Annotated in this window: 52 protein-coding genes, 2 tRNA genes and 1 pseudogene (2 of these 55 only partly in view); 38 read left to right on the top strand and 17 right to left on the bottom strand. The window is 72.0% G+C overall.

The annotated features are described in order from the left end of the window. Positions 1-1,063 carry the 3' portion of a preprotein translocase subunit SecA gene (gene secA / locus EDF20_RS04150; RefSeq protein WP_133737771.1) on the top strand. It extends 1,772 nt beyond the left edge of the window, so 1,063 of the gene's 2,835 nt are visible here — the last part of the coding sequence; its start codon lies beyond the left edge, outside the window; its stop codon occupies positions 1,061-1,063. Between the two features lie 150 nt (positions 1,064-1,213). On the opposite strand, the gene EDF20_RS04145 is transcribed toward secA, so the two are convergent. Continuing rightward, a complete protein-coding gene (locus tag EDF20_RS04145) occupies positions 1,214-1,747 on the bottom strand; it encodes an Rv3235 family protein (RefSeq protein WP_133737770.1) in 534 nt (177 codons plus the stop codon). 168 nt (positions 1,748-1,915) lie between these two features. Between EDF20_RS04145 and EDF20_RS04140 the strand changes: the two genes are divergently transcribed. Then, entirely contained in the window at positions 1,916-3,409 is a 1,494-nt protein-coding gene (locus EDF20_RS04140; RefSeq protein WP_123546497.1) for a PAS domain-containing sensor histidine kinase, read from the top strand. Positions 3,410-3,510: 101 nt separating this feature from the next. Here the strand turns inward: EDF20_RS04140 and EDF20_RS04135 are convergent, their stop codons facing one another. Continuing rightward, complete coding sequence (locus tag EDF20_RS04135; RefSeq protein ID WP_055796236.1) at positions 3,511-3,759, bottom strand: WhiB family transcriptional regulator; 249 nt, start codon at positions 3,757-3,759, stop codon at positions 3,511-3,513. Positions 3,760-3,941: 182 nt separating this feature from the next. Here EDF20_RS04135 and EDF20_RS04130 point away from each other — a divergent pair, with 182 nt between their 5' ends. Next, positions 3,942-4,400: a hypothetical protein gene (locus EDF20_RS04130; RefSeq protein ID WP_233568972.1), complete on the top strand. Its 459-nt coding sequence runs from the start codon at positions 3,942-3,944 to the stop codon at positions 4,398-4,400. 35 nt (positions 4,401-4,435) lie between these two features. Here EDF20_RS04130 and bcp read toward each other — a convergent pair whose 3' ends face one another. After that, positions 4,436-4,906 (bottom strand): thioredoxin-dependent thiol peroxidase, encoded by a 471-nt coding sequence (gene bcp, locus EDF20_RS04125; RefSeq protein ID WP_133737769.1) that lies wholly within the window; start codon positions 4,904-4,906, stop codon positions 4,436-4,438. A 97-nt stretch (positions 4,907-5,003) separates the two neighbouring features. Here bcp and EDF20_RS04120 point away from each other — a divergent pair. The 4 genes from EDF20_RS04120 (at position 5,004) to EDF20_RS04105 (ending at position 7,458) form a co-directional block, all read left to right on the top strand. Continuing rightward, positions 5,004-5,076 (top strand) — tRNA-Lys (locus tag EDF20_RS04120). 310 nt (positions 5,077-5,386) lie between these two features. Continuing rightward, positions 5,387-6,079, top strand: coding sequence for an MSMEG_4193 family putative phosphomutase (locus EDF20_RS04115; RefSeq protein WP_208292570.1), 693 nt, complete (start codon positions 5,387-5,389; stop codon positions 6,077-6,079). A 45-nt stretch (positions 6,080-6,124) separates the two neighbouring features. Beyond that, positions 6,125-6,691 (top strand): DUF3090 domain-containing protein, encoded by a 567-nt coding sequence (locus EDF20_RS04110; RefSeq protein WP_123546494.1) that lies wholly within the window; start codon positions 6,125-6,127, stop codon positions 6,689-6,691. After that, a complete protein-coding gene (locus EDF20_RS04105) occupies positions 6,688-7,458 on the top strand; it encodes an SCO1664 family protein (protein ID WP_123546493.1) in 771 nt (256 codons plus the stop codon). The genes EDF20_RS04110 and EDF20_RS04105 overlap by 4 nt, the downstream gene beginning before the upstream one ends. 24 nt (positions 7,459-7,482) lie before the next feature. Here EDF20_RS04105 and EDF20_RS04100 read toward each other — a convergent pair whose 3' ends face one another. Continuing rightward, positions 7,483-9,030 (bottom strand): amino acid permease, encoded by a 1,548-nt coding sequence (locus tag EDF20_RS04100; protein WP_123547280.1) that lies wholly within the window; start codon positions 9,028-9,030, stop codon positions 7,483-7,485. Between the two features lie 499 nt (positions 9,031-9,529). On the opposite strand from EDF20_RS04100, the gene EDF20_RS04095 reads away from it, so the two are divergent. From EDF20_RS04095 to EDF20_RS04080, 4 genes are all read left to right on the top strand, one after another. Next, the gene (locus EDF20_RS04095; protein WP_133737768.1) at positions 9,530-10,834 is read left to right on the top strand and encodes a glycine betaine/L-proline ABC transporter ATP-binding protein; all 1,305 of its coding nucleotides are present in this window, start codon (positions 9,530-9,532) and stop codon (positions 10,832-10,834) included. Next, positions 10,831-11,784, top strand: a complete 954-nt coding sequence (locus EDF20_RS04090; RefSeq protein WP_123546491.1) for an ABC transporter permease subunit — start codon at positions 10,831-10,833, stop codon at positions 11,782-11,784. Before EDF20_RS04095 ends, EDF20_RS04090 begins: the two co-directional genes overlap by 4 nt. Before the next feature lie 74 nt (positions 11,785-11,858). Further along, positions 11,859-12,764 carry a glycine betaine ABC transporter substrate-binding protein gene (locus tag EDF20_RS04085; protein WP_133737767.1) on the top strand — a complete coding sequence of 302 codons (906 nt, stop codon included), beginning with the start codon at positions 11,859-11,861 and terminating at the stop codon, positions 12,762-12,764. 195 nt (positions 12,765-12,959) lie between these two features. Then, the gene (locus EDF20_RS04080; RefSeq protein ID WP_123546489.1) at positions 12,960-13,196 is read left to right on the top strand and encodes a hypothetical protein; all 237 of its coding nucleotides are present in this window, start codon (positions 12,960-12,962) and stop codon (positions 13,194-13,196) included. A 19-nt stretch (positions 13,197-13,215) separates the two neighbouring features. Here EDF20_RS04080 and EDF20_RS04075 read toward each other — a convergent pair whose 3' ends face one another. Beyond that, positions 13,216-14,049 carry an alpha/beta hydrolase gene (locus EDF20_RS04075; protein WP_243833359.1) on the bottom strand — a complete coding sequence of 278 codons (834 nt, stop codon included), beginning with the start codon at positions 14,047-14,049 and terminating at the stop codon, positions 13,216-13,218. A 61-nt stretch (positions 14,050-14,110) separates the two neighbouring features. On the opposite strand from EDF20_RS04075, the gene EDF20_RS04070 reads away from it, so the two are divergent. Next, on the top strand, positions 14,111-15,382 hold the full coding sequence (locus EDF20_RS04070; protein WP_133737765.1) for a mechanosensitive ion channel domain-containing protein: 1,272 nt from the start codon (positions 14,111-14,113) through the stop codon (positions 15,380-15,382). 95 nt (positions 15,383-15,477) lie between these two features. On the opposite strand, the gene EDF20_RS04065 is transcribed toward EDF20_RS04070, so the two are convergent. Then, positions 15,478-15,657 (bottom strand): hypothetical protein, encoded by a 180-nt coding sequence (locus tag EDF20_RS04065; RefSeq protein WP_123546487.1) that lies wholly within the window; start codon positions 15,655-15,657, stop codon positions 15,478-15,480. 148 nt (positions 15,658-15,805) lie between these two features. Between EDF20_RS04065 and EDF20_RS04060 the strand changes: the two genes are divergently transcribed. Then, positions 15,806-16,963 carry an SLC13 family permease gene (locus EDF20_RS04060; protein ID WP_133737764.1) on the top strand — a complete coding sequence of 386 codons (1,158 nt, stop codon included), beginning with the start codon at positions 15,806-15,808 and terminating at the stop codon, positions 16,961-16,963. 182 nt (positions 16,964-17,145) lie between these two features. Here EDF20_RS04060 and EDF20_RS16015 read toward each other — a convergent pair. Together EDF20_RS16015 and EDF20_RS04050 are read right to left on the bottom strand one after the other, a co-directional pair. After that, a pseudogene (locus EDF20_RS16015) lies at positions 17,146-17,718 on the bottom strand (sugar phosphate isomerase/epimerase); the annotation flags it as partial. A 231-nt stretch (positions 17,719-17,949) separates the two neighbouring features. Then, positions 17,950-18,948: a magnesium transporter CorA family protein gene (locus tag EDF20_RS04050; RefSeq protein WP_133737763.1), complete on the bottom strand. Its 999-nt coding sequence runs from the start codon at positions 18,946-18,948 to the stop codon at positions 17,950-17,952. A 17-nt stretch (positions 18,949-18,965) separates the two neighbouring features. Between EDF20_RS04050 and EDF20_RS04045 the strand changes: the two genes are divergently transcribed. The 17 genes from EDF20_RS04045 to serA all read left to right on the top strand — a co-directional run bounded on the left by EDF20_RS04045 (position 18,966) and on the right by serA (position 38,302). After that, positions 18,966-19,736, top strand: a complete 771-nt coding sequence (locus EDF20_RS04045; protein WP_133737762.1) for a fructosamine kinase family protein — start codon at positions 18,966-18,968, stop codon at positions 19,734-19,736. Between the two features lie 147 nt (positions 19,737-19,883). Next, positions 19,884-21,380, top strand: coding sequence for a trehalose-6-phosphate synthase (locus EDF20_RS04035; protein ID WP_123546483.1), 1,497 nt, complete (start codon positions 19,884-19,886; stop codon positions 21,378-21,380). Next, the gene (gene otsB / locus EDF20_RS04030; protein WP_123546482.1) at positions 21,377-22,174 is read left to right on the top strand and encodes a trehalose-phosphatase; all 798 of its coding nucleotides are present in this window, start codon (positions 21,377-21,379) and stop codon (positions 22,172-22,174) included. The genes EDF20_RS04035 and otsB overlap by 4 nt, the downstream gene beginning before the upstream one ends. Positions 22,175-22,316: 142 nt before the next feature. Beyond that, positions 22,317-25,313 (top strand): Na+/H+ antiporter subunit A, encoded by a 2,997-nt coding sequence (locus tag EDF20_RS04025; RefSeq protein ID WP_133737761.1) that lies wholly within the window; start codon positions 22,317-22,319, stop codon positions 25,311-25,313. Beyond that, the gene (locus EDF20_RS04020; protein WP_133737760.1) at positions 25,310-25,915 is read left to right on the top strand and encodes a Na(+)/H(+) antiporter subunit C; all 606 of its coding nucleotides are present in this window, start codon (positions 25,310-25,312) and stop codon (positions 25,913-25,915) included. The genes EDF20_RS04025 and EDF20_RS04020 overlap by 4 nt, the downstream gene beginning before the upstream one ends. Beyond that, the gene (locus tag EDF20_RS04015) at positions 25,912-27,507 is read left to right on the top strand and encodes a Na+/H+ antiporter subunit D (RefSeq protein WP_123546479.1); all 1,596 of its coding nucleotides are present in this window, start codon (positions 25,912-25,914) and stop codon (positions 27,505-27,507) included. Before EDF20_RS04020 ends, EDF20_RS04015 begins: the two co-directional genes overlap by 4 nt. Then, positions 27,504-28,139 carry a Na+/H+ antiporter subunit E gene (locus EDF20_RS04010; protein ID WP_123546478.1) on the top strand — a complete coding sequence of 212 codons (636 nt, stop codon included), beginning with the start codon at positions 27,504-27,506 and terminating at the stop codon, positions 28,137-28,139. Before EDF20_RS04015 ends, EDF20_RS04010 begins: the two co-directional genes overlap by 4 nt. Then, positions 28,136-28,399 carry a monovalent cation/H+ antiporter complex subunit F gene (locus EDF20_RS04005; protein ID WP_123546477.1) on the top strand — a complete coding sequence of 88 codons (264 nt, stop codon included), beginning with the start codon at positions 28,136-28,138 and terminating at the stop codon, positions 28,397-28,399. Before EDF20_RS04010 ends, EDF20_RS04005 begins: the two co-directional genes overlap by 4 nt. Continuing rightward, complete coding sequence (gene mnhG, locus EDF20_RS04000) at positions 28,396-28,965, top strand: monovalent cation/H(+) antiporter subunit G (protein WP_123546476.1); 570 nt, start codon at positions 28,396-28,398, stop codon at positions 28,963-28,965. Before EDF20_RS04005 ends, mnhG begins: the two co-directional genes overlap by 4 nt. Before the next feature lie 31 nt (positions 28,966-28,996). Continuing rightward, entirely contained in the window at positions 28,997-30,790 is a 1,794-nt protein-coding gene (gene ilvD, locus EDF20_RS03995; RefSeq protein ID WP_133737759.1) for a dihydroxy-acid dehydratase, read from the top strand. A gap of 141 nt (positions 30,791-30,931) precedes the next feature. Further along, positions 30,932-32,836 carry an acetolactate synthase large subunit gene (locus tag EDF20_RS03990; protein WP_123546474.1) on the top strand — a complete coding sequence of 635 codons (1,905 nt, stop codon included), beginning with the start codon at positions 30,932-30,934 and terminating at the stop codon, positions 32,834-32,836. After that, positions 32,833-33,342, top strand: a complete 510-nt coding sequence (gene ilvN / locus EDF20_RS03985; RefSeq protein ID WP_123546473.1) for an acetolactate synthase small subunit — start codon at positions 32,833-32,835, stop codon at positions 33,340-33,342. Before EDF20_RS03990 ends, ilvN begins: the two co-directional genes overlap by 4 nt. Positions 33,343-33,410: 68 nt before the next feature. Further along, positions 33,411-34,436 (top strand): ketol-acid reductoisomerase, encoded by a 1,026-nt coding sequence (gene ilvC, locus EDF20_RS03980; protein WP_123546472.1) that lies wholly within the window; start codon positions 33,411-33,413, stop codon positions 34,434-34,436. A gap of 105 nt (positions 34,437-34,541) precedes the next feature. Then, positions 34,542-35,681: a mannitol-1-phosphate 5-dehydrogenase gene (locus EDF20_RS03975; protein WP_133737758.1), complete on the top strand. Its 1,140-nt coding sequence runs from the start codon at positions 34,542-34,544 to the stop codon at positions 35,679-35,681. Beyond that, on the top strand, positions 35,678-36,160 hold the full coding sequence (locus tag EDF20_RS03970) for a hypothetical protein (protein WP_133737757.1): 483 nt from the start codon (positions 35,678-35,680) through the stop codon (positions 36,158-36,160). The genes EDF20_RS03975 and EDF20_RS03970 overlap by 4 nt, the downstream gene beginning before the upstream one ends. After that, positions 36,157-36,558, top strand: a complete 402-nt coding sequence (locus EDF20_RS03965) for a hypothetical protein (RefSeq protein ID WP_133737756.1) — start codon at positions 36,157-36,159, stop codon at positions 36,556-36,558. Before EDF20_RS03970 ends, EDF20_RS03965 begins: the two co-directional genes overlap by 4 nt. A gap of 154 nt (positions 36,559-36,712) precedes the next feature. Continuing rightward, positions 36,713-38,302 carry a phosphoglycerate dehydrogenase gene (gene serA / locus EDF20_RS03960; RefSeq protein WP_133737755.1) on the top strand — a complete coding sequence of 530 codons (1,590 nt, stop codon included), beginning with the start codon at positions 36,713-36,715 and terminating at the stop codon, positions 38,300-38,302. Between the two features lie 120 nt (positions 38,303-38,422). On the opposite strand, the gene EDF20_RS03955 is transcribed toward serA, so the two are convergent. Then, the gene (locus EDF20_RS03955; RefSeq protein ID WP_133737754.1) at positions 38,423-39,058 is read right to left on the bottom strand and encodes an MBL fold metallo-hydrolase; all 636 of its coding nucleotides are present in this window, start codon (positions 39,056-39,058) and stop codon (positions 38,423-38,425) included. A 155-nt stretch (positions 39,059-39,213) separates the two neighbouring features. Between EDF20_RS03955 and EDF20_RS03950 the strand changes: the two genes are divergently transcribed. Further along, a tRNA-Glu gene (locus EDF20_RS03950) sits at positions 39,214-39,289 on the top strand. Positions 39,290-39,456: 167 nt separating this feature from the next. On the opposite strand, the gene EDF20_RS03945 is transcribed toward EDF20_RS03950, so the two are convergent. The 7 genes from EDF20_RS03945 to EDF20_RS03915 all read right to left on the bottom strand — a co-directional run bounded on the left by EDF20_RS03945 (position 39,457) and on the right by EDF20_RS03915 (position 48,434). Next, positions 39,457-40,440, bottom strand: coding sequence for a carbohydrate ABC transporter permease (locus tag EDF20_RS03945; RefSeq protein WP_133737753.1), 984 nt, complete (start codon positions 40,438-40,440; stop codon positions 39,457-39,459). After that, a complete protein-coding gene (locus EDF20_RS03940; RefSeq protein ID WP_123546465.1) occupies positions 40,437-41,576 on the bottom strand; it encodes a sugar ABC transporter permease in 1,140 nt (379 codons plus the stop codon). Before EDF20_RS03940 ends, EDF20_RS03945 begins: the two co-directional genes overlap by 4 nt. 127 nt (positions 41,577-41,703) lie before the next feature. Beyond that, positions 41,704-43,065, bottom strand: coding sequence for an ABC transporter substrate-binding protein (locus tag EDF20_RS03935; protein WP_123547278.1), 1,362 nt, complete (start codon positions 43,063-43,065; stop codon positions 41,704-41,706). 134 nt (positions 43,066-43,199) lie between these two features. After that, positions 43,200-44,273, bottom strand: coding sequence for a LacI family DNA-binding transcriptional regulator (locus EDF20_RS03930; protein WP_158614605.1), 1,074 nt, complete (start codon positions 44,271-44,273; stop codon positions 43,200-43,202). A gap of 224 nt (positions 44,274-44,497) precedes the next feature. Beyond that, a complete protein-coding gene (locus EDF20_RS03925) occupies positions 44,498-45,178 on the bottom strand; it encodes an alpha-ketoglutarate-dependent dioxygenase AlkB (protein WP_133737752.1) in 681 nt (226 codons plus the stop codon). A gap of 50 nt (positions 45,179-45,228) precedes the next feature. Further along, positions 45,229-46,797, bottom strand: coding sequence for a PQQ-binding-like beta-propeller repeat protein (locus EDF20_RS03920; RefSeq protein ID WP_133737751.1), 1,569 nt, complete (start codon positions 46,795-46,797; stop codon positions 45,229-45,231). A gap of 44 nt (positions 46,798-46,841) precedes the next feature. Next, positions 46,842-48,434: a PQQ-binding-like beta-propeller repeat protein gene (locus EDF20_RS03915; protein WP_133737750.1), complete on the bottom strand. Its 1,593-nt coding sequence runs from the start codon at positions 48,432-48,434 to the stop codon at positions 46,842-46,844. A gap of 247 nt (positions 48,435-48,681) precedes the next feature. Here EDF20_RS03915 and leuC point away from each other — a divergent pair, with 247 nt between their 5' ends. The 6 genes from leuC (at position 48,682) to EDF20_RS03885 (ending at position 55,360) form a co-directional block, all read left to right on the top strand. Beyond that, positions 48,682-50,181, top strand: a complete 1,500-nt coding sequence (leuC, locus tag EDF20_RS03910) for a 3-isopropylmalate dehydratase large subunit (protein ID WP_243833408.1) — start codon at positions 48,682-48,684, stop codon at positions 50,179-50,181. Then, on the top strand, positions 50,181-50,777 hold the full coding sequence (leuD, locus tag EDF20_RS03905) for a 3-isopropylmalate dehydratase small subunit (RefSeq protein ID WP_123546460.1): 597 nt from the start codon (positions 50,181-50,183) through the stop codon (positions 50,775-50,777). The genes leuC and leuD overlap by 1 nt, the downstream gene beginning before the upstream one ends. Beyond that, the gene (murA, locus tag EDF20_RS03900; RefSeq protein ID WP_123546459.1) at positions 50,778-52,145 is read left to right on the top strand and encodes a UDP-N-acetylglucosamine 1-carboxyvinyltransferase; all 1,368 of its coding nucleotides are present in this window, start codon (positions 50,778-50,780) and stop codon (positions 52,143-52,145) included. It abuts the gene before it with no gap. A gap of 7 nt (positions 52,146-52,152) precedes the next feature. Continuing rightward, the gene (locus EDF20_RS03895) at positions 52,153-52,977 is read left to right on the top strand and encodes a lysophospholipid acyltransferase family protein (RefSeq protein WP_123546458.1); all 825 of its coding nucleotides are present in this window, start codon (positions 52,153-52,155) and stop codon (positions 52,975-52,977) included. 127 nt (positions 52,978-53,104) lie between these two features. Beyond that, positions 53,105-54,118 (top strand): NAD(P)H-dependent glycerol-3-phosphate dehydrogenase, encoded by a 1,014-nt coding sequence (locus EDF20_RS03890; RefSeq protein WP_123547277.1) that lies wholly within the window; start codon positions 53,105-53,107, stop codon positions 54,116-54,118. Between the two features lie 93 nt (positions 54,119-54,211). Next, positions 54,212-55,360: a D-alanine--D-alanine ligase family protein gene (locus EDF20_RS03885; RefSeq protein WP_133737749.1), complete on the top strand. Its 1,149-nt coding sequence runs from the start codon at positions 54,212-54,214 to the stop codon at positions 55,358-55,360. Between the two features lie 195 nt (positions 55,361-55,555). Here the strand turns inward: EDF20_RS03885 and EDF20_RS03880 are convergent, their stop codons facing one another. Continuing rightward, positions 55,556-56,128 (bottom strand): DUF3515 domain-containing protein, encoded by a 573-nt coding sequence (locus EDF20_RS03880; RefSeq protein WP_133737748.1) that lies wholly within the window; start codon positions 56,126-56,128, stop codon positions 55,556-55,558. 24 nt (positions 56,129-56,152) lie between these two features. Between EDF20_RS03880 and thiL the strand changes: the two genes are divergently transcribed. Continuing rightward, a protein-coding gene (thiL, locus tag EDF20_RS03875) for a thiamine-phosphate kinase (RefSeq protein WP_133737747.1) crosses the window boundary here: on the top strand, positions 56,153-56,963 show its 5' portion. The gene runs 248 nt beyond the window's last position; only the first 811 of its 1,059 coding nucleotides appear in the window; the start codon lies at positions 56,153-56,155; its stop codon lies beyond the right edge, outside the window.

The raw sequence follows: 56,963 nt of genomic DNA, 5'->3' as shown, positions 1-56,963 counted from the left end.
GATGCGCCTGTTCAACTCGGGCGCCGCCGAGTCGCTGATGGGCCGCGGCAACGTGCCGGACGACCTCGCGATCGAGAACAAGATCGTCGGGCGTGCCATCCGGTCCGCCCAGTCGCAGGTCGAGTCGCGCAACGCCGAGATCCGCAAGAACGTCCTCAAGTACGACGACGTCCTCAACCGTCAGCGTGAGGCCATCTACGGCGACCGTCGACACATCCTCGAGGGCGACGACCTGCAGGACCGCTCGCAGCGGTTCCTCGAGGACGTCGTCAACGAGGTCATCGACCAGCACACGGGGGAGGGCAGCCCCGACGACTGGGACCTCGACGCGCTCTGGACCGAGCTGCGGACCCTGTGGCCCATCTCGATCACCATCGACGAGGTCATCACCGAGGCAGGCTCCAAGGGCAAGGCGACGCGCGACTTCCTCGGCCAGGAGATCCTCTCCGACGCCAAGGTCGCCTACGGAGCCCGCGAGGAAGCTCTGGGCGAGCCCGCGATGCGCGAGCTCGAGCGCCGCGTCGTGCTGTCGGTCATCGACCGGCGCTGGCGCGACCACCTGTACGAGATGGACTACCTCAAGGACGGCATCGGCCTGCGGGCCATGGCCCAGCGCGACCCGCTGGTCGAGTACCAGCGCGAGGGCTACGCGCTCTTCCAGAGCATGATGGGCCAGATCCGCGAGGAGTCGGTCGGGTTCCTGTTCAACCTCGAGGTCGAGGTCCAGTCCCAGGTCGGCGCCGCGGAGACCCCCGTCATCGCCGCCAAGGGCCTCGACGGCGAGAAGCAGCAGCCGAAGCTCGAGTACTCCGCTCCGAACATCGCGGGCGAGGTCGAGGTCCGCGATCAGCGCGGGCGCCTCGAGCAGGCCGCGACGGCCAAGGCGCAGAAGGCCCAGGACGACGCCGAGCGCGGCGACGATCCCGAGGTCGCGGCCGCGCAGGCGACGACCACGTCCAAACCGGCTGCCCGCGGGGCCTTCGGCCAGGCGCAGGGCGGCGAGGCGGCCGGTTCGCCCGTCAATCGTGCGGAGCGTCGCGCGGCGGGCAAGAAGAACGCCTGACGACGCCGGCACGTCCCTGCCGACACGACCCTGACGGGGCCGCTCACCTCCGGTGGGCGGCCCCGTCGCCGTCTGCGCGTCGGCGGGGTGCCGTGGTGCCGGTCGGAGGCTGTGCTCGTCAGAGGCTGTGCTCGTCAGAGGCTGTGCTGGTTAGAGGATGTGCAGCGCGCTCGCCTGCCAGCGCCCGCAGACGATCTCCAGCCGGATCGCGACGGCCCGCGCGCGACCCCGACCGTGCACGACCACGACCGTCTCGGCGACACCCGGAACGGGACGGGCGACCGTCACCGTGCCGATCCGGAGGACGGGCCGGATGGGTCGGTCGGCGAGCACGGAGCGCGCCCGGGTGGACAGCTGGACCCGGGCGCGAAGCACGGCGTGGACCTCGGCCGTGACCCAGCGGGTCAGCTGTTGGAGGTCACGAGCGCCGGCGAGCACCTCGAGCACCGAGCGGGCGAGGCCCTCGGCGGCCAGTCCCGGGTCGAGCTCCGGCTCGGGCGGAGCCGTCTGCTCCGGGGGGAGCGATTCTGGGGGGAGCGATTCTGGGGGGAGCGGCTCCGCGGGGAGCGGCTCGACGAGGAACAGCTCGGCAGGACGGTGAGGCCCGTCCGTCCGTCGTTCGGGCTCGTCCAGCCCACGTGGCTCGTCGGGCTCGGGCGACAGGAGGGCGAGAGGGGGAGTCATGGGGCTCGGACTTTCGTCGGTGGTGTGGCGTTCAACATATGACATGTGCAGACGGGTCTATCCCGACCTGCCGCGGCTGTGGACAAGTCGTGGACGCGGGACGGGCGCGCGGCCCACGGCCGACGGCCGACGGCCGACGGTCGGCGGAGGTCGACCTAGACTGGGCGGGTGTCGACGCTCAGTGATCTCGTTCTCGCCCAGGGCCGCTCCAGCGAGGCCGACGTCGAGTGGCTGCACCTGCTGGTCGGCGACTGGCAGCTCCTCGCCGACCTCGCCTTCGCCGACATGGTGCTGTGGGTCCCCACGGACACCGACAGCTACGTCGCCGTCGCGCACGCGCGGCCCTCGAGCTCGGCCACGCTCTTCTACCGCGACTTCGTCGGCCAGGAGGTGCGCCCCGAGTGGCGCTCCCAGATCCAGCAGGCCTTCGAGACGACGCGCATCGTCGACTCGGCGGCGCCCGACTGGTACGAGGAGACCCCCACCCGCGTCCGGGCCGTGCCCGTCCTCCGTCGCCTCGGCGCGAGCCGTCCCGACGTGACGGAGGCGCCCATCGCGGTGATCACGCGACACACGAACCTGAGCGAGGCGCGTACGCCGAGCCGTCAGGAGCTCACCTTCAACCAGTGCAGCAACGACCTGTTCGCGATGATCGCCGCGGGGGACTTCCCCGATCTCGGGGCCCCGACCGGCCCTCGACGGGGCGCCCCCCGCGCCTCCGACGGCCTGCTCCGCCTCGACGTCGACGGCATGGTCACCTTCGCGAGCCCGAACGGCCTGTCGGCGTTCAACCGGATGGGCTTCGCCGGCGAGCTCGAGGGCGAGTCGCTGGCCGAGGTGACGACCGGGCTGCTGCAGGGCAAGCTCGTCATCGACGAGTCGCTCCCGCTCGTCGTCACGGGGCGGGCGCCGTGGCGCACCGACATCGAGGCGCGAGGCGTGACGGTCTCGTTGCGTGCCATCCCGCTGCGCGATAAGGGCGAGCGCGTGGGCGCCGTCGTGCTCTGCCGCGACGTCACCGAGCTGCGTCACCAGGAGCGCGAGCTCATCACGAAGGACGCGACGATCCGCGAGATCCACCACCGCGTCAAGAACAACCTGCAGACCGTCGCGTCGCTGCTGCGGATCCAGGCCCGACGGACGCACACGGACGTGGCCCGCGAGGCCCTGACCCAGGCCATGCGCCGTGTGGCCTCCATCGCCGTCGTGCACGACACCCTGTCCGAGGGGCTCAGCCAGAACGTGGACTTCGACACGGTCTTCGACCGGGTCCTCATGTTGATCACCGAGGTGGCGTCGAGCCACGCCACCACCGTGCGACCCACCAGGACCGGCAGCTTCGGCGCGCTCCCGAGCGAGTACGCGACCCCCTTGGCGCTGGCGCTCACCGAGCTCGTGACCAACGCCGTCGAGCACGGCCTCGACGGTCGCGACGGGGTCGTCGAGATCTCGGCCGAACGGGACGACGAGCAGCTGACGGTGAAGGTGCGCGACGACGGCGTCGGCCTGCCCGAGGGCAAGGTCGGCTCCGGACTGGGCACGCAGATCGTCCGGACGCTCATCCAGGGCGAGCTCGGCGGCACCATCGACTGGCACACGCTCGTCGGGAACGGCACCGAGGTCACCATCGAGATCCCGTTCCGGTGGCTGACCCGGTCCTGACGGCTGAGGCCTGACGCGCTGGGCGTGACGGCTCGCGGGCCCGGACACGACGAGGCCGGCTCCCCGTGGGGGAGCCGGCCTCGTCGTCGTCCTGCCGTCGCCTAGCTGGCGCGGCGGGCGCGGGCGGCGCGGCGCTTCAGCGCTCGGCGCTCGTCCTCGCTGAGCCCGCCCCAGACGCCGGAGTCCTGACTGGTCTCCAGGGCGTACTGCAGGCAGGTCTCCGTGACCGTGCAGCGACCGCAGACGGTCTTGGCCTTGTCGATCTGGTCCACAGCGGGGCCCGTGTTGCCGACCGGGAAGAACAGCTCCGGGTCAGCGGTCAGGCAGGCGGCTTTGTCACGCCAATCCATCGATGGGTACTCCTTTGGGTGCTGGACCGGGCACGTCGAAGCGCCGGGTTCCGGTGGGGGGAAGAAAGCCGAGAGACTTCGATTCATTGGGAGGCGCGCACCACGACGTACGCGTCACTTCGACCTCGAATATGGTCGCATACTGGAACCGCCAGATCAAGGATTCTCAGGAGGGATCGAGCGTGACCGAGCAGTCCGGAGACACCCCTCCCGAGAGGACAGGTCGTTCTGCGACACCGTCACGTCCCGCCCTCTTCTGGCTGCTCGTCCTGCTGCTCGCGGCCGAGGCTGCGCTGCTCGCCGTGGCGACGGCGTACCTCCTGATCGAGATCCTCACGGTGCAGCCGGACTCCTACGCGGCCGCCGCGGCGATCCTGCTGCTCACTCTCATCGCCACGGTCTGGCTCGGCGCCATCGTCGTCGGCGCGCTCCGGGGCCGAGGCTGGATCCGGGGAGCCGCGATCGTGTGGCAGGTGCTGCAGATCGCCGTCGGCGTCGGCAGCCTGCAGGGGACCTTCGCCAACCCCTCCGTGGGGCTCTGGCTCATCGTGCCCGCCGTGCTCGTCGTGGTGCTGCTGCTCGTCCCCAGCGTCGTCGCCGTGACCTCCGCACGTGACGACGCCCCGCCTCGCACCTACTGAAGGGGCGCGGCGGGGCGAGGCGTCGTCGGGGAGGCTCAGTCGAGGCCGAGCTTCTTCCGCAGCGACGCCACGTGGCCCGTCGCCTTCACGTTGTACAACGGGAGCTGCACCACGCCCTGCTCGTCGAGCACGAACGTCGACCGGATCGTGCCGGTGACGACGCGGCCGTAGTTGTTCTTCTCGCCCCAGGCGCCGTACTCCTGGTGCACCGTCAGCTCCGGGTCGGACAGCAGGGGGAAGTTCAGGCCCTGCTCGTCCTTGAACCGGCGGAGCGCCTCCGGAGCGTCCTTCGACACGCCCAGCACCTGGTAGCCCGAGCCCGCCAACGAGTTGATGTTGTCGCGGAAGTCGCACGCCTGCGTCGTGCAGCCCGGCGTCGACGCCGCCGGGTAGAAGTACACGATCACCTTGCGACCCGCGAAGTCCGACAGGGAGACGGGCGCACCCGACTCGTCGTCGAGGGTGAACGAAGGCGCCGCGGCGCCCTTCTCGAGCTTCGTGGACATGGTGCTCCGATCTGGCGGCGCGCAGGGGCGCCGGTGGTTCTCAGGGGGTCGATTCTCATGCTAGAGTCATTCCTCGTTGCGCCACGCCGCGCAGCACGCACCTCTAGCTCAATTGGCAGAGCAACTGACTCTTAATCAGTGGGTTCTCGGTTCAAGTCCGAGGGGGTGCACGAACAAAAAATGGGTCCCCCGTGTTCGAAGCTTCGCTTCTTCGCGGGGGATTTTTTGCATGCCTTTCGTCGCCTCCGGCGACGTGCGGCTCGGGTCGGGCGGTGCCGAGACTCGTGCCGCCAGGTGCTGGTGCGTCGGGGCTCGGGGCGGCGCTTCGCTGGCCCCCCTTCGGCGCCAGGTGAGTCGGGCGGCGCTTCCCTGGCCCCCCTTCGGCGACAGGTGAGTCGGGCGGCGCTTCGCTGGCCGCCTTCGGCGAGAGATGGGTCGGGGGCCGGGGAGGGAAGGGCGGGGCGGGCCTAGGGTGGCGGGATGGCGACTGTTGTGGTGGTGCGGCACGGGCGGACGACGGCGAACGCGACGGGGGTGCTCGCGGGGCGCACTCCCGGGGTGCTGCTCGACGAGGTCGGACGGCAGCAGGCCGCCGCGACCGGGGCGCGGCTCGCCGTGGTGCCCTTCGCCCGGGTCGTGACCTCGCCGCTCGAGCGGTGCCGTGAGACGACCGAGGCCATCGTGGCGCAGCAGTCCGCCGACGCCGCCTTCAGCGTGCTGGTCGACGCCGCGATCACCGAGTGCGACTACGGGGACTGGCAGGGCCGGCCCCTCTCGGAGCTGGCGAGCGAGGACCTCTGGCAGACGGTCCAGCGCCAGCCCTCGGCCGTGACCTTCCCGGGCGGCGAGACGATGTCGGGCATGCAGCACCGCGCCGTGAGCGCGATCCGCGCCCACGACGCCGCGGTCGAGCAGGAGCACGGGCCGGGAGCCGTCTGGCTCGCGGTCAGCCACGGAGACGTAATCAAGTCGGTCCTCGCCGATGCGCTCGGCGTGCACCTGGACCTGTTCCAGCGCATCTCGGTCGGACCTGCCTCGGTGTCGATCCTCCGCTACGGCGCGCACCGCACCGACGTCCTCGCCACCAACACCGACGGAGGCGACCTCAGCTGGCTGCGAGGCTCGGCGCCGAGCGCCGACGCCGCAGTCGGGGGAGGCGCGGGCACCGTCTGAGAGCCGGCCCCGGACACCCGTCCGCACCGCTCGTAGGATGGAGTCATGCCCACCATCGTCCACGGGTTCGACTGGCCCGACCGCGTCGTCGTCGGCACCGTCGGGCTTCCCGGAGCCCGCACCTTCTACCTCCAGGCCCGCGACGGCCGACGTGTCGTCAGCGTCGCCCTCGAGAAGGAGCAGTCCGCCGTCCTCGCCCACAAGATCGACGAGATCCTCGACGAGGTGCGCCGCGTCGAGGGCAACCCCGCCAGCGTGCCCGAGACGACGCCCGACGAGCTCGTCGACCACGCGCCCCTGGACCAGCCGGTCGAGGCCGAGTTCCGCGTCGGCGCCCTGAGCCTCGGCTGGGACCCGTCCACCGCCCAGGTCGTCGTCGAGGCCTACCCCCTCGCCGATCCCGGCGACGACGACCTCGACGTCGACCTCGATGCGGACGACGCCGTCGAGCCCGTCGAGATGATGACCCTGCGGCTCCCCGTCGGCACCGCCAGGGCCTTCGCCGCCCGCACCCTCGAGGTCGTGGGCGCCGGTCGTCCGCTCTGCCCCCTCTGCGGCGCGCCCATGGATCCCGAGGGCCACGTCTGCGCCGTCCCCGGCGACTCCTGGTGACGACCGGGCCCGACCTGGTGACGGGGGAGCTGACGCTCACGGGCCGGGTGACCACCGCCTCCAACGCGACGTTCGTCGGCGAGGTCGAGGGCGTGGTCGTCGTCTACAAGCCGGTCGCGGGCGAGCGACCCCTGTGGGACTTCCCGGACGGCGACCTCGCCTCCCGGGAGGTCGCCTCCTGGCACGTGTCCGAGGCGCTCGGCTGGGACGTCGTCCCGCGCACCTGGCTCCGTGACGGCCCGCTCGGCCCCGGCATGGTGCAGCTCTGGTGCGACGTCGATCCCGAGCAGGACGCCGTCGACCTGCTGCCCTCGGCCGACGTGCCCGAGGACGGCTGGCGCACGGTGCTCGAGGGCCTCGACGAGGACGACGAGCCGGTGGCGCTCGTGCACGAGGACTCTGCCGCCCTCCGCCGGATGGCCGTCTTCGACGTCGTCGTGAACAACGCGGACCGCAAGGGCGCCCACGTCCTGGCGATGCCGGACGGCCGACGACACGGAGTCGACCACGGCCTGACCCTGCACGTCGAGCACAAGCTCCGCACCGTCCTCTGGGGCTGGGCCGGCGAGCCCCTGACGAGCGACGAGCTCGACGGCGTGGCCCGGGTCGAGCGGCAGCTCGGCGGCGAGCTGGGGGCCGTCCTCGGCGGGCTGGTCACCGAGGCCGAGCTCGCAGCCCTCCAGGCACGGTGCGCCCGCCTCCGGTCGACGGGCGCCTTCCCCGAGCCCGAGGGCCAAGCGCCCGCCGTCCCCTGGCCCCTCTTCTGACCTCGGCTGCCCGAGCGCCGCGGTCTAGTCCTGTCCGCGGTCGTCGCGGGGCAGCTGCGACGACGCGTCGCGACCAGTGACCGGGTAGGGGCCCGTCATGCCCTCGCGCAGCCGTGCCGCCGCGAGGATGCGGTCGCGCTGGAGGTGCCAGCCGAGGATCAGCAGCGGGATGATGACGACGAGCGACATGACGGTGAACGAGCCGATCGGCCAGTCGATCGCCATCAGCACGACGACCGCCAGCAGGAAGGCCAGCGTGAGGTAGCTCGTCACGGGCGCGCCGGGCAGGCGGAACGACGGCTCCTCGGCCTTGCCCTGCTTGGCCCACTGCCGCAGTCGCATCTGGCAGAGGATGATCGTGCCCCACGCGGTCAGGATGCCGAGCGAGGCGATGTTGAGGACGATCTCGAACGCGGTGTTCGCGCCGACGACCGCGTTCAGCACGACGCCCAACAGGGTGATGCTCGCGGTGAGCAGGATGCCGCCGAAGGGCACGCCGCCCTTCGACATCTTCGTCGTGAACTTCGGTGCCGAGCCGTTCATGCCCATCGAGTGCAGCACGCGGCCGGTCGAGTAGAGGCCGGCGTTCAGGCTCGAGAGCGCGGCGGTGACGACCACGAAGTTCATGATCGAGCCGGCCACCTCGCCCACCTCGGGGCTGCCGATGCTGCCGAAGAAGGTGACGAACGGGCTCTGGCCGGCCTCGTACGACGTGTACGGCAGCAGCAGCGACAGCAGCACCAGGCTGCCGACGTAGAACACCGCGATGCGGATGATGACGGTGTTGATCGCCCGGGGGACGACCTTCTCGGGGTGCTGCGTCTCGCCGGAGGCGGTGCCGACGAGCTCGATCGCGGCGTAGGCGAACACGACGCCCTGGATGACGATGACCGCGGGCAGGAGGCCGTTCGGCAGGATCCCGCTCGCCGCGATCACCGACCAGCCCGTGTCGATCGACTCGCCCCCGCTCGTCACGGGGAACGACGCCGCGAGCCACACGACGCCCACGACGAGGAACACCACGAGCGCCGCGACCTTGATGATCGCGAACCAGAACTCCATCTCGCCGAACACCTTGACGGCCAGCAGGTTGACCGAGAGCACGACGGCCAGCGCCACGAGGGCGAGCAGCCAGTCGGGCGCCGACGTGAAGGCGCTCCAGTAGTGCAGGTAGAGGGCGACGGCGGTGACGTCGACGATGGCGGTCATCGCCCAGTTCAGGAAGTACATCCAGCCGGCGGCGTACGCGGCCTTCTCGCCGAAGAACTCGCGGGCGTACGAGACGAACGACCCCGAGGAGGGGCGGTGCAGCACGAGCTCGCCGAGGGCGCGGAGGATGAAGAAGGCGAAGACGCCGCAGATCGCGAAGACGATCGCCAGCGCGGGGCCCGCCGAGGCGAGCCGGCCGCCGGCGCCGAGGAACAGTCCTGTCCCGATCGCACCGCCGATGGCGATCATCTGCAGCTGGCGCGGCTTCAGCCCCTGGTGGAACCCCTCCTGCTCGTGCGAGAAATCCTGGGGAACGTGGTCGGGGGCGGCGGCGCGGCCACCCTCGTTCGAGGGGCTCGTCATGGGACGACCGTAGACCCCTCGGTGCACGATGTGCACCTTCCCTCGCCGCAGCGCGCGGGACCAGGAGGCGCGGCCCGGTGCGTGCAGGCTCTGTAACGATGGGGTCTCGATCGAGATCCCCGCAGGCACGGGCGACACGCCGTCGCGGGGGACGCGCACGGTCCCCCGGGAGGGGGTCGGCGACTTGGTCGTCACGTGTCGTCCACGCTACCGTCGTGTCGACCCGGTCACCCGGGTCCGTCATCATCAGGACGCGCTGCCGCCGGCCCCCACGACCACCGGGCCGCGACGACGTACGGTCTGGTGGCGCCGGCGCCGGTCCCGTGACCGGCCCAGCGGGGTACGGGTTCGCGAGGCAGACCAGGCACGACGCCGGTCACGCGCCGCTTGAGCCGGTCCGTCCCGCACGTGCCGTCGACCCGTCCGCCCGACCTGGACGCCGCCGACGGCTCCGGCCCGAGCGGCCGGACGCCCCTCTCGGCGTGCGCATGGAGAGCCCGTGACCACCACCCCCGCAGTGCGAGCCCGGAACCTGTACAAGGTGTTCGGCCGCCGCCCCAAGGACGCCGTGACCCGCCTGGAGGCGGGCGCCACCCGAGCCGAGGCCGCGTCCCTCGGCACGGCCGCCGTCATCGACGCCTCCTTCGACGTGCAGCCCGGCGAGATCTTCGTCGTGATGGGCCTGTCCGGCTCCGGCAAGTCGACGCTCATCCGGATGCTCAACGGCCTGCTCGAGCCCACCTCCGGCTCGGTCGAGGTGTCGGGGTCCGCCATCTCCGACGTGCCCGCCGCGCGCCTCCGCGAGGTGCGGCGTCAGAACGTGTCGATGGTGTTCCAGCACTTCGCACTGCTGCCGCACCGCACCGTGCTCGACAACGTCGCCTACGGCCTCGAGGTCCAGGGCGTCCCCAAGGCCGACCGTCTCGCCAAGGCGAGGGAGATGACCGAGGTCGTCGGCCTCGGAAGCTGGGAGGACAAGCTGCCCTCCGAGCTGTCGGGTGGCATGCAGCAGCGCGTCGGTCTGGCCCGCGCCCTCGCCGCCGAGACCGACATCCTGCTGATGGACGAGGCGTTCAGCGCCCTCGACCCGCTGATCCGCCGCGAGATGCAGGAGCAGCTGCTCGAGCTGCAGGCGACGCTCGGCAAGACCATCGTCTTCATCACGCACGACCTCAACGAGGCGATGTTCCTCGGCGACCGGATCGCCGTCATGCGCGACGGCCGCATCGTCCAGATCGGCACGCCGGAGGACATCCTCACCGACCCGGCGAACGACTACGTCGCCCAGTTCGTGCAGGACGTCGACCGCGCCAGGGTGCTCACCGCGTCGAGCGTGATGGAGCCGGCCCGCGCCGTCGTCCAGCTGACCGCCGGCCCGCGCGGCGCGCTCCGCACCCTCCGCGACCTGCAGACCGCGGCGCTGTTCGTGCTCGGCCGCGACCGGAAGCTGCTCGGCTGGGTGCGCGACGGCCACGTGATGCGCCAGGTCAAGGCCGCCGACGCCGACCTCGCCTCGATCGTCAACGCGGAGTTCGCGAAGGTGGGCCCCGACGCCGCCCTGGTCGACCTCTTCGAGCTCGCCGTCGAGAGCCCCCTGCCCATCGCCGTGGTCGACGACCGCGACCGCCTGATCGGCGTCATCCCGCGCGTCACGCTGCTGGCCGCCCTCGGCGGGGTCGACACCTCGACGTCGCCGATCCCGGTGCTCGAGCCCGTGACCCGCTACTCCGAGAGCGAGCTCGACGAGACCCTCGCGGCGCCTGCCGGCGTCCCGACCGCGACCACCGAGGGAGCCCTCCGATGAACGAGTACCTGCGCATCCCCTTCGGCGACGCCGTCGCCGTCGTCGTCGACTGGGTCACCACCCACCTCGGCGGCTTCTTCTCCGTGATCCGCGCGATCGTGACCTTCTTCTACGAGTGGGTCGAGTACTTCCTCAGCGCGCCTCCCTTCTGGGCGGTCGTCGTCGTGATCGCTGCCCTGGCCTTCGTCGCGAAGGGCTGGAAATTCGGCCTCGGCACGGCGGCCGGGCTGCTGTTCATCGGCACCCTCGGCCAGTGGGAGAACGCGATGTCGACCCTGGCCCTGGTGCTCGTCGCCGGCGCGGTGGCCATCGTGCTGAGCATCCCGCTCGGCGTGCTCGCGGCCAAGTCGAACCTGGCGTCGCAGATCATCCGGCCCGTCCTCGACTTCATGCAGACGACGCCGGCGTTCGTCTACCTGATCCCCGCCCTGCTGCTGTTCCGGATCGGCGTCGTCCCCGGCATCGTCGCGACCGTCGTGTTCGCGATGGCCCCCGGCGTCCGTCTGACCGAGCTCGGCATCCGGGGCGTCGACAAGGAGGTGGTGGAGGCGGGCCACGCGTTCGGCTCGTCGCCGTGGCGCATCCTCCGCCAGATCCAGCTGCCGCTCGCGAAGCCGAGCATCATGGCCGGCGTCAACCAGGTCATCATGCTCTCGCTCTCGATGGTGGTCATCGCCGGCATGGTCGGCGCGGGCGGGCTCGGCGGCGACATCGTCGCGAGCCTCAACCGCATCGACATCGCCCTCGGCGCCGAGGCCGGCATCTCGGTCGTCGTGCTCGCGATCATCCTCGACCGGATGACGGCGGCCCTGGGTGCCGATCGCCGCGCACGGCGACGTCCGCTCCGCAGCGGCACGGGCCGGGATGACGCTCCCGCCCCGTCGCCGAGCACCCAGGAGGCGCGCACCGCCGACAGCGAGCAGCCCGTCCCCGTCGGGGCCGGCGCGTGAGCCCGCAGCCCGTCACCAGCACCAGCACCCGCACCAGCACCTCGAACACACCGATCGTCCCCGGAAGGACACCCATGAAGAAGCGCACCATCGCCGCCTCCGTCGCCCTCGGCACCACCGCCGTCCTCGGCCTCGCCGCCTGCTCGCCTCCCGGCAGCTCGTCGTCGGCCGAGACGCTCGACAACGGCGACAAGAGCGTCGTCGAGCTGGCCGTCTTCAACGGCTGGGACGAGGGCATCGCCGCGTCGTGGCTCTGGAAGTCGGTGCTCGAGGACGAGGGCTACACGGTCAACCTGCAGATGGCCGACGTCGCTCCCGTCTACTCGGGCCTCACCACCGACGACTACGACGTCGTGCTCGACACCTGGCTGCCGACCACCCACGCGGACTACGTCGAGCAGTACGGCGACGACCTGACCGACCTCGGCGCGTGGAACGACGACGCCAAGCTCGCCGTCGCGGTCAACGCCGACGCCCCGATCGACTCGCTCGAGGAGCTGAACGCGAACGCCGACCTCTTCGGCGGCTCGATCGTCGGCATCGAGCCCGGCGCCGGCCTGACGACGGCCGTGCAGGACGCGACCATCCCCGACTACGGCATCGACGCCCTCGAGCTGCAGACCTCGTCCACGGCCGCCATGCTCACCGAGCTGAAGAGCGCCACCGAGGCCGGCGAGAACATCGCCGTGACCCTGTGGAGCCCGCACTGGGCGTACGACGCGTTCCCGATCAAGGACCTCGCCGACCCGAAGGGCACGCTCGGCGACGCCGAGGGCATCCACTCGTTCGGCGGCAAGAGCTTCACGGCGAACTTCCCGCAGCTGGCCGAGTGGCTCGAGGGCTTCGAGATGGACACCGAGACCCTCTCGTCGCTCGAGAACGCCATGTTCAACAGCGGTGTCGACGGCAGCGACTACACCGAGGTCGTCGACGAGTGGATCGCCGAGAACCAGGACTACGTGGACGGCCTCACCAGCTGACCCGAACCTCCTCGTCCCGCGCCCTGCGGGCACGATCTCGCCCCGTCCGGCTCTGCCGGGCGGGGCGTCGTCGTACCCCGGTTCCGGGCGTCCGCACAGGCGGACCACCGGGGACGCACGGCTGGACCCCAGGAGAGAACAGGGGAGGCGCGGGTACCGTCGGTCACGCACGTCCCCCACGAAAGGCACCACCCCGTGACCACGATCGCCGTCGAGCCCCTCCGCCGTAGCGCGCAGCTCAGCACCCGGATCGTCTCCGGCGGGCTGGTCCAGGTCTCGACCCCCGACCGCGTCCTCGGCCACGTCAGGGACGAGGGCGGCGTGCACGTGGCGCTGAAGGGCCCGAACCCCGCCTGGGCCGAGGAGGTCGGCCGCTACGCCACGCTCGGCATGGCGCTCGAGGCGCTGCGCCTCCGCAAGCGCTCCGTCTGACGCTGCCTCCCGCGCCCCGTCAGTCGCCCACGCCGGCGAAGAACGACGTGAGCTCGCGGTCGATCCGTGACCGCGCCTCCTCGTCGCTGATCGACGGCTCGCCGTCGCCCGGCTGGGCACCGTAGCTGCCGAACTGCGCGTGGGCGAGGCCCGGGATCTCGACGACCGTCGCGTCGTCGGGCAGCATGTCGCGGTAGCGCTCGATGTCGTCCGGCGTGCTCAGGCCGTCCTGGCCGCCCCCGAGGCTGAGGACGGGCAGGTCGTCCCGGCCCGACAGGTCGGTCGTCGCGCAGTACGAGCCGAAGAGCACCAGCCCGTCGACCGCCGGGTCGTCGGCAGCGTACTGGCAGGCCCGCACCCCGCCGAGGGAGTGACCGCCCACGGCCCAGTTCGTGACCTCGGGCGCGAGGTCGGTGAAGTGCGAGAGCGGACGCGGGTCGAGGATGCCGAAGCCGAGCACGGGGCGCTCGACGACGACGGTGACGCCCGTGGCGACGAGGCCGGCGAGCACCTGCTCGTAGGCCTGCGGGTCGACGCGGGCGCCTGCGACGAAGACGAGTCCCTGGTCGAGCGCCGTGGTCCGGGCCGGGCGCAGCACGACGACGTCGGGCTGGTCGGCGACGTCGACCCGAGGGTCGTCCGCGACGGCGGCCAGTGAGGAGGCGGTGGCCGACATCGGCGTCTTCGCCCGAACGAAGAAGCCGGTCGCCACGAGGACGACCACGGCGAACAGGACGAGCGCGACGCCCTTCAGCACGCGACGCGTGCGGCTGCGGGGGGCCGCGCGGCGCCGGCGTCCGGGAGGTGACGAGGGCGTGGCGTCGCCGTGACGGGAACCTGTGGATCGACTCACGGTCCCAGTCTGACGGCACCGAGGTCGGCCGGGCGTCCTCCCGGTGCGACAGGGTGGACGGATGCCCTGGATCCAACTGCTCATCTCGGTGGCCGCTGCCGTCGTGCTCACCTTCGTCGTCTCGGCGGTCGTCGGCCTCGTCGTGGGGCTCGTCGCCAAGAAGAAGGAGTGGGCGAAGGCGCTCGTCGAGCGCATGCGCCGCCCGTTCCGCTGGACGCTGCTGGTCGTCCTCCTCACGATCGCCCTCCGCACCTCCTTGCCGGCCCTGCTGGGCTCGCCGTACGCCGGCGAGGAGGTCGTCGCCCAGCTCTTCCGCTGTGCGGTGATCGTGGTCGTGGCCTGGTTCGTCGGCGCGTTGGCCCTGTTCTTCGAGGACCTCGGGCTCGCGCGGTACCGGATCGACACCGCCGACAACCGGATCGCGCGACGGGTGCGCACCCAGGTGCTGATCCTCCGTCGCCTCACGATGGTGGTCGTGGTGGTCATCGCGGCGGGCGCGATCCTGCTCGGCTTCCCCGGGGTCGAGGCGGTCGGCGCCAGCGTGCTGGCGAGCGCCGGGCTCGTCTCGGTCGTGGCGGGGCTCGCCGCGCAGTCGACCCTCGCGAACGTGTTCGCGGGGATCCAGCTCGCCTTCAGCGACGCGATCCGCATCGACGACGTCGTGGTGGTCGAGGGCCAGTGGGGCCTGATCGAGGAGATCACGCTGTCGTACGTGGTCGTCCACATCTGGGACGACCGCCGTCTCGTGCTGCCGTCGACCTACTTCACCACCACGCCGTTCGAGAACTGGACCCGCCGCAACAGCGAGCTGCTCGGCGCCGTCGAGCTCGACCTCGACTGGCGCGTCGACCCCGGGGCGATGCGCGACGAGCTCGACCGCATCCTCGAGCGCACCGACCTCTGGGACCGCCGGACGAAGGTGCTCCAGGTGACCGACGCGACCGGCGGCTGGGTGCGCGTCCGGGTGCTCGTCACCGCCAAGGACGCCGGCACCCTCTTCGACCTGCGCTGCCTCGTGCGCGAGGACCTCGTCTCGTGGCTGCACCGCGTCTCGCCCCAGGCAGTGCCGCGCACCCGCGTGCAGACGGTCGAGGTAGAGCCCGAGCCGACGACGCGCCGTCCGTCCCGGTCGACCTCCGAGTCGGGCGGCCTGTTCTCGGGCGAGAATGCCGGGTCGGAGCGCACGCAGCTCTTCACCCAGGCGATCCCTGTCCAGCGCGACGCCGACCCCGAGCCGCGGCCCTACGCCGCGACGATGGGCGCCGAGGACGAGCGCGACCCGCGCGTCGACCGCTCGTTCGACGGCCGACCGACGGGTCGCCCCGACCGCTGAGCCCGGTCTCGACGCACGAAGGAGGCGCGCCCCCGGTCGGGGACGCGCCTCCTTCGTGCCTGCGCCGGCAGGTCAGCCGGCCGGGGGCGGAACGGTCAGTCGTTCTCGTTCGCGGCCTCGACCACGTTGCCGACCGCGATGGCCGTTGTGGCCGCCCAGGCCACGGCGGTGAGCAGCAGCCGCCAGTCGCGGGGGCCGGAGCTGAGGCTCTTGAGCAGGCTGACGCCCGAGAAGAGCGAGCTGATGATCGCTCCGTTGAAAAGGAATTTGCGCACGGTTCTCTCCTGGTGATCGGTGCCTCCACCGTACTCGTCAGGCCGCGGAGCGCACCGGGGCGGATCGGTGCAGTGCGTGCACCGCGTGGGGTCGTAGGGTGAGCTGCCCGGCTCGCCCGGTCCGGGCTCGTCGGCCGGAGGAGACCTGGTGCGCACTGCCGTGCTCGGAGCAGCGTTGCTCGTCGTCGGGCTAGTCGCCCTGCTCGCCGGGGTGCTCACGCTCGACGAGCTGGGCACGCTCGTCGAGCGCGTGGCGCCGGTGCTGGGCTTCGTCGTCGCGCTGACGATCGTGTCGGAGCTCGCGGCCGAGGCAGGCCTCTTCTCGTGGCTGGCCGGGTTCGCCGCCCGGGCGGCGCGCGGCCGGGTCGTCGTCCTCTGGGCCTTCGTCGTCGTGCTCGCGCTCGCGTGCACGATCTTCCTCTCGCTCGACACGACGGCCGTGCTGCTCACCCCCGTGGTGGTGCTCGTCGCCCGGCGCGTCGGGCTGCCGCCGATGCCGTTCGCCCTCACGACGGTGTGGCTCGCGAACTGCGGCTCGATGCTGCTGCCGGTGTCGAACCTGACCAACCTGCTGGCCCTCGACGCCCTCGGGTCGCCGTCGCCCGCCTCCTTCGCTGCGCTCGTGGCGCCGGCGGCCGTGGTCGCCGCCGTCGTGCCGGTCGTCGCGGTCGGCCTGCGCTACCGCCGCGAGCTGAGCGGGCGCTTCGAGGCTCCTGCGCGGGAGGAGGCCGGCGACCGCGTGCTCTTCGTCGTGGCCGCCGTCGCCGTGGCGCTGCTCGTGCCGGCGCTCGTCAGCGGGATAGAGGTGTGGATCCCGGCAGCCTTCGCCGCGCTCGTCCTCGTCGTCGTCACCGCCGTGCGGCGGCCGTCGACGCTGCGGCTCGGCCTCGTCCCCTGGGGCACGATCGTCTTCGCCAGCGGCCTGTTCGTCGTCGTCGAGGCGGCGCACTCGCTCGGGCTCGCCGACGCGCTCGCCGTGCTCGTCGGCTCCGGCGACGGGCTGCCCGACCTGCTGCGCCTCGCCGCCGGCAGCGCGGCCGCCGCCAACGTCGCGAACAACCTGCCTGCCTACCTCGCCCTCGAGCCCGTCGCCGGCTCGCCGCTGCGGCTCGTCGCCGTGCTCGTCGGCGTCAACGTCGGCTGCCTCGTGGCGCCCTGGGCCTCGCTCGCGACGCTGCTCTGGCACGGGCGGCTGACCTCGATGGGCGTCGAGGTGAGGTGGCGCGGCGTCGTGCTCGGCGGGCTCGGGGTCGCGGTCGTCGCCGTGCCGCTCGCCGTCGTCGCCACGGTGCTGGTCGGGGCGTAGGCCGCCGAGGCTCCGCCCGCGGACGCGGTGTCTGCGGACGCGGCGCCCGAGGACGCGGTGCCGGCGGCCAGAGCTGCTCGTGCGTGCCTCAGCGTGCGCCGCAGCATGTCCGTGAGCGCCGCCTCGTCCGTCGCCCGGCCGCGGGCGTGCACCTCGGCGACGACCGACCCGGACCAGCCCGACCGTGCCAGGTGCCCGAGCACCTCGGCGACCGGCTGGTCGCCCGTGCCCGGCACCAGGTGCTGGTCGACGAGGCCGCCCGGCCGCGTCGAGACGACCCCGTCGCAGAGGTGCACGTGACGGAGGCGCGGGCCGAGGGCCAGCGCGAGGTCGAGCGCGTCCCGCCCGGCGACGGCGGCGTGCGAGAAGTCGAGCACGGCCGCGTCGACGGCGAGGGCCGAGGGGTCGTGCCCGGGGGAGTAGACGTCGGCGACGACGGGCCCCAGCCGCCACGGGAACATGTTCTCGACCGCGAGCTCGACGCCCGTCGCGGCAGCCAGCTCCCGGACCAGGTCGAGGAACCGCGCGGCGTGCCGACGTTGCCAGCGGAACGGCGGGTGGACGACCACGGTGGCCGCACCGAGGTCGGCGGCCAGCTCGGCCGAGCGCCGCAGCTTCTCGCCCTGGTCGCGGCCGAGCGCGAAGTGCGCGAGCGGCAGCACCGGTGCGTGCACCGAGAGCACGGGCAGCCCCCAACGGGCCGAGGAGGCGCGCAACAGCCGGGCGTCCCGGCTCGCCCGGTCGGCGGTCACCATCACCTCCACCCCGTCGAAGCCGGTGGTCCTCGCGAGGCGGAACGCCTCGTCGACGGGGAGCGGGGAGACGCAGGACGTGCTCGTTCCGACCGTGATCACGCGGCCAGGCTACGACCGGGCCCGCGGCGGGGGAGCCGAGCAGGGGTGAACGTCGGGCGAACGGCCGGGGAACGTCCCCGGGGCCGGGCGACCGCCTCCTGGGTCGGCTCAAGGGTCCGGGCCAGCCGCCGGCTACAGCCAGTCGCGCTTGCGGAACTGCCACCAGAGCACGCCGCCCACGCCGACGATGAGCACGCACGAGGTGACGAAGCCCCCGACCGTGCTGAAGCCGGGGTAGGGCACGTTCTGGCCGTAGAAGCCGGTGATGGCGGTGGGCACCGCGATGATCGCCGCCCAGCTCGTCACCTTCTTCATGATCCCGTTCATCCGGTTCGACTGCAGGTTGAGGTTGGTGTCGAGGATGGTCGAGACGAGGTCGCGGAGCGAGTCGTTCTGCTCGGCGACCCGGACCACGTGGTCGTAGACGTCCTGGTAGTAGGGCTGCATCACCGGGTCGAGGTCGTGCAGGTCGCGGCGCAGCAGCGTGTTGAGCACCTCGCGCATCGGAGAGGCGACGCGCCGCAGCCGCACCAGGCTCTTGCGCAGCGCGAACGAGCGCTTCTGCACGTCGAGGGTGCGCGGCGCCGGGTCGAACAGGTCGTCGGCGATGCCCTCGATCTCGTCGTCCAGCGCGTCGACGGCCTCGAAGTGGCGGTCGACGACGACGTCGAGGACGCCCCACAGCAAGAAGGAGACGCCGTGAGCCGCGAGGTCGGGGCTCTGGTCGAACGCCTTCTCGAGCCGGGAGACGTCGAAGTCGGCGTGGTGGATGGTCACGAGCGCCTTGGCGGTCAGGAACGCCTTGACCTCGCTCGTCGTCAGCTCGCCCGACGCCGCGTCGAACGAGACATCGTAGAGCGCCGTGAAGAGGTGGTTCTCGTAGCGGTCGACCTTCGGCCGCTGGCCGTCCTGCAGGGCGTCCTCGACGGCGAGCTCGTGCAGCCCCAGCTCGTCCTCGAGGTCGTCGAAGTCCGCCGCGGTCGGGTCGGTGAGGTCGACCCACACCGTGCAGCCCTCGGTCTCGAGGTGGTCGCTGACGTCGGCGAGGGGGAACCCCTGCGCCACGAGCCGCCCGCTCCGGTACGCCCGGGTCTGCGTCGGGGTGCGGGTCGTGGTCGGGGCCTCGGTCATGGGGGCATGCTATCCACGTGACCTCGCACGTGAAGCAGCGCGCCGACGCCCCCGACGACTTCTTCGAGGCCGAGGCGGCCGGCCTCGCGTGGCTCGCCGAGGCCACACCCGGCGGGGGCTCGAGGATCGTGTCCGTCGAGTCGGTCTCGCCGGGCCGCATCGCGCTCGGGGCCGTGCACGAGACCTGCCCGACGCCGGAGGCGGCACGGCGGTTCGGCGCGGCGCTCGCCGCCACCCACGCGGCCGGCGCGGACGCCTTCGGGGCGCCTCCTGCCGGCTGGCACGGCCCCGTCTTCATCGGCCGACGGCAGCAGGAGTGCACGCCCCGCGACAGCTGGGGCGCGTTCTACGCCGCCCAGCGCGTGCTGCCGTTCGCCCGGACGGCCGTCGAGGCCGGGTCGCTGACGCGCGACGAGCTCGACCTCGTCGAGAGCGCCTGCGACCTCGTCGCCGCGGGAGCGCTCGACGACGACCAGGCGCCGGCCCGCCTGCACGGCGACCTCTGGAGCGGCAACGTCCTGGTCGACGCGGACGGCGTCGTCCTGATCGACCCGGCCGCTCACGGCGGCCATCCCGAGACCGACCTGGCGATGCTGCAGCTGTTCGGCCTCCCCTTCCTCGAGGAGGCGCTGGCCGGCTACCAGGACGCCTCGCCCCTCCGGGACGGCTGGCGCGACCGCGTGCCGCTCCACCAGCTGCACCCGCTCGCGGTGCACGCGGCGGGCCACGGCCGCAGCTACGGCCGGGCGCTCGCCGAGGCGGCCGGACAGGTGCTCCGGCTCGTCTGAGCCGGCCGCGCGGGGGAGGGACGCCCGGGAGCAGGGCGCCCGGGGGAGGGGCGCCCGGGGGACAGGCCTCGCCGGGGGCCCGGACGGGCGCGCTGATAATCTGGCCGTCCCCCGTCTCCCGGGGGTCGAACGGAGCTGATCACCCCCATGTCTGACACCGCAGAGCGCTACGGCTTCGTCGTCGTCTCCAACCGCCTCCCCGTCGACCGCGTCGTCGCCGAGGACGGCTCCGCGTCCTGGCAGCACTCGCCGGGGGGCCTCGTGACCGCCCTCGAGCCCGTCATGAAGGCGAACGACGGGGCCTGGGTCGGCTGGGCCGGCCAGCCCGAGCTCGAGTTCGAGCCGTTCGTCGACGAGGGCATCCACATCGTGCCCGTGCCCCTGAGCGCCGAGGAGGTGCAGCGCTACTACGAGGGCTTCAGCAACGACACGCTCTGGCCGCTCTACCACGACGTCATCGCCGCCCCTACGTACCACCGGCTCTGGTGGGAGGCGTACGTGCAGGTGAACCAGCGGTTCGCCGACCGCGCCGCCGAGATCACCGAGGAGGGCGGCACGATCTGGGTGCAGGACTACCAGCTGCAGCTCGTCCCGAAGATGCTGCGCGAGGCGCGTCCCGACGTGACGATCGGCTTCTTCAACCACATCCCGTTCCCGCCGCTCGGCATCTTCTCGCAGCTGCCCTGGCGCCGCCAGATCCTCGAGGGGCTGCTCGGCGCCGACGTCATCGGGTTCCAGCGCGGCGACGACGCCTCGAACTTCTCCCGCGCGGTGCGCCACCTGCTCGGCTACGGGACGACCCGCCCCTACGTCGAGGTGCCGGTCGACGACGACGTGGTCACGGGGTCCTCGCACGTGTCCCGCCGCGGCACGAAGGTGCGCCGGGTGCTGGCCAAGCACTTCCCGATCTCGATCGACGCCGCCAGCTACGAAGAACTCGCCGCGCGACCCGACATCCAGGCCCGGGCGGCCGAGATCCGCGCCGGCCTCGGCAACCCGAAGACGGTCATGCTCGGCGTCGACCGGCTCGACTACACCAAGGGCATCCGCCACCGGATGAAGGCGTTCGGCGAGCTGCTCGCCGACGGCCGCCTGAGCGTCGAGGACGCGACGCTCGTGCAGGTCGCGAGCCCCAGCCGCGAGCGGGTCGAGACGTACAAGACCCTCCGCGACGAGATCGAGCTGACCGTCGGCCGCATCAACGGCGACTACGCGACGATGAGCCACACGGCCATCAGCTACCACCACCACGGCTACCCGCGTGAGGAGATGGTGGCGCTCTACCTCGCCGCCGACATCATGCTCGTCACCGCCCTCCGCGACGGGATGAACCTCGTCGCGAAGGAGTACGTGGCGGTGCGCCGCGACAACGACGGCGTGCTCGTGCTCAGCGAGTTCGCCGGCGCCGCCGACGAGCTCAAGACCGCGCTGCTGATCAACCCGCACGACATCGGCGGCTTGAAGAACACCATCATGCGGGCGATCGAGATGCCGAAGCGCGACCGGACGACGCGGATGCGCGCCCTCCGTCGGCGCGTGCTCGAGCACGACGTGGCCAGCTGGTCCGCGTCGTTCCTGCAGGCGCTCGAGAACGTGCGCCCCGGCCAGCAGATCACGGCACCCGCCGAGGAGGACGCCTCGTGACCACGACCCCCCTGACCACGGACGACGAGTCGCGAGCCCTCTCGGACGCGCTCGGCCGTCTCGCGACGACCCCGCGCCTCCTCGTCGCCCTCGACTTCGACGGCACCCTCGCGCCCGAGGTCGACCAGCCGATGGCGGCCCGCCCGCTGCCCGAGTCGAAGGAGGCGATCCGTCGCCTGCTCGAGATGGAGGGCACCTCCGTCGCCCTCGTCTCCGGCCGCGACCTCGCGTCGCTCGACCGCATCAGCGAGATGCCCGAGCAGGTCCTGCTCGTCGGGTCGCACGGGATCGAGGTGCGGATCGGGGGAGAGGTGACCTCCCTGACCGAGGACGAGCTCGCCCGTCGCGCCGTCATCTCCGAGGCGCTGCACACGGCGGCCGACGGTCGCGAGGGCGTCTTCGTCGAGGAGAAGCCGGCGGGCCTCGCCCTGCACACGCGTCTCGCCGACGAGGCGACGACGACGGAGGTGCGCGAGGCCGTCCGGCAGCGCCTCGCCGACGAGCCCGGCGTGCACGGCCGCGAGGGCAAGAACGTGCGCGAGTACGCCGTCCGCCCGACGGGCAAGGACGACGGGGTGGCGCGGCTGCGCGAGGCGGTGGGCGCCACCGGCGTCCTCTTCGCCGGCGACGACGTCACCGACGAGGACGCCCTGCGGTCGCTCGGCGACGGCGACCTCGGCATCCGGGTGGGGCCGGGCGAGACCGCCGCGAGCCACCGCGTCGCCGACCCGGCGGCGATCGGACGGCTGCTGGGCGAGCTCGCCGACCTCCGCGAGCACCTGGGGCATGCCTGATCGCGCATGCGTCCCCCGGGTGAGCCGGCCTCGGGCAGTCCTCCCAGGTGACCGCAAGGTAAGCTGATCTCTCCGCCCGACTCCTCGTCGCCGATCAGCCCGAACGACCGACGAACTCGCCAGCCGACGGAGGTGCACCAAGATGATCGCTGCTCTCGCGGCTTTCGCGGCCGCCTCGATCGTCGTCGCCGCACTGGGTCGCCGGCTCGGGCCGTCGCTGTTCCTGTGGGCCTCGGCCGTCCCGTTCGCCGCCATGGTGATGACCGCGCTCCAGGGCCCCCAGGTCCTCTCGCAGGGGCAGGTCGTCGAGTCGGTCCCGTGGATCCCGCAGCTCGGCATCACGCTGACACTTCGCCTCGACGTGCTGTCGTGGGTGCTCGCCCTGGTCGTCACCGGCGTGGGCGGTCTCGTGCTCGTGTACTGCTCCCGCTACTTCAAGCCGGGGGAGAAGAGCCTCGCGCGCTTCGCCGCCGTGCTCGTCGCCTTCGCCGGGGCGATGTACGGCCTCGTCACCAGCGACGACGTCTTCGTGCTGTTCGTCTTCTGGGAGGCGACGAGCGTCTTCTCGTACCTGCTGATCGGCCACTACACGAACAAGCAGGCGAGCCGCGGGGCCGCGCTCCAGGCGCTCATCGTCACCACGGCGGGCGGGCTGGCCATGCTGGTCGGGCTCGTGGTCCTCAGCGTGCAGGGGGGCACCTCCTCGATCGAGGCCCTCGTCGCGTCGCCGCCGAGCGGCACGGCCGTCACCGTCGCGGTGATCCTCGTGCTCGTCGGCGCGCTGTCGAAGTCGGCCCTCGTGCCGTTCCACTTCTGGCTGCCCGCGGCCATGGCCGCCCCCACCCCGGTGAGCGCGTACCTGCACGCCGCGGCCATGGTCAAGGCGGGCATCTACCTCGTCGCCCGCTTCGCGCCGGGCTACCACGACTCGCCCGGCTGGCAGGAGGTCGTCGTCACCGTGGGCGTCGTGACGATGCTGCTCGGCGGCTACCGTGCCCTCCGCCAGCACGACCTGAAGCTCGTCCTCGCCTACGGCACGGTCAGCCAGCTCGGCTTCCTCACGATCATCGCGGGCTACGGCACCCGGGACGCGGGGCTCGCGGCGCTCGCGCTGCTCGTCGCGCACGCCCTGTTCAAGGCGACGCTGTTCCTCGTCGTCGGCATCGTCGACCACCGCACCGGCACGCGTGACCTCCGCAAGCTGAGCGGCCTGGGCCGGCAGGCTCCCGTCCTCGTCGTCATCACCGTCATCGCGCTCGCGTCGATGGCGGGCGTGCCCCCGACGTTCGGCTTCGTCGCGAAGGAGGCGGTGCTCTCCGCCCTGCTCGCCGACGCCGAGCACGGCAGCGCCTGGGGCGTGATCGCGCTCGTCGGCGTCGTCGTGGGCTCCGTCCTCACCACGGCCTACAGCCTGCGGTTCCTCTGGGGGGCGTTCGCCCGCAAGCGCGACGTCGCCCCGGTCGATTTCGTCCGCGAGCACATCGACTTCCTCGCCGCGCCGGCCGTGCTCGCCGCGCTCAGCCTCGCGCTGGGCTTCGTCGCGGCCCCGGTCGACCGCGTCGTGGCGCGCTACGCGGACACGCTGCCGCACGTCGAGGGCGAGCACGGCCCGTACCACCTCGCCCTCTGGCACGGCTTCGAGCCCGCCCTCGGCCTCACCGTCCTCTCGCTCGTGCTCGGCGCCGTGATGTTCTGGCAGCGCGAGCGGGTCTCCTCGGTGCAGAAGGCGGTCTCGTTCCTGCCCCGCGCCTCCGACGGCTACGTCCGGATCATGACCGGCATCGACAAGACGGCGTCGCGCACGACGGCGGCGACCCAGCGGGGCTCGCTGCCGTTCTACCTCGGCACGATCCTCGTCGTGTTCGTCGTGTCGAGCATCGTCACCCTGTCGTCGAACCGCAGCTGGCCCGACGCGGCCGTCATCTGGGACTACCCGGCGCAGCTGGCCGTGGGCGGACTCATGATCGTCGGCGCCGTGGCCGCGGCGCGGTCGAACAAGCGCTTCCAGGCCGTCGTGCTCGTCGGTGTGACCGGCTACGGCATGGCTGCGCTGTTCGCCCTGCACGGCGCCCCCGACCTCGCGCTCACCCAGGCCTTGATCGAGACGATCACGCTCATCGCCTTCGTGCTCGTGCTGCGGCGACTGCCGGCGCGCCTCGGCGACCGCAACGGCCGCTCGCACCGGGCGCTGCGCGCCGTCATCGGCGTCGCGGTCGGCTGCGTCATGGCGACCATCGCCGTCGTCGCCCTCGGCGCCCGCAGCGGCGGCACGATCTCGAGCGCGTTCCCCGAGCTCGCCGTCGTCGGCGGCCACGGCAAGAACGTCGTCAACGTCACCCTGGTCGACATCCGCGGCTGGGACACGATGGGCGAGATCAGCGTGCTGATCGCGGCCGCGACCGGCGTCGCGAGCCTCGTGTTCCTCACCTCGCGCACCGACATGCTGCCGCGACCCGCGCGCCGCACCCGAGCCCAGCGCTTCCTCGCCCGGGTGCGCCCGGCCCTCGAGCCCGCGCCCGTCGTCCCCGGCGCCGAGGCCGGCGGCAGCCAGGCCGACCGCGCCGACGCCTCGTCGAGCACGGCGGTCGGCTCCGAGGTCGAGGGCGACCGGCGCGCTTGGCTGCTCGCCGGCCGCAAGCTGGCGCCGCAGAACCGCTCGATCCTGCTCGAGGTCGTCGTCCGGCTGCTCTTCCACGCCATCGTCGTCGTCTCGATCTACCTGCTCTTCGCCGGTCACAACCTGCCGGGCGGCGGCTTCGCCGGCGGCCTGGTCGCGGGCATGGCCTTCGTGGCGCGCTACCTCGCGGGCGGGCGCTTCGAGCTCGGCGCCGCGGCGCCCCTCGACGCCGGCAAGGTGCTGGGCAGCGGTCTGCTGATCATCGTCACCACCGCCGTCGTGCCCCTCTTCTTCGGCGTCGACGCCCTGACCTCGACCTGGTTCGAGGGCGAGGTGCCGCTGCTCGGCCACGTCGAGTTCGTCACGTCGACGTTCTTCGACATCGGCGTCTACCTCGTCGTGGTGGGCCTCGTGCTCGACGTGCTCCGCAGCCTGGGGGCCGAGGTCGACCGGCAAGAGGAAGAGGACGACCGCGGCGACGCGTCGGTCACGGCCACCACCAAGGCGGAGGGCCCCGCATGAGCGCGTCGCTGATCCTGATCGTCGTGATGGCGGCGCTCTACGCGTGCGGCATCTACCTCATGCTCGAGCGCAGCATGACCCGTGTGCTGCTCGGCTTCCTGCTCGTGGGCAACGCGACGAACATCCTCATCCTCACGATGTCCGGCCGCAGCGGCGAGGCGCCGATCGCCGACGGCCAGGTGCGCGAGTCCAGCTTCGCCGACCCGCTGCCGCAGGCGCTCATCCTCACGGCCATCGTCATCACCTTCGGCGTCTCGGCCTTCCTGCTGGCCCTCATCTACCGCTCCTGGCGGCTCGCGCAGGAGGACGACGTGGCCGACGACCTCGAAGACCTGGAGATCGGCATCCGCGGGGTGCCCGCCGAGGACGAGACGCAGGGCGACGGCGACGACGAGAGCGACGGCGACACGGAGTTCGGCACGGACGCCGAGGCCGCCGTGCCGAAGTCGTCCTTCGACGACGACGACCCCTGGGACCACGCCCCGAGCGAGACCATCCCGGTGGCCGACCCGGAGCACGCTCCCGACCACGACCCGGCCCACCCCGAACGAGACCGCGACCGCGGCACCTACCGTGACGACCCGAGAGGAGGCCGACCGTGAACCTCGACTTCCTCGTCCCGCTGGTCGTGCTCGTGCCTCTCATCGGTGCGGGCGCCGCGCTGGTCGCGACCCGGCGGCCCCGGCTCCAGGCCGTCCTCACGATCGCCGCGCTGGCGGTCGTCGTGGCCATCAGCGCCGTCCTCCTCGTCGTCGTCGACCGTGACGGCGCGATCGCGGTCCAGGTGGGCGGGTGGGAGGCGCCCTTCGGCATCCTCCTCGTGGTCGACCGCCTCGCGGCGCTGATGCTCACGATCTCGTCGATCGTGCTGCTGGCGGTCTTCGTGTTCTCCGTCGGGCAGGGCTCGGCGGACGGCGACGGCGACGCCCCCGTCTCGATCTACAACCCCACGTACCTCATCCTCGCCGCCGGCGTCTTCGACGCGTTCGCGGCGGGTGACCTCTTCAACCTCTACGTCGGTTTCGAGATGCTGCTCATCGCGAGCTACGTGCTGATCACCCTCGGCGGCACCGAGCAGCGCATCCGGGCAGGCGTCACCTACATCGTGGTGAGCCTGCTGTCGAGCGTGCTTTTCCTGGCGTCGATCGCGATGATCTACGGCGCCCTCGGCACGGTCAACATCGCGGACATCGCGCAGAAGATGGACACCATCCCGCCGGACGTCCAGACGATCATCCACGTGATGCTGCTGACGGCCTTCGGCATCAAGGCGGCGATCTTCCCGCTGTCGTTCTGGCTGCCCGACTCGTACCCGACCGCGCCGGCCCCGGTCACGGCGGTGTTCGCGGGCCTGCTGACGAAGGTCGGCGTGTACGCCATCATCCGGACCGAGACGGTGCTCTTCGTCGAGAGCAACGTCAACGTCTACCTGCTGATCATCTCGTTGCTGACGATGGTGATCGGGATCCTGGGCGCGGTGGCGCAGGCGGACATCAAGCGCCTCCTGTCGTTCACCCTGGTCAGCCACATCGGCTACATGATCTTCGGGATCGCGCTCGGCACCGTCGAGGGCCTCGCCGCGACGATCTACTACGTGGTGCACCACATCACGGTGCAGACCACGCTCTTCCTGGCGGCGGGGCTGATCGAGCGGCGAGGCGGGACGGCCTCGGTGCTCCGGCTCGGCGGGCTGCTCAAGGCGGCGCCCGTGGTGGCGGTCCTCTTCTTCATCCCGGCCCTCAACCTCGGCGGCATCCCCCCGTTCTCCGGCTTCATCGGCAAGGTGGCGCTCTTCGACGCCGGCGCGCGCCTCGACGACCCGCTCGTCTACGTGCTGATCGGTGCCGGTGCGGTCACGTCGCTGCTCACGCTCTACGCCCTGATGCGGGCCTGGAACCTGGCCTTCTGGCGTCCCGGCAGCGACGTCGAGGACCACGAGTCGCCCCTCACCGAGCGTCTCGAGGAGGCGCCCGGCCGCACCGCCGTCCAGGCGAAGCGCGCCAACCCGCGCACCATGATCGGTGCGACCGTCGGCATGGTCGGCGTCTCGCTCGTGCTGACGGTCTTCGCGGGCCCGCTCTACGGTGTCGCCGAGCGCGCGGCGGGCAAGGTCTACGGCTCGAACTCGTACGTGCAGCTCGTCTTCCCCTCGGGTGAGGGCGACACCGCCGACAACGAGGGGAGCGCACCGTGACCGCCCGGCCCTCGGCCCACGAGGTCGGACGCAGCCTGCTCCGTCAGCTGCCCCTCCTCGTCGGCCTCGTCGTCCTCTGGATGTTCCTCTGGAACCAGCTGACCGTGCTCTCGTTCGTCACGGGTGTCCTCGTGGCCTTGCTCGTCACGCGGGTCTTCTTCCTGCCGCCGGTCGAGCTGAGCGGGCGGTTCAACCTCGGCTGGGCTCTCGTGTTCCTCGGCCGCTTCGTCTTCGACCTCGTCGTCGCGTCGGTCGAGGTTGCCTGGACGGCCGTCCGGCCCCGAGGCGTGACGAGCAACGCGATCGTCGCCGTCCAGCTGCACACCCGGTCGGACTTCATCATGACGCTCGTCGCCGAGGCCGTGTCGCTGGTGCCCGGTTCGCTCGTCGTCGAGGCCGACCGTGAGCGGTCGATCCTCTACATGCACGCCCTCGCGGTCGAGGACGCGGACGGAGTGGAGGAGGTGCGGAAGAGGGTGCTCGGCTTCGAGAAGCGCATCGCTCGTGCGCTCGGCAGCGCCGACGACCTCCGCCGCATCGCCGACGGGATGCCCGCCACCGAGGACGCCCCGACCGACCGGTCCGGCGCCGAGCTGCCCGTGAACGAGAAGAACAAGGGGGTCGCCTCGTGACGATCGTCTCCTGGGTCGTCGGCGTGCTCTTCGCGTTCGCCGCGCTCGCGTCGGTGCTCCGCATCGTGCGGGGGCCGTCCATCCTCGACCGCATGATCGCGAGCGACATGCTGCTCACGACCCTCATCTGCGTGCTCGCCGCCGACATGGTGCTCGGGAACCACACCCGCACCCTGCCGGTCATCATCGTGCTCGCCCTGACGGCCGTCTTCGGCTCGATCACGGTGGCGCGCTACGTGTCGAGGCAGGACCCGTCATGAGCGACCAGTTCTACACGATCTCGAGCGCCGTCCTGCTGGTCGCCGGTGCGGCGCTGTCCGCCGCCGCCGGCGTCGGCCTCCTGCGGTTCCCCGACGCCCTCACCCGCATGCACGCCGCCACGAAGCCGCAGATCTTCGGGCTGATCCTGATGCTGTCGGCGATCGCCCTCGACCAGCACAACCTCGGGACCATCGCCTCCCTGGTGGTCGTCCTGGTCTTCCAGATGCTCACGGCGCCGATCTCGGCGCACATGATCGGCCGGGCCGGCTACCGCAACGGCGACCTCCGCCGCGACATGCTCGTCGTCGACGAGCTCGACGAGGCGGTCGCCCGGGCAGGGGAGGAACTCGTGGCCGACGGCCAGTCGCTCTCCGACGTCGACCCGTCGACCCTGCCGGTGGGGTCGGCCGACGCGTTGGCCGTCGAGCTCGACCGGGCCGACGGGCTCGACGACTCCGAGGGCGACGACGACGCCCACGACGACGAGGCCCGGGAGCGCGAGCACGACGCCCCGCTGCACGTCAAGGGCGGGCACCACCACGCCCCCGATCCCGGCCTCGGCTGAGGGGCACGCCAGCTGGCCCTAAACTCGACCCATGCCCGTGAATGACAGCCAGCCGTCGGACGCAGAAGCCCGAGGCCCCATCGACGCAGCACCCATCGACGCAGCGCCCGTCGACGCAGCGCCCGTCGACGCAGCGCCCATCGACATCAAGCCCCGCAGCCGCGTCGTCACCGACGGGGTCGAGGCCACCACCTCGCGCGGCATGCTCCGCGCCGTCGGCATGGGCGACGAGGACTGGGAGAAGCCGCAGATCGGCATCGCCAGCAGCTGGAACGAGATCACCCCCTGCAACCTGTCGCTCGACCGGCTCGCCCAGGGCGCGAAAGAGGGAGTGCACGGCGGCGGCGGCTACCCGCTGCAGTTCGGCACCGTCTCCGTCTCCGACGGCATCTCGATGGGCCACGAGGGCATGCACTTCTCCCTCGTCTCGCGCGAGGTCATCGCCGACAGCGTCGAGGTCGTCATGAACGCCGAGCGCCTCGACGGCTCGGTGCTGCTCGCCGGCTGCGACAAGTCGCTGCCCGGCATGCTCATGGCCGCCGCGCGCCTCGACCTCGCCAGCGTGTTCCTCTACGCGGGCAGCGTCGCCCCCGGCTGGGTCAAGCTCAGCGACGGCACCGAGAAGAACGTCACGATCATCGACTCGTTCGAGGCCGTCGGCGCGCACAAGGCCGGCACCATCAGCGACGACGACCTGAAGGCCATCGAGTGCGCCATCGTGCCCGGCGAGGGCGCCTGCGGCGGCATGTACACCGCCAACACGATGGCGAGCGTCGCCGAGGCGCTCGGCATGAGCCTGCCCGGCTCGGCGTCGCCGCCCTCGGCCGACCGTCGTCGCGACTACTTCGCCCACCGCTCGGGCGAAGCCGTGGTGAACCTGCTGCGCCTCGGCATCACCACCCGCGACATCCTGACGAAGGAGGCGTTCGAGAACGCCATCGCCGTGGCCATGGCGTTCGGCGGGTCGACCAACGTCGTGCTGCACCTGCTGGCGATCGCCTACGAGGCCGAGGTCGACCTCACCATCGACGACTTCAACCGCATCGGCGACACGATCCCGCACATCGGCGACCTCAAGCCCTTCGGCAAGTACGTGATGAACGACGTCGACCGCATGGGCGGCGTCCCCGTCGTCATGAAGGCCCTGCTCGACGCGGGCCTGCTGCACGGCGACTGCCTCACCGTCACCGGCAAGACCGTGCGGGAGAACCTCGAGGCGATCAAGCCGAAGCCGCTCGACGGCGAGGTCCTGCGCACCCTCGACGACCCGATCCACCCGACCGGCGGGCTCACCGTGCTGAGCGGCTCGTTCGCCCCCGAGGGGGCCGTCGTCAAGACCGCGGGCTTCGACGCCTCGGTCTTCGAGGGCCCGGCCAAGGTCTTCGAGCGCGAGCGCGGCGCGATGGACGCCCTGACCGCCGGGCGGATCGAGGCCGGCGACGTCGTCGTCATCCGCTACGAGGGCCCTAAGGGCGGCCCGGGGATGCGCGAGATGCTCGCCATCACGGCGGCCATCAAGGGCGCTGGGCTCGGCAAGGATGTACTACTCTTGACGGACGGACGATTCTCGGGCGGCACAACCGGCCTCTGCATCGGCCACATAGCACCCGAAGCGGTGGACTCCGGTCCCATCGCCTTCGTGCGTGATGGCGACCTCATCCGTGTCGACATCGCCGCTCGCTCGATCGACCTACTCGTCGACGCCGCTGAGCTCGAGGCCCGCCGAGAAGGCTGGGCTCCCCTCCCTCCGCGCTACACCCGCGGTGTCCTCGCCAAGTACGCACGCCAGGTCCGCTCCGCGGCCGAGGGCGCAGTCACGTACTGACCTCGTCCCGATCGGCGCGGCACCGCAGCCCGAGCCGGCATCCGGACGGGGCGTCCGGCTCGCCGCTCCGCACAGCGCACCGCCGTCGACCGGCACCGTCGTCACCGCTCCACCACCACCACGAAGAGGGAATCGGCACTGATGCCCAACGACACGACACCTCAGCCCGGCGCCCCCGTGCGCCCCGGCGCCCGGCCGGCCCCCGCTGCCGGCCCCACGAGCTCCGCGACGACCACGCAGCCGGTCGTCCTCACGGGCTCCGGCGCGATCCTCAAGTCGCTCGAGCACCTCGGGGTCACCGACGTCTTCGGCCTCCCCGGCGGCGCGATCATCCCCTTCTACGACGAGCTGATGGCGTCGACCGCCATCCGCCACATCCTCGTGCGCCACGAACAGGGCGCCGGCCACGCGGCCGAGGGCTACGCCGCGGCATCGGGACGGGTCGGCGTGGCGATCGCCACCTCCGGTCCGGGGGCCACCAACCTCGTCACCGCCATCGCGGACGCCTACATGGACAGCATGCCGCTGCTCGCCATCACGGGACAGGTCTTCTCGACCCTGATGGGCACCGACGCGTTCCAGGAGGCCGACATCGTCGGCATCACGATGCCGATCACCAAGCACTCGTTCCTCGTGACGAAGCCCGAGGACATCCCCGCGACGCTCGCCGCCGCGTACCAGATCGCGAGCACCGGCCGGCCCGGCCCCGTGCTCGTCGACATCACCAAGGACGCCCAGCAGAACTCGGCGCCCTTCGTCTGGCCGCCCGTCGTCGACCTGCCCGGCTACCGGCCGGTCACGAAGGCGCACGGCAAGCAGATCGCCGCGGCGGCCCAGATGATCGCCGAGGCGAAGCAGCCCGTGTTCTACGTCGGCGGCGGAGTGATCCGTGCCGGGGCGTCCGCCGAGCTCAGGACGCTGGTCGAGCTGACCGGCGCCCCCGTCGTCACGACGCTGATGGCTCGCGGCGCGTTCCCCGACACCCACGCCCAGCACTTGGGCATGCCGGGCATGCACGGCACCGTCCCGGCCGTCCTCGGCCTGCAGGAGAGCGATCTCATCATCGCGCTCGGCGCCCGCTTCGACGACCGCGTCACCGGCAAGGCCGATCTCTTCGCCCCCGGCGCCAAGGTGATCCACGTCGACATCGACCCGGCTGAGATCTCGAAGATCCGCCTCGCGGACGTCCCCATCGTGGGCGACGCGAAGGTCGTCATCCCCGACCTCGCTGCGGCCTTCGCCGAGATCCCCGCCGCCGACCGCGCCGACACCTCCGCCTGGTGGCAGGAGCTCGAGGGGTTGCGCGAGCAGTTCCCGCTCGGCTACACCCAGCCCGACGACGGCCTCCTCTCGCCTCAGGCCGTGATCCAGCGGATCGGGCAGCTGTCCGGTCCCGAGGCGATCTACGCCTCCGGCGTGGGCCAGCACCAGATGTGGGCCGCGCAGTTCATCGAGTACGAGCGTCCCCACGCCTGGCTGAACTCGGGAGGCGCGGGCACGATGGGCTACTCGGTGCCGGCCGCGATGGGCGCCAAGGTGGCCCAGCCGGACCGCGTCGTGTGGGCCATCGACGGCGACGGGTGCTTCCAGATGACGAACCAGGAGCTCGCCACCTGCGTCATCAACGACATCCCGATCAAGGTCGCGATCATCAACAACTCGTCGCTCGGCATGGTCCGTCAGTGGCAGACCCTCTTCTACGAGGGGCGCCACTCGTTCACCGATCTGAACACGGGCCACGAGACCCGGATGGTGCCCGACTTCGTCAAGCTCGCCGACGCGTACGGAGCCCTCGGCATCCGCGTCACGCGGGAGGACGAGATCGACGCCGCCATCCAGCTCGCACTCGAGACGAACGACCGCCCGGTCGTGATCGACTTCGTCGTCAGCCGCGACGCCATGGTCTGGCCGATGGTGCCCCAGGGCGTCTCCAACTCCGAGATCCAGCACGCCCGGGCCCTCGCCCCCGAGTGGGACGACGAGGCCCCCGGCACCAGCGCCTCCGACACGACCCGTGACGGCGACATGACAGGAGAGCACGCATGAGCCACGTCCTGAGCCTCCTCGTCGAGGACAAGCCCGGTCTGCTGACCCGGGTCGCCGGGCTCTTCGCCCGCCGCGGCTTCAACATCGAGAGCCTCGCAGTGGGCAAGAGCGAGGTCGAGGGCCTCAGCCGCATCACCGTCGTCGTCGACGTCGAGGAGCTGCCGCTCGAGCAGGTGACGAAGCAGCTCAACAAGCTGATCAACGTCATCAAGATCGTCGAGCTCGACTACTCGCAGTCGGTGCAGCGCGAGCACATGCTGATCAAGGTCCGGGTCGACGCCACCACCCGGTCGCAGGTGCTCGAGGCCGTCACGCTCTTCCGCGCGTCCGTGGTCGACGTCTCGACCGACTCGCTCGTGATCGAGGTCACCGGCGACACCGGCAAGACCACGGCGCTGCTGCGCGTGCTCGAGCCCTACGGCATCCGCGAGATCTCGCAGTCCGGCCTGCTGGCCATCGGCCGCGGCTCGAAGGCGATCACCGACCGGGTCCCCAAGGCCCAGTGACCGGCGCGGGCTCGTCCCCGCCGCCTCCCTGCTCCACCCCACCGCCCCACACAAGGAGAACCACCACCGTGACTGAGATCGTGTACGACACCGACGCAGACCTGTCGATCATCCAGGGCAAGAAGGTCGCCGTCATCGGCTACGGCTCGCAGGGCCACGCCCACGCGCTCAACCTGCGCGACTCGGGCGTCGAGGTCGTCATCGGCCTCAAGGAGGGCTCGAAGAGCCGCGCCAAGGCCGAGGAGGCCGGCTTCACGGTCCACACCCCCGCCGAGGCCTCGGCCTGGGGCGACGTGATCGTCGTCCTCGCGCCCGACCAGGTGCAGCGCCACGTCTACGCGGACGACATCGCCCCGAACCTCACCGAGGGCAAGGCGCTCGTCTTCGGCCACGGCTTCAACATCCGCTTCGGCTACATCGAGGCCCCCGACAACGTCGACGTGCTGCTCGTCGCCCCCAAGGGCCCCGGACACACCGTCCGCCGCGAGTTCGAGGCCGGCCGTGGCGTCCCCGTCATCGTGGCGGTCGAGAACGACGCATCCGGCTCGGCCTGGGACCTCGCCTGGTCGTACTCGAAGGGCATCGGCGGTCTCCGTGCCGGCGGCATCAAGACGACCTTCACCGAAGAGACCGAGACCGACCTCTTCGGCGAGCAGGCCGTGCTCTGCGGCGGCACCTCGCAGCTGATCCAGTACGGCTTCGAGACCCTCACCGAGGCCGGCTACCAGCCGCAGATCGCCTACTTCGAGGTGCTGCACGAGCTCAAGCTGATCGTCGACCTCATCTGGGAGGGCGGCCTCGCCAAGCAGCGCTGGAGCGTCTCCGACACCGCCGAGTACGGCGACTACGTCTCGGGCCCCCGGGTCATCACGCCCGACGTGAAGGAGAACATGAAGGCCGTCCTGGCCGACATCCAGTCGGGCGCCTTCGCGAAGCGCTTCATCGACGACCAGGACGCCGGCGCGCCCGAGTTCGCCGAGCTGCGCAAGAAGGGCGAGGAGCACCCCATCGAGGCCACCGGCCAGGAGCTCCGCGCACTCTTCGCCTGGAAGCAGACCGACACGGACTACGTCGACGGCAGCGCTGCGCGCTAGCCACCCCCTCTCCACCTGAGCACCACCCGCAGGGGCCCCTCTCCACTAGGAGCGGGGCCCCTCGGCCGTCCGGGGTTCACGGGCTGTCGTGGCATGATCTAGGGCATGGCAGCGAGCAAGAAGGCAGTGCACTTCGGTGCGGGGAACATCGGTCGGGGCTTCGTGGCGCAGTTCCTGCACGCGAGCGGCTACGAGGTCGTGTTCGCGGACGTCAACGACGAGCTGATCGGCCTGCTGCAGCAGCAGTCGTCGTTCGAGGTGCACGAGGTCGGCGAGCAGAGCCGCACCACCGTGGTCGACGGCTACCGGGCGATCAACAGCCGCACCGACGAGGAGGCGCTGGTCGCCGAGATCGCGACCGCCGACGTCGTCACGACGGCCGTGGGCGCCCGCATCCTCCCGTTCGTCGCCCCGGTGATCGCCCGCGGGCTCGCCGCCCGTGAGGCCTCCCTGGCGCCGCTCGCCGTGATCGCGTGCGAGAACGCGATCAACGCCACCGACTCCCTGGCTGAGGCCGTCCGCCAGGCCGACCCGGCCGAGAACGCCGTCTTCGCCAACTGCGCGATCGACCGCATCGTCCCCGAGCAGGCCGGCGGCTCGCTCGACGTGACCATCGAGTCGTTCTTCGAGTGGGTCGTCGAGAGCACGCCCTTCGGCGCCGACCGGCCCGACATCGCGGGCGTCACCTGGGTCGACGACCTCGAGCCGTTCATCGAGCGGAAGCTGTTCACGGTCAACACCGCCCACGCGGCCGCCGCCTACCACGGCTTCTCGCGCGGCCTCGAGAGCATCCGCGAGGCGCTGGCCGACGAGGCCGTGCTGGCCGAGGTCCGCGGCGCGCTGCGCGAGACCACCGAGCTGCTCGTCGCCAAGCACGACCTCGACCTCGACGAGCAGCAGGCCTACGTCGAGAAGAACCTGGTGCGCATCTCGAACCCGCACCTGCCCGACACGACCGAGCGGGTCGGCCGTGGCCCGCTGCGCAAGCTCAGCCGCCACGAGCGTTTCGTCGGCCCGGCCGCGCAGCTCGCCGAGCGCGGGCTGGGACACGACGCGCTCGTCCGTGCGGTCCGTGCGGCGCTCGACTTCGACGTGCCGGACGACTCCGAGAGCGTCGAGCTGCAGGCGCTGCTCACCTCGGGTCTCCCCGACGAGGAGCTGACGGTCACGCTGACCGGCGTCGAGCAGGGCCACCCGCTGTTCCCGGCGCTGCTGGAGGCGATCTCGTCGAAGACGACGGCATGACCGACCCGTTCCCGGCGCGCCCCGAGCCACACGAGATCGACGAGCACGACGAGCACGACGAGATCGACGAGCACGACGACGCCCTCAGCTGGGGAGACGAGCGTGACGCCAGCCACGTCGAGGGCCCCGCGCCCGTCTCGCAGGCCGGCCCCGAGGCCGACGACGAGCTCCCCGCGGGGATGAGCAGCGCCTCCCTGGTGGGCCACGGGGTCTTCGGCGGCGTCGCGCTGTTGTCCTGCGTCGGCTGGCTCGTCTCGAGGGACCAGTTCCTGCTCTCGTTCGGCGGCACGGCCGTCGACCGTGTGCAGACGGCGCTGTGGCTGCTCGGCGTCGCGCTGGCGATCGTCGCGCCCGCGGTGTGGTTCGTGACCACGATCCTGCTCGTGCCGCAGTCGCGGTCGTCGCGCCGCCTCCTCGTGTTCGCCGTCGGGGCGGTCGCCCTGGCGCCGTGGCCGCTGGTGATCGGAGGAGGCGCGTGACCGCCCGCGAGACCGGCCCGGCCACGCAGCCGGCCGGCCCCGCCGCCGCCTCACGCCGTCGTGGCTCCCGCGTCGGCGTCGTCGTGGTCGCCGCCCTGGCCGCCTCGTTCTTCGCCTACGACCTGTACGAGGCGATCACCAACCTCGTGCTCGTGCCGCAGGACGTCCGCTACCAGAACAACGAGTTCTTCGACGAGGTCGGGGTCGACGGCCTAGCCGCCTCGCCGCCGTGGGCCGCGCTCGTGGCCAACGTGCTGCTGCCGGTCGTCGCGTGGGTCGCGGCGCTCCTCGTGGCGCGCCGGCGGCCGCTCTGGCAGGTCGTGCTCGCGTTCGTCGCGGCGCTGGCGCTCGTCGGCTCGGTGTCGCTCACGATCACGGCGTACGTGCTCAGCATCTGATCCGAGCCGCCGGGCCGTGCGCCCCGACGGCGGACGCGGGGCGGGGCGTCATGTGCGCGTCATGCGCCGCCCGAGTCGATAGAGTGCACAGCAGCCGCGCCCACGGCGCGTCGCGGCGTTCACCCCAGACCCCTCTCGTTAGGACATCGTCTCCGTGGCCAAGCCCGTCGTGCTGATCGCAGAAGAACTCTCACCCGCCACCGTCGAGGCCCTCGGCCCCGACTTCGACGTCCGGTCGGTGGACGGCACCGACCGTCCCGCGCTGCTCTCGGCCCTCGCGGGGGCCGACGCGGTGCTCGTCCGCTCGGCGACGCAGCTGGACGCCGAGGCCGTCGCGGCGGCTCCCGGCCTCAAGGTGATCGCCCGTGCGGGCGTCGGGCTCGACAACGTCGACATCAAGGCGGCCACGACCGCCGGCGTCATGGTCGTGAACGCGCCGACCTCCAACATCATCTCGGCGGCCGAGCTCACCGTCGGACACATCCTCAGCCTCGCGCGGCACATCCCGGCGGCGCACTCCGCCCTGGCCCAGGGCCAGTGGAAGCGCTCGAAGTACACGGGCGTCGAGCTGTTCGAGAAGACCGTGGGCATCGTGGGCCTCGGACGCATCGGAGCGCTGATCACGGCCCGCCTGCAGGCCTTCGGCGTGAACGTGGTCGCCTACGACCCGTACGTCACCCCGGCCCGCGCCCAGCAGCTCGGCGTCACGCTGCTCTCGCTCGACGAGCTGCTCGCCACCGCCGACTTCGTCACCATCCACATGCCGAAGACGGCCGAGACGACCGGCATGATCGGCCTCGAGCAGATGAAGGCGATGAAGCCGACGGCCTTCGTCGTCAACGTGGCCCGTGGCGGCCTGATCGACGAGGACGACCTCTACACGGCGCTCACCACGGGCGAGATCGCCGGCGCGGGCCTCGACGTCTTCGTGTCGGAGCCCCCGGTCGACCAGAAGCTGCTCGGCCTCGAGAACGTCGTCGTGACCCCGCACCTCGGCGCGTCGACGGACGAGGCGCAGGAGAAGGCGGGCGTCTCGGTCGCGCGCTCGGTGCGACTCGCCCTCGGCGGCGAGCTGGTGCCCGACGCCGTGAACGTCGCCGGCGGGGTCATCGACCCCTACGTGCGCCCCGGCATCCCGCTGCTCGAGAAGATCGGCCAGGTCTTCGCCGCCCTCGCCGACTCGCCCCTCACCAGCGTCGACGTCGAGGTCCGCGGCGACCTCGTCGACCACGACGTCAGCGTCCTCAAGCTCGCTGCGCTCAAGGGCATCTTCACGAACATCGTCAGCGAGTCGGTCAGCTACGTGAACGCGCCGCTGCTGGCGGAGCAGCGCGGCATCACCGTGCGGCTGCTCACGGACCCCACGAGCGAGGAGTACCGCAACGTCCTCACCGTCCGCGGCTCGCTCGCCGACGGCGGCCAGATCTCGGTCTCGGGCACACTGACGGGCACGAAGCAGGTCGAGAAGATCGTCGAGATCAACGGCTACGACGTCGAGGTCCCGATCGCGGCCCACCACCTCGTCATGGTCTACGGCGACCGCCCGGGCATCGTCGCCGTCTACGGCAAGGAGTTCGGCGACGCCGGCATCAACATCGCCGGCATGCAGATCGCCCGCCGCAGCGCCGGGGGCCAGGCTCTCAGCGTGCTCACGATCGACAGCCCCGCGCCCGACGACCTGCTCGAGAAGGTGCGCACGGCGATCGACGCCGAGCTGCTGCGCGAGATCGACGTCACGCTGTAGCGCTGCCCTCCCTCGCGCCTCGCGCGACACGACGACGCCCCGGTGTCGGTCCTCTGACCGGCGCCGGGGCGTCGTGGTGCGTGCGGGCGTGCGGCTGTGCGTGCGGGGGAGAGGCCGCGCCTAGAGCTCGATCGACTCGTGGGCCGCGAGCTGCACGGCGTCGCCGCCCACCGACTGCGCGCTCGCCTTCATGCGGTCGAAGTGCATCGCCAGGCCGGGGCCGGAGAGGGTCTGCTCGTGCGTCGGGAAGGCCAGCTTCGGCTTCACCGCCGCCACGTAGTCGATGACCTCGGACACCTTGAGCCACGGGGCGCCGACCGGCGTCGCCAGGGTCTCGACGGGCACGTCCGGCACGGTGAACTGGTCGCCCGGGTAGAACAGCGATCCGTCGACCAGGACGCCGACGTTGTCGATCACGGGGATGCTCTCGTGGATCACCGCGTGCCGCGTCCCGTGGAACGACAGGGTGAAGGGCCCGGCCTCGACCATGTCGCCGTCGGTGACGACGTGGACCTCGAACCCGTCGGCCGCGTCCGCGACGCCCTGCGGTCCGTACAGGACCGCGCCGGGGTTCGTCTCCCGCAGGTGGCCGAGCTGGTCGGGCGTCCAGTGGTCGGCGTGCTCGTGGGTCACGACGACGGCGTCGACGTCGTGCAGGTCGACCAGGGGAGCGGTGAACGAGCCGGGGTCGATGACGAGCTTGCGCCCGTCCTTCTCGACGACGAGGCAGGCGTGTTCGAGTTTCGTGAGGCGCATGAGGCCGACTGTACGCCCGCCGCAGGCCGCGGCGACCCCTCGTCGGGGACCGGTGCCCCGCCTCCTGCACGCCCGCGGACCGCCCGCGACACGCGGGGCGGCCTCGATTTGTGACCGGCTCGACAGCTGTGGCATACTCGACGAGTTGCAAATACGGCCCCATCGTATAGCGGCCTAGTACGTCGCCCTCTCACGGCGGTAACACGGGTTCGAATCCCGTTGGGGTCACCACCACGAAACCGCCCGGCTCTCAGCCGGGCGGTTTCGTCGTTCTGGGGAAGGATCGGCCCCTCAGGGCCCGCCCCGGCCCAGCCCCCACGAGGACGGCCCCGACGACGTCGGGGTGACGTCGCCGGGGCCGTCCCGCCGTGAGGCAGGTCGAGCACCGCCAGGGCGGTCTAGCCCTTCGTGGCGCCGGCCAGCAGGCCGCGGACGAAGAACCGCTGCAGGGCGAAGAACACGATCAGCGGCACGATGATCGAGATGAAGGCGCCGGCCGTGAGCAGCTCCCACGACTGGCCGTACGAGCCGGACAGGTCCTGCAGCGCCTTCGTGATGGGCAGCCCCTGCCCCGAGGTGAACACCGTCGCCACGAGCAGGTCGTTCCACACCCACAAGAACTGGAAGATGCCGAAGGAGGCGATGGCCGGCATGGACAGCGGCAGCACGATGCGGAAGAAGACCTGGCCGTGTCCGGCGCCGTCCATGCGGGCCGCCTCGATCACCTCCGCCGGGATCTCGGAGATGAAGTTGTGCAGCATGAAGATCGCCAGGGGGAGCGCGAAGATCGTGTGCGCGATCCACACCTTGGCGAACGAGCCGTCGAGCCCGTTCACCCCGAGGCCGGGGAGGATGTACAGGCCCCCGACCCGGAGACCGTCGGAGAAGAGCCGGAGCAGCGGCACGAGGGCCATCTGGATCGGCACGATCTGCAGCGCGAAGACGAGCACGAACATCGTGTTGCGGCCCTTGAAGTCGATCCACGCGAACGCGTAGGCCGCGAGGCTGGCGATCGTGATCGGGATGAGGGCCGCGGGCAGCGTGATGACGAGGGAGTTGAAGAAGGCCTTGCCGAGGGTGAGGCTGTCGCCCGAGTTGAACGCGTTGACGTAGTTGTCGAGCGTGAACCCGGGATTGGCGAAGACGGTCCACCAGCCGGTCGTCTTGATGTCGTTCGCGGGGCGGAACGACGAGATGAAGAGACCGGCCGTCGGCAGCGTCCAGATCGCGGCGATGATGAGCGCGGCGATCGTGGCGCCGCGGCTCGTCGTGCCCTTCTTCAGCTTGCCGCTCGAGCTCTCGACGGCGGCGAGGCCGCGCTTGAGCTGCCGCTCGGTGCCCGAGCCGACGGCGACCCCGACGGGGGTGGGGGTGGCGGTCATCGGATCTCCCTCTGCTTCTGGATCTGGCGGGCGTTGTAGACGACGATCGGCAGGACGAGCACGAACAGGATCACGGCCAGCGCCGAGCTGTACCCGGTGCGGCTGCCGAGCTGGAACTGGCGCACCATCTCGAAGGCGAGGATGGTCGTGTCGTTCCGGCCGCCGGTCATCGCCGAGACGATGTCGTAGACCTTGAGCGAGGCGATCGAGATGGTCGTGAGCACCACGATGATCGTGGTGCGGATGCCGGGGACCGTGATGTGACGGAAGGCCTGGAAGCCGTTCGTCCCGTCGAGCGAGGCCGCTTCGAGCTGCTCCGCCGGGACGCCCTTGATGGCCGCGGACAGCACGGTCATCGCGAAGCCCGCCTGGGTCCAGATCAGCACGATCACGAGCAGGAGGGTGTTCCACGGCTCGAGGCCCAGCCAGTCGACGGGCTGGCCGCCGAAGCCGACGAGGATGCCGTTCAGCAGGCCGATCTGGTCGCCCTGGCGGATGTCGTAGAAGAACTTGAAGATGATCGACGCGCCCACGAACGAGATGGCCATCGGCATGAAGACGAGCAGCTTCAGGAACTTCTCGCCGCGGCTCTTGTCGATGAAGACCGCGTAGGCGAGGCCGATGGCGGTCGCGGTGATCGGCGCGAGCAGCACCCAGATCAGCGTGTTGCCGAAGGCGGTGAGGCCGTCGGGGCTCGTGAAGACCCAGACGAAGTTGTCGAGGCCCGCGAAGCCCGAGCCGTCGTTCTTCATGAAGGCCTGGCCCGCGGTGGTGATGGTGGGGTAGATCAGGCCGATCAGCAGGAAGAACACCGCCGGGGTCATGAAGGCGATGAGCTGGAGCGAGTAGCCGGCCCCGCGCTTCGAGCGGTAGTCGAGCAGGAACAGCCCGCCGCCGAGGACGGCGGCGATCGCCGCGACCCAGATGACCGACTGGTAGAGGCCGAAGGCGAGCAGCACCACCACGGGGACGACGACGCAGACGGCGAGGCGGAGGATCGTGTACTGCAGGCCGCGGCGGGGCGCGAACTCGACGAAGACGAGCACCACGCCGACCAGCGCGGCGAAGGCGAGCAGGATCAGAGGGATCTGGGCCAGGGGCGGGATGCCCGCCAACCACTGGAAGAAACTGGACATCGCTGTCCCTTTCACGTTCGGGTACGGGGGGCGCTCGGGCGCAGGCGGGAGGAGGCGGCTGTGCGCGACGGGGACGCGTGAGGGGCCGCCGCCGCACGGCGACGGCCCCTCACGGCGGGGTTGCTGGCTAGCTGGTGTAGCCGGCCTGGATCTCCTCGAGCACCGAGTCGGTGTCCGTGCCGTCGATCCAGTCGACCATGCCCTTCCAGAAGCTGTCGGAGCCGACCGACTTGGGCATCAGGTCGGAGCCGTCGAAGCGGAACGTGGTGTCCGTGCCCTGGAGGATCTCGACGGCGCCCTTCAGCAGGTCGCTGCCGGCGTTCTCCGGGTCGAGGCCCTTGTTCGCGGAGATGACGCCTCCGAGCGAGACGCGGCTGTTCGCCCAGTCGGCGCTGGCGAGGTACGCCTGCACCTTGGCGGTGTCGTCGTCGTTCGAGAACGCGGCGACGAACTCACCGCCGCCGGTGACGGCTGCCGGGTCGTCCTCCTTCATCGGCGGGGTGAGGAAGGCCCACACGTCGCCGTCCTCGGCGACCGTGGCGGGGGTGCCCTCGGCGTTGTTCGCCGCGGTGAGGAAGCCCTCGAAGAACGAGGCCTGGTGCGTCAGCGCGCAGCTGCCGTTCGCCACGTTGGTCGCGACGTCGCCGAAAGCGGTCGAGTTGATCGACTTCACGTCGCCGTAGCCGGCGTTGACCATCGCCGGGTCCTGCAGGATCGTGCCGACGGAGTCGAACGCGTCCTTGATCTCGGGGTCGGTGAACTTCGTGTCGCCGGAGACCCACGAGTCGTAGGCGTCGGGGCCGGCCTCGCGGAGCACGAGGTCCTCGACCCAGTCGGTGCCGGGCCAGCCCGAGGCCTCGCCCGAGTTGAAGCCCGCGCACCAGGGAGCGGTGCCGGTCTTCTCCTGGATGGTCTTCGAGACCTCGACGAGCTCGTCGTAGGTCTTGGGGATCTCGACGCCCCACTCCGCGAACTTCGCGGGGGAGTACCAGACGTAGCCCTTGACGCTGGCCATCAGCGGAGCACCGTACTGCGTGCCGTCGACCTGGCCGTACTTCTGCCAGTCCTCGGACCAGCCTTCCTTGACGTTGGCGAGCGCGTCGGCCGGGAGCTCCTGCACCTTGCCCGACGACGTCACGGTGTCGGCGAGGAGACCTGGCTGCGGGAAGATCGCGAGGTCGGGGGTGTCGCCGCCCTGGACCTTGATGCCGATCTGCTTCTCGAACTCCTTGTCGCCCGTGTACTTGATCTCGATGTCGTTCTGCTTCTCCCAGTCGGCCCACGACTCCTCGAGCAGGGTCGCCTCGTCGCCGTTGATGGTGCCGTAGACGTTGACGACGCCGTCGGCCGTGCCGACCGATCCGCCGGCGTCGCCGCCCGCGTTGGGGTCGTTGGGGTCGGCGCTTCCGGAGCAGCCGACCAGCAGGAAGCTGGATGCCGCCAGGATGGCCAGGGGCCCGGTGAACCTGCGGTGCAGGGATGCTCGCATGGTGATCTCCTCGTCGAGTTGCGATGCACGTGCCCCGCCCGTGCTGCCGAGCCGGGACACTGCCGCGCGCGTCGTCGTCGACGCGCGTCGACGATGAGTGTCACACACGCGCAGGAGGCGCGCAACAACCCGTGCTAGCGGCGCGTCGCAGCGGGACGAGCGGCAGGACGGACGGCGCCGTGGGAGTCGAGGGGCGGGGGCGCGGAACTGCCCCGGACGACGAGCTGCGGGGCCACGAGGAGGTGCGGCGCGTCGAGCCGGCATCCCTCCAGCCGGTCGACGAGGTGGTCGACGGCGGCCGCCGCGAGCTCGACACCGGGCGGCGAGACGGTCGTGAGCGGCGGCGAGGTCATGTCCGCGGCGAGGTCGCCGATGCTGAGGGCCACCACCGAGGCGTCTCGGGGGATCGAGCAGCCGGCGAACGCGGCCGCCTGCACGAAGCCGGCCAACGCCGTCTCGTTGAACGCGACCACCGCGGTGGGACGTGCCGGCGAGGCGACGAACGCGTCGAAGGCCGCGCGGCCGCCCGTGACCGAGACGGGGGCGTGGTGCACCTCGAGCACGAGGCCCGCTCGCCGCGCGGCGTCGTCCAGTGCGCGGGAGGCCCTCGCGAGGGGGCCCGAGCCGCGCTCGTGCGAGCCGACCGACTGGCTGAGGAAGAACGCCCGCTCGTGGCCGAGGTCGACGAGGTGCTGCACGGCCAGGCGCCCCAGCGCGTCGTAGTCGGCGTCCACGAACCAGAGGCCGGCCACGTCGTCGGGGCGGCCGATGTTCGTGAAAGGGACCCGCGCCTCCGTCAGGACGGGCACGCGGTCGTCCTCCGGCGTCAGCTCCATCAGGACGACGCCGTCGACCAGGCCCTCGCTCACGAGGCTCTCCAGGCCCTCGACGTCGTCGATCGGGGTCGACCAGAGCAGGAGGTGGTAGCCGCGTTCCCGCGCCCGGTCCGTGGCTGCCGCGACGTACTCGAACTCGGACGACGTCACGCCGCGCCTGCCGTACGGGTAGTGCAGGGCCAGGATGCCGCCCCGCGACCCCGCCAGGCCGCGCGCGAAGGCGTTCGGCGTGTAGTTGAGCTCGGCCATGGCCGCCTCGACGCGACGGCGGGTGGCGTCCGAGATCGTCCGACGGCCGCTGAGGGCGTACGAGACGGTGCTCGACGAGACGCCGGCCAGGCGCGCCACGTCGTCACGGGTCGCTGGTGCCATGCTCGTCCACCTCGTCGTCGGTCGTGCGCACAGCATACGAGCGCAGGCCCGGATGAGCGACGAGCGTCGGGTGGGAGGGAGCCGCTACGCAGGCCACACCGATCGCCGTGCCTGTCTGTCCAGACCCGAGCGGCCCGCTCCGGCCGCGGGCGGCCTACGCAGGCCACACCGGTCGCCGTGCCTGTCTGTCCAGACCCGAGCGGCCCGCTCCGGCCGCGGGCGGCCTACGCAGGCCACACCGGTCGGAACTGCACCGAGATGCGCGGGCCGACCGCCTTGCGGGTCTTCGCGATCGCGTGCTCGTGCGTGCGCTGGCTGCTGCCGCCCATCACCAGCAGGTCGCCGTGGCCGAGGGGGAAGCGCTGCACCTTGCCCGTGCGACGTGACCGGATCGCGAGGGTGCGCGGCGCGCCGAGGGACAGGATGCCCACCATCGTGTCGCGGTCGATCGTGCGGCCGACGCGGTCGCCGTGCCAGGCGATGCTGTCGTCGCCCGTGCGGTAGAAGCAGAGCCCGGCGCGGCGGAACAGCTGCGCGTCGGGCGCCCCGCGCCGGCTGGAATACCACTGGTTCAGCTCGTCGCGCGCCGTGCCGAGCACGGGGTCGGGCAGCACGTCGCGCTCGCCGTAGGACGACACCAGCCGTGGCACCTCGACCACCCGGTCGTACATCGTCCGCGTGTCGGCCTGCCAGGGGACCTCGGCGACGAGGCGCTCGAACATCGCGTCGCTGCCCGTCGCCCAGCCGGGCACGAGGTCGAGCCACGCGCCGTCGTCGAGGGGCAGGTGCTGCACGGCCCCGTCGAGGTCGCGCAGGCCGGTGCCCCGCCTCGTGACGGGGCCCGCGCCCGTCTCGGCGTCGTCGTCGAGGCCGTCCAGCAGGGAGGATGTGAAGGTCGTGCTCATGCCCCTCAGCCTAGCTGATCGTTCGAACACGCGTTCGAACAGGGTCGTCGTCACCACCGGGGCGCGACGACCTCGGACGCCTCCGGTCCGGTGAGCTCGTGCGCCACGCCGTCGACGTCGACGTCGACCAGCGCTCCGCCCCAGAACGACACCTGCAGCCTGCCCTGGTAGACCCACAGCCGCTCGCCCGACGACCGGTCGAAGGCGACGACCGTCGACCGGCCGCCCGAGCTGCCGTAGGCGAACGCGTAGCCGACGGTGCGTCCGGTCGCGGCCGGCACCGCACCGCCCGGCAGCTCGACGACCGACCTCGCGGCCCCGTCCGTCCCGTCGAGGACGCGCAGGGCGAGCGATCCGTCGTCCCCGTCGGGCGCCGCGGCGAAGAGGTCGTCGTCGGTCTGGCCGGCGAGGCCGTCGACGCTGACCGCTCCCCGGCGGTCGTGGCTCCAGCGGGTCTCGCCCGTGTCCCAGTCGACGCAGCTGACGCGGTCGTCCGCGACGTCGGTCACGACGAGGCACGTGCGTGCCGCGCTCGGCGCCCCCTGCACGTCGGGGGAGGTCGTCCACCGGGTGCGCCCGTCGAGGTCGACGGCCGTGAAGCCCCCCGACCGACCCGACGGCGACACGATGAGGTCGTCGTGCACGAGCGGCCCGACCAGCGTGTCGAGCCTCGTGCCCCAGTCGCGCTCGCGGCCCGTCCGCGGGTCGACGGCCACCGTGCCGCCCGGCGTCGAGACGAGGGCGCGGTCCGGGAGGGCGAGGACGACGCCCGTCGTCGTGCCGGCGCCCCGCCACGTCACGTGCCCGAGGTCGTCCGCGTCGCGGACCTCGTACCGGTAGGCGCCGCCCGCGGACGGCTGGCGTCCCGTGAGGACGACCTGGCCCTCCGACTGGAACTGGTCGCTGTCCGTCGTCGTCCACGGCGCGGAGCCGTCGACGACCCGACCCGTCGCGGGGTCCAGCGCCACGAGCTTCGAGAGGGCGCCGCCCGAGGTGCGCAGCAGGAGGCGGTCGGGGTCGCCCGCCGGGCCGATCGCCGAGGCCGACAGCACCTCGGCTCCGTCGAGGTCGCCCAGGTCGGCGAAGTCGTCCCGGGCGTCGTGCACCCAGGCCATCCGGCCGTCCCGCGTGTCGAGCAGCCCGACCCGCGACCCGACCTGCCGGGTGTCGCTGCCGCAGCCCGCGTCGTTGGCGAAGCCGTAGGTCCAGGCCGGTGCGGCGCGGACGAGCACGAGACCGTCGTCGCCGACCGGCGCCGAGGGGAACCGCAGGCAGAGGGCCGGCGCGCCGGGGGCGAGGGCCCCGGCGAGGTCGGCGGTCCAGCCGGAGGCGGTCGGCGCCTCCCGCAGGTCGACGGTCGACGTGCCCTGCCAGGGCGACAGGCCGCCGTACACCGGCTGGCCGGGGACGAGGGCGGCGGTGACGGCCACGGCGGCCACCACCAGGGCGAGGTAGCCGAGGGCGAGACGACGGCCGGGCGCGAGGCGGCGCCACCAGCGCGGGCCGGGCGACGGCGGACGACCCGACGGGCTCCCGGACGGGGGCAGGACCTGCTGCCCGCCCTCCGCCTCCTCGGCAGCCGTCGTCCGTGCCCCGGTCGTCGGCTTCTCCCAGACCACCGCAGCCCTCGGCCTCGAGGGCTGCCACGGGGCGCCCGGCACCGTCACGAGGTGCTCCCGACGCGGGTGCGGTCGACGAGGCGGGAGGCGGCGGCGGAGTCGTCCACGACGACGAGGGCGCCGCCCCAGAACGAGACGCGCCCGGTCGACGTCGACGTCCAGAGCCGACGTCCGCTCGACGCGTCGTACGCGCTGACCGCGTCGGGGCTGGTGCCGGAGTCGTCGGTCTCGACGTAGACGACGGTGCGCGAGGCGGCGACCACCTCGTCGGACGGGCCGAGCGGCAGGGCGACACGGCGCGAGCCGTCCGACACGTCGAGGGCGGCCAGCTCGGGGCCGTCGTCGCGCTGCACCACGACCCAGACGTCGTCCCGCGACTGCCCCGGCACGGGCACGACCCGGGCAGGGCCGCCGAGGTCGCGGCTCCAGAGCACCCGCCCGTCTCCCCGGTCGAGGCAGGTGACGGAGGAGGCGTCGGGCGACAGGGCGAGGACGCACCGGTCCGTCACGTCGAGGGCGCCTGCGTCGACGGGGGTCGTCCACCGCCGGTCGCCGAGCGGGTCGACGGCCGACACGGTCGGACGGGACCGTCCCGCTCGCTCGACCACGTAGAGGGATCCGTCGACGGCCGGGCCGACGGCGGCCGTCTCGAGGGTCGTGCCCCGGCCCCTGCCCCGTTCGAGCGGACGCGCCGCGCCGGTCCGGCCGTCGACGAACGAGCTGCGGCCGTCCGCCTCGACGACGACGCCCGACTCCAGCAGCAGGGGAGTGGTGCCCACGTCGGCTCGGCCCTGCCAGACGGGCTCGGTGAGGTCGCCCGCGTCGACGAGGGAGAAGCGCCTCGACGCGTCGTCGGTGCCGCCGACGGCCCGGAGCTGCAGGCGCCCGACGGCGGCGACGCTCACGGCGGGCAGGTCGCGGCGCCCGCGCGCCACCTCCTGCGAGTCGCCTCCGTCGAGGTCGAGCGCGACCTGCGCGGCGCCGCCTGAGGTCTGGACCTGGACCAGCACGCGGCCGGCGGCCGGGACGACCTGCGTCGCCGGGATGGCCAGGGCGTCCGCGTCGGGCACGTCCGCCGCGAGGTCGTGCACCCAGCGGACACGGCCCGTCCCGGCCTCGACGAGCGCCACTCGGCTCGTGTTCCCCGACACGGCGGCGCGGCGACAGCCGGTCGAGGACGCGGCGTCGTCGGTCTCGAGGTCGACCGAGGTGCCCACGGCGACGAGGCCGTCGACGGCGACGGAGGGCCAGACGTGCACGCAGCTCGGGGGCACGTCGGGCGCCAGGAGGCCGGCGAGGTCGAGGGTCCACGCGGCATCCGTCGGCAGGCGCCGCAGCTCGTCCGCGACGGGCGTGCCGGACGCCGGGCCGTCGCCGTAGCGGGGGACGACCGCGACCCCGACGACGAGCACGGCCGTGGTCGCGAGGGCGAGGGCGAGGTAGGCGGAGCGCAGGCGGGACGACGAGGAGGCGGTCGTCCGGCGCCGACGTCGGGGCGCCTCCTCGTGCGGCACGACAGGGGGGAGGCGGGAGCCGGACGGCAGGGAGGCGGGCTGCGCCGCGCCGGCCTCCGGCGCGTCGGCACGGCGGCCCGCGCCGGGACGGGCCGGCAGCCAGGGGGCGTCGTCTCGCACCATGCTCGGTCGACCTCCTCGTCGGGCGGGTCCGCCGCCGCACGACGGAGGACCTGGTACCAGTCAGGACCCGCGAGGTGCCGCGCGCCCACCTCGTGTTCGGAGACCTCGGCCGCGGCGCTCGCCGAGGGGAATGCCGGGCGCCCGCGGCCGCGTTGCACCCGGCAGCGCGTCGAGCAGGGGCCGGGAGGCGCTGGCGTAGACTTCGACGATCATTCCGACCGAGACACCCGAGGAGAGGGGCGTGCCCGTGGGCAGGACGCTTGCCGAGAAAGTGTGGGACGACCACGTCGTCGTCAATGGCGAGGACGGCGCCCCCGACCTTCTCTACATCGACCTCCACCTCCTCCACGAGGTCACGAGCCCGCAGGCCTTCGACGGGCTCCGGCAGGCAGGGCGGCCGATGCGGCGCACCGACCTGACGATCGCCACCGAGGACCACAACACCCCGACCCTCGCGATCGACAAGCCGATCGCCGACCTCACCAGCCGCACGCAGATCGAGACGCTCCGCCGCAACACGGCCGAGTTCGGCGTCCGCCTGCACCCGCTCGGCGACGCCGAGCAGGGCATCGTCCACGTCGTGGGGCCGCAGCTCGGCCTCACCATGCCGGGCATCACGGTCGTCTGCGGCGACTCGCACACCTCGACGCACGGCGCGTTCGGCGCGATGGCCTTCGGCATCGGCACGAGCGAGGTCGAGCACGTCATGGCGACGCAGACCCTGCCGCTCAAGCCGTTCAAGACCATGGCCGTCACCGTCGAGGGCACGCTGCGCCCCGGCGTGACGGCGAAGGACGTCATCCTGGCGGTCATCGCGCAGATCGGCACCGGCGGCGGCCAGGGCTACGTGCTCGAGTACCGCGGCAGCGCGATCCGTGCCCTCTCGATGGAGGGGCGCATGACGATCTGCAACATGTCGATCGAGGCCGGCGCCCGTGCCGGGATGGTCGCCCCCGACCAGATCACCTTCGACTACCTCGAGGGCCGCGACCACGCCCCGACCGGCGCCGACTGGGACGAGGCGGTCGCCTACTGGAAGACCCTCCCGACCGACGACGACGCCGTGTTCGACGCCGAGGTGTTCCTCGACGCCGACTCGCTCGAGCCGTTCGTCACCTGGGGCACGAACCCCGGCCAGGGCGTCTCGCTGAGCGACTCCGTGCCCGACCCCTCGACCGTCGTCGACCCCAACGAGCGCGCCGCCGCCGAGCGCGCCCTCGAGTACATGGCCCTCGAGGCCGGCACGCCGATGAAGCAGATCCCCGTCGACGCCGTGTTCATGGGCTCGTGCACCAACAGCCGCATCGAAGATCTGAGGGCCTTCGCGTCGATCGTGCAGGGCAAGACCAAGGCCGAGGGCGTCCGCGTGATGGTCGTGCCGGGCTCGGCCCGCGTGCGGCTCGAGGCCGAGGCCGAGGGCCTCGACAAGGTCTTCACCGACTTCGGCGCCGAGTGGCGCTTCGCCGGCTGCTCGATGTGCCTCGGCATGAACCCCGACCAGCTCGCCCCGGGCGAGCGCTGCGCGTCGACCTCGAACCGCAACTTCGAGGGCCGCCAGGGCAAGGGCGGGCGCACCCACCTCGTGTCGCCGCTGGTCGCCGCCGCGACCGCCGTCCGCGGCACCCTGTCGTCCCCGTGGGACCTGTCGGCCGACGAGGCGGGCGCCGTCGGCGCGGCGTCGTCGACCCCGATCCACGACCAGGTCGCCGCCGAGCTGACCGGCCAGACCGCAGGAGGCGCGTCCTAGTGCAGAAGTTCACCGTCGTCACCGGCGTGGCCGCGCCCCTGAAGCGCTCGAACGTCGACACCGACCAGATCATCCCGGCCGAGTTCCTCAAGCGGGTCACCAAGACCGGCTTCGAGGACGCGCTCTTCTTCTCGGCGCGCCAGGACCCGGACTTCGTGCTCAACCGCCCGGAGTACCAGGGCGCACGAGTGCTCGTGGCCGGCCCCGACTTCGGCACCGGCTCGAGCCGCGAGCACGCCGTCTGGGCGCTCCGCGACTTCGGCTTCGACGTCGTGCTGAGCTCGCGCTTCGGCGACATCTTCCGGGGCAACTCGGGCAAGCAGGGCCTGCTGAGCGCCGTCGTGGCCGAGGACGACATCGAGCGGATCTGGGCGGTCGTCGAGGCGAGCCCCGGCATCGAGATCACGGTCGACCTCGCCGCGCAGACCGCCACGGTCGGTGACCTCACGGTCTCGTTCGAGGTCGATGCCTACACTAAGTGGCGCCTCCTCGAGGGTCTCGACGACATCGGACTGACCCTCCGCGACGAAGCCGCGATCACAGAATTCGAAACCCGCCGCGCCGCCTGGCGCCCGAAGACATTGCCGGTGAAGTAAGTGAACTCTCTCGTCCAAGACGCAGCAGCTGCAGGGGCCCGTGTCGGCCTGAAGTCCGATGAGATCGTCATCCGCGGCGGCAAGCCGCTGATCGGTCGCATCGAGGTGCGCGGGGCGAAGAACCTCGCCACGAAGGCGATGGTCGCCGCGTTGCTCGGCGACACCCCGAGCATCCTGCGCGACGTCCCGGACATCAGCGACGTCAACGTCGTCCGCGGCCTGCTGTCGGTGCACGGCGTCCGCATCACCGACCCGGCCCGCGGCGAGATGATCCTCGACCCGGCCAACGTCGAGTCGGCGCACTTCGCCGAGATCGACGCGCACGCGGGCTCGAGCCGCATCCCGATCCTGTTCTGCGGCCCGTTGCTGCACCGGCTGGGCGAAGCGTTCATCCCCGACCTCGGCGGCTGCCGCATCGGCGACCGTCCCATCGACTTCCACCTCGACGCGCTCCGTGCCTTCGGCGCGGTGGTCGACAAGTCGTACAACGGCATCCACCTCACCGCGCCCGACGGGCTCAAGGGCGCGAACATCGAGCTGCCCTACCCGAGCGTCGGCGCGACCGAGCAGGTCCTGCTCACGGCCGTGCTCGCCGACGGCGTCACCGAGCTCCGCAACGCGGCGATCGAGCCCGAGATCATGGACCTCATCGCCATCCTGCAGAAGATGGGCGCCATCGTCTCGGTCGAGCCGAACCGCGTCATCTTCATCGAGGGCGTGAAGACGCTCCGCGGCTACACGCACCGGGCCATCAACGACCGCAACGAGGCCGCCAGCTGGGCGAGCGCCGCGCTGGCGACCAAGGGCGACATCTTCGTCGAGGGCGCCGACCAGAAAGACCTGATGACGTTCCTCAACGTCTTCCGCAAGGTCGGCGGCGACTTCGACGTCCACGAGGACGGCATCCGCTTCTTCCACCCCGGCGGCGAGCTCAAGCCCGTCGTCGTCGAGACCGACGTGCACCCCGGCTTCATGACCGACTGGCAGCAGCCGCTCATCGTCGCGCTCACCCAGGCGCAGGGCACCTCGATCGTGCACGAGACGGTCTACGAGAACCGCTTCCAGTTCACCGAGGCGCTGAACGACATGGGCGCCGACATCACGGTCCACAAGGAGGGCCTGCCCGGCCACGACCGTCGCGTCGCCCGTCGCGAGTTCGAGCAGGCGGCCGTCATCAACGGCCCGACCGCGCTGCACGGCGCCGACATCCGCGTCCCCGACCTGCGCGGCGGCTTCAGCCACCTCATCGCCGCGCTGACGGCCGAGGGCGAGTCGAAGATCAGCAACGTCGGCATCATCAGCCGCGGCTACGAGCACTTCATCGCGAAGCTGCGCAAGCTGGGCGCCGACTTCGACTTCCAGGGCTGATCGCGACGTGAGCGACGCCTCCTCGCCGACCCCGCCGGCCGGCGGGGTCGACGCGCCCCTCGTCCAGACGCCTCGCCAGGTCGGCCGCTTCGGCCGCGGCAAGGAGAAGAGCGCTGTGTTCCGGGGCGTCGCCGCCGTCGGCGCGCCGCTCTTCGACCGGCTCGCCCGCATCGAGGTGCGCGGCGCCGAGAAGCTCCCGGCCGAGGGGGCCTTCGTGCTCGCGCCGAACCACTACACGAACATCGACCCCGTCGTCGTGGCGCGGCTGATGTGGACCCTCGGACGCGTGCCGCGGTTCCTGGCCAAGGCGTCGCTCTTCCGCGTGCCCGTGTTCGGCTCGCTGATGCGCGCCATGGGCCACGTGCCCGTCGAGCGCGGCGGCCGGACGCACGACAGCGACCCCCTGCAGGCCGGGCGTGCCCTGGCGACCAGCGGCGGGGGAGTGATCATCTACCCCGAGGGCACGCTCACGCGCGATCCCGACCTGTGGCCCATGAAGGGCAAGAGCGGTGCCGTCCGGCTCGCCCTCCAGGCGGGGGTGCCGCTCATCCCGATGGCCCACTGGGGCAGCCAGCACGTGATGGGCCGCTACTCGGCGAAGATCAGCCTGTTCCCGCGGAAGCGCATCGTGGCCGCGATCGGCGACCCCGTCGACCTGTCGCCGTGGCGGGGCCGCCACCTCGACCAGGCCGCCTACACCGAGGCCACGGCCCTCGTCATGCAGCGCATCACCGAGCTGCTGGCCAGCCTCCGCGACGAGGAAGCGCCCGCCGAGCCGTGGGACCCGCACACGAAGCACCAGAAGGAGACCGGACGCTTTGAGCAGCCGTGACGAGAGCAGCCGTGACGACAGCAACCGCGACGTGACCGGCGACGGCGGTCGAGGCGCCGGGACGAGGGAGGACGCCATCGGGGCCCTCGGGGAGGGCGCCGTCACCACGGAGGCGATCTCGGTCGTGATGCGCAGCGCCGTGCCCCGCACGGTGGCCGTCCTGGGCTCCGGCAGCTGGGGCACCACGTTCGCCAAGGTCCTCGCCGAGGGCGGGGCCGACGTCACCCTCTGGGCCCGACGTCCCGAGGTCGCGCGTGAGATCACCGAGAGCAAGCGCAACAGCGACTACCTCCCGGGCATCAACCTGCCCCGCACCCTCGTGGCGACGCCGGACGTGGCCGCGGCGCTCCGCGGCGCCGAGCAGGTCTACCTCTCGGTGCCCAGCCAGACCCTCCGCGACAACCTCGCCGCGGTGCGCGAGCTCGTCCCGCGCGGCGTCCCGGTGGTCAGCCTCATGAAGGGCGTCGAGAAGGCGACCGGCCTGCGCATGAGCCAGGTCATCGAGCAGGAACTCGGCATCGACCCCGACCTGATCGCCGTCGCGTCCGGCCCGAACCTCGCCCTCGAGATCGCGAAGCGCCAGCCGACCGCCGCCGTGGTCTCGTCGCAGAGCCTCGAGACCGCGACGCTCGTCGCCGCCACCGCGACCAACCCGTACTTCCGCTCGTTCGTGAACACCGACGTGATCGGCACCGAGTTCGGCGGGGTCCTCAAGAACCTCATCGCGGTCGCCATCGGCATCGTCGACGGGGTCGGCTACGGCGAGAACACGAAGGCGTCGATCATCACCCGCGGCTTGGCCGAGATGACCTCGTTCGCCGTCTCGTTCGGGGCCAAGGCCGAGACGCTCGCGGGGCTCGCGGGCCTCGGCGACCTCATCGCGACGTGCGAGTCGCCGCTCTCGCGGAACAACACGGCCGGCCGCCTCCTCGGCCAGGGCTACGCCTTCGGCGACGTCGTCCGGCAGATGAACCAGACGGCCGAGGGGCTGAGCTCCGTCGCGCCGATCCTCGAGCTGGCTCGCTCGCGAGGGGTCGACATGCCCATCGTGCAGCAGGTCGCCGAGGTGCTCGCCGGTACGCTCGACCCGCGGAACATCGCGCCGCACCTGACCGAGACCGACGAGCCCCAGGGCGAGTAGCGGCAGGAGGCGCGGCGTCCGTCACGGACGCGACCCGCGCCTCCTGCCTGCTCACGCGGGCTGGCGGCGCCGAACCACCCGAAGGGCCCCTCGATGACCACCACCACTCCCGCCACGACCGGAGCCCCTGCGACCGGAGTCCCGGCGAGCGTCGAGAAGCAGACCGTCGTCGTCTTGTTCGGCGGCCGATCGAGCGAGCACTCGATCAGCTGCGCCACGGCCGGGGGCGTGCTCGCCGCGATCGACCGCGACCGCTTCGAGGTGGTGCCCGTCGGCATCACCCGGGAGGGCGCCTTCACGCTGCAGCCCGACGACGCGGCCCTCTTCGCCCTCGACGCCGAGTCGCTGCCGGAGGTGCGCGACAACGGCACCCGGGTGCGCTGGCCCGAGACCGCCGCGAGCCGGGGGCTGAGCGTCGTCGAGCCCGACGGCGGGGTCCACCTGCTGGGCGACGTCGACGTCGTGTTCCCCATCCTGCACGGCCGGTTCGGCGAGGACGGCACCGTGCAGGGCCTGCTCGAGCTGGTCGGGCTGCCCTACGTCGGCGCGGGCCTGCTCGCGTCGGCCGTCGGCATGGACAAGCACTTCACGAAGACCGTGCTGCAGCAGGCCGGCATCGCCGTCGCGCCGTGGCGCACGGTGCGACGGACCGAGTGGACGAACGCCCCGGAGGCGGTGGCCGCCGAGGTCGCCTCGCTCGGCTTCCCCCTCTTCGTCAAGCCCGCCCGCGCCGGCTCGAGCGTCGGCGTCTCGCGGGTCGACCGCCCGGACCAGCTGGCCGCCGCCATGCAGGTCGGCCTCGCCGAGGACCACAAGGTGCTCGTCGAGGCGGGCGTCGTCGGTCGGGAGATCGAGTGCGCGGTGCTCGGCGGTCGCGACGGCGGGGCCCCGCGCACCTCGGTCGCCGGCGAGATCGTGCTCAGCGACGAGACCTTCTACGACTTCGAGTCGAAGTACCTGGGCGGGGCGGGCGCCGACCTGCTGTGCCCGGCGCCCCTGTCGGACGACGAGCTGGCCGAGATGCAGCGGCTCGCCGCCCTCGCCTTCGAGTCGATCGACGGCACCGGGCTCGCCCGCGTCGACTTCTTCCTCACCGACGAGGGCTGGGTCGTCAACGAGGTCAACACGATGCCCGGCTTCACGCCGATCTCGATGTTCCCGGCCTGCTGGCTCGCGAGCGGCCTGAGCTACCCCGAGCTCATCACCGAGCTCGTCGAGCTGGGGCTCGCGACCGACCGCTGAGCGGGCCGTTCGTCGCCCGCGCCGGAGCGCCCTGCGGCGTACGCCGTACCGGGTCCCCGCACTGCACCGGGTTTCGTACACTGCACCGCGTCTAGACCCGGTGCAGTGTACGAAAGCCGGTGCAGTAGTGGCTGCTCGCCGGGGCGACGGACCAGCGGCCGGATGGCGAGCGAGGCGGCTGGGCCGTGGGCCGGCTCAGGGAGCGGGCGTCTCCGACGGCACGTCGGTCGACGGCACGTCGGTCGAGTTGTCGGCCGGGTCGCCGACGCTCGGCAGGTCCTCGACGCCGACGCAGCCGCGGCCGTCCTCGGGCAGGTAGCCGACGGCGTCGGCGAGGTCGAAGAGGGCCGTGCTGCCGACCTCGGCGCTCACGACGACCTGCACGGCGGGCGTGCGCCCGTAGGTCGTGAACGTGAAGGTGTCGCCGTCCTCCGGGCCGTCGTCCGACAGCCAGTCGACGCCCTGGATGGGGTTGCACGGCAGATCGGAGACCGCGGGGGACTCGACGCCGCAGCGCAGCAGCACCGTCGAGGGCGTGCCCCAGGCTCCCGTCCCCTGCGCGTCGGTCTCCCGCCGCTGCTGAGGGTCGGAGTCCGGCCCGACAGTCTCGGGCAGGTGCACGACGACGTCGGCGCAGGCAGGGTCGTTCGCGCCGTCGGCCGACTGCATCGGCACGGCGGCCGTGCATCCCGACAAGATCGACGCGGCGACGACGCCGAGCGCGACGACGAGGGAGGGGCGCAGGAGGCGGCGGGACGGAGCGGACATCCCGGCCAGGCTACCGTCGACCCCATGGAACGATCCTCCAGGTCTCTCGACGCTGCCGACACCGCCGACGCTGCAGACACCGCCGCCGCTGCCGACAACGCCGACACCGTCGAGGCCGTCGGCGAGCTGGCCACCCTCGCGCGCATCCTGCCCCGCCTGCCCCGCGGTCTCGACACGCAGCTCGGCCCGGGCGACGACGCCGCCGTCGTCGCCGCGCTCGACGGCCGCTTCGTCGTGACGACCGACCTCATGGTGCACGGTCCCGACTTCCGGCGTGCCTGGTCGACGCCGCACGACCTCGGCTGGAAGGCCGCGGCCTCGAACCTCTCCGACGTGGCGGCCATGGGCGCCCGGCCCACCGCCCTCGTGGTCGCGCTGGCCGTCCCCGGAGACACTCCCGTGGCCGACCTGGAGGGCCTGGCCGACGGCCTCCGTGACGCCTGTGCGGCCATGGCGCCCGGCTGCGGCGTCGTCGGCGGCGACCTCTCCGTCTCCGCGGTCTTCACCGTGGCGGTCACGGCGTTCGGCGACCTCGGCGGGCACGACCCGGTCCGGCGCGACGGTGCCCGCGTCGGCGACGTGGTCGCCGTGTCCGGTCCGCTCGGCCGGGCCGCCCGAGGACTCGATCTGCTCTTCCGCCTCGGCGTCGACCACGACGGCGTCCCCGACGCCGCCCTCGCCCGTGAGGTGCGCGACCGCGACGCCGACGTCGGGTGGCAGCTGGCGCCCACCCCGCCGATCGCCGACGGGCCTGCCGCTGCCCTCGCGGGGGCGACGGCGATGCTCGACCTGTCCGACGGCCTCGCGCTCGACGCCTCCCGGCTGGCCCGCGCCT

Source organism: Frigoribacterium sp. PhB116, from assembly GCF_004364285.1.
Lineage (GTDB): Bacteria > Actinomycetota > Actinomycetes > Actinomycetales > Microbacteriaceae > Frigoribacterium.
This window is presented reverse-complemented; position numbering and strand designations above follow the sequence as displayed.

Excerpts from the sequence above, each read along its gene's own strand:
- EDF20_RS04020 (WP_133737760.1), top strand. The coding sequence starts at position 25,310 with ATGAGCGCGTCGCTGATCCTGATCGTCGTGATGGCGGCGCTCTACGCG.
- EDF20_RS04090 (WP_123546491.1), top strand. The coding sequence starts at position 10,831 with ATGAACGAGTACCTGCGCATCCCCTTCGGCGACGCCGTCGCCGTCGTC.
- bcp (WP_133737769.1), bottom strand. The coding sequence starts at position 4,906 with ATGTCCACGAAGCTCGAGAAGGGCGCCGCGGCGCCTTCGTTCACCCTC.
- EDF20_RS03945 (WP_133737753.1), bottom strand. The coding sequence starts at position 40,440 with ATGACCGCCACCCCCACCCCCGTCGGGGTCGCCGTCGGCTCGGGCACC.
- EDF20_RS03890 (WP_123547277.1), top strand. The coding sequence starts at position 53,105 with ATGCGCAGCGCCGTGCCCCGCACGGTGGCCGTCCTGGGCTCCGGCAGC.
- EDF20_RS03940 (WP_123546465.1), bottom strand. The coding sequence starts at position 41,576 with ATGTCCAGTTTCTTCCAGTGGTTGGCGGGCATCCCGCCCCTGGCCCAG.
- EDF20_RS03955 (WP_133737754.1), bottom strand. The coding sequence starts at position 39,058 with ATGCGCCTCACGAAACTCGAACACGCCTGCCTCGTCGTCGAGAAGGAC.
- EDF20_RS04135 (WP_055796236.1), bottom strand. The coding sequence starts at position 3,759 with ATGGATTGGCGTGACAAAGCCGCCTGCCTGACCGCTGACCCGGAGCTG.
- EDF20_RS03925 (WP_133737752.1), bottom strand. The coding sequence starts at position 45,178 with ATGAGCACGACCTTCACATCCTCCCTGCTGGACGGCCTCGACGACGAC.
- EDF20_RS04070 (WP_133737765.1), top strand. The coding sequence starts at position 14,111 with ATGCCCTGGATCCAACTGCTCATCTCGGTGGCCGCTGCCGTCGTGCTC.
- EDF20_RS03990 (WP_123546474.1), top strand. The coding sequence starts at position 30,932 with ATGCCCAACGACACGACACCTCAGCCCGGCGCCCCCGTGCGCCCCGGC.
- EDF20_RS03970 (WP_133737757.1), top strand. The coding sequence starts at position 35,678 with ATGACCGACCCGTTCCCGGCGCGCCCCGAGCCACACGAGATCGACGAG.
- EDF20_RS03930 (WP_158614605.1), bottom strand. The coding sequence starts at position 44,273 with ATGGCACCAGCGACCCGTGACGACGTGGCGCGCCTGGCCGGCGTCTCG.
- mnhG (WP_123546476.1), top strand. The coding sequence starts at position 28,396 with ATGAGCGACCAGTTCTACACGATCTCGAGCGCCGTCCTGCTGGTCGCC.
- EDF20_RS04025 (WP_133737761.1), top strand. The coding sequence starts at position 22,317 with ATGATCGCTGCTCTCGCGGCTTTCGCGGCCGCCTCGATCGTCGTCGCC.
- EDF20_RS03880 (WP_133737748.1), bottom strand. The coding sequence starts at position 56,128 with ATGTCCGCTCCGTCCCGCCGCCTCCTGCGCCCCTCCCTCGTCGTCGCG.
- EDF20_RS04050 (WP_133737763.1), bottom strand. The coding sequence starts at position 18,948 with ATGACCGAGGCCCCGACCACGACCCGCACCCCGACGCAGACCCGGGCG.
- ilvN (WP_123546473.1), top strand. The coding sequence starts at position 32,833 with ATGAGCCACGTCCTGAGCCTCCTCGTCGAGGACAAGCCCGGTCTGCTG.
- EDF20_RS04110 (WP_123546494.1), top strand. The coding sequence starts at position 6,125 with ATGCCCACCATCGTCCACGGGTTCGACTGGCCCGACCGCGTCGTCGTC.
- EDF20_RS04145 (WP_133737770.1), bottom strand. The coding sequence starts at position 1,747 with ATGACTCCCCCTCTCGCCCTCCTGTCGCCCGAGCCCGACGAGCCACGT.
- EDF20_RS04035 (WP_123546483.1), top strand. The coding sequence starts at position 19,884 with ATGTCTGACACCGCAGAGCGCTACGGCTTCGTCGTCGTCTCCAACCGC.
- ilvD (WP_133737759.1), top strand. The coding sequence starts at position 28,997 with ATGCCCGTGAATGACAGCCAGCCGTCGGACGCAGAAGCCCGAGGCCCC.
- EDF20_RS04115 (WP_208292570.1), top strand. The coding sequence starts at position 5,387 with ATGGCGACTGTTGTGGTGGTGCGGCACGGGCGGACGACGGCGAACGCG.
- EDF20_RS04100 (WP_123547280.1), bottom strand. The coding sequence starts at position 9,030 with ATGACGAGCCCCTCGAACGAGGGTGGCCGCGCCGCCGCCCCCGACCAC.
- EDF20_RS03935 (WP_123547278.1), bottom strand. The coding sequence starts at position 43,065 with ATGCGAGCATCCCTGCACCGCAGGTTCACCGGGCCCCTGGCCATCCTG.
- EDF20_RS04085 (WP_133737767.1), top strand. The coding sequence starts at position 11,859 with ATGAAGAAGCGCACCATCGCCGCCTCCGTCGCCCTCGGCACCACCGCC.
- EDF20_RS03975 (WP_133737758.1), top strand. The coding sequence starts at position 34,542 with ATGGCAGCGAGCAAGAAGGCAGTGCACTTCGGTGCGGGGAACATCGGT.
- EDF20_RS03885 (WP_133737749.1), top strand. The coding sequence starts at position 54,212 with ATGACCACCACCACTCCCGCCACGACCGGAGCCCCTGCGACCGGAGTC.
- EDF20_RS03915 (WP_133737750.1), bottom strand. The coding sequence starts at position 48,434 with ATGGTGCGAGACGACGCCCCCTGGCTGCCGGCCCGTCCCGGCGCGGGC.